Source organism: Allorhizobium paknamense (genome assembly GCF_030815125.1).
GTDB lineage: Bacteria > Pseudomonadota > Alphaproteobacteria > Rhizobiales > Rhizobiaceae > Allorhizobium > Allorhizobium paknamense.
Genome location: NZ_JAUSWH010000002.1, coordinates 114,593 through 170,851, shown reverse-complemented (window position 1 = coordinate 170,851; position 56,259 = coordinate 114,593). Strand labels below are relative to the sequence as shown.

The 56,259-nt window shown below is 60.0% G+C and carries 57 protein-coding genes (1 of these 57 running past the window's edge); 34 read left to right on the top strand and 23 right to left on the bottom strand.

What is annotated here, in order from left to right; all coding sequences use genetic code 11:
* The first annotated feature begins 148 nt into the window (after positions 1-148).
* A complete protein-coding gene (locus QO005_RS04285) occupies positions 149-1,240 on the top strand; it encodes a calcium:cation antiporter (RefSeq protein ID WP_307156748.1) in 1,092 nt (363 codons plus the stop codon).
* Positions 1,241-1,512: 272 nt separating this feature from the next.
* Positions 1,513-2,760, top strand: coding sequence for an OpgC family protein (locus tag QO005_RS04280; RefSeq protein ID WP_307156747.1), 1,248 nt, complete (start codon positions 1,513-1,515; stop codon positions 2,758-2,760).
* Positions 2,761-2,794: 34 nt separating this feature from the next.
* Here the strand turns inward: QO005_RS04280 and QO005_RS04275 are convergent, their stop codons facing one another.
* The 3 genes from QO005_RS04275 to QO005_RS04265 are packed head-to-tail and all read right to left on the bottom strand — an operon-like array spanning position 2,795 to position 5,393.
* Positions 2,795-4,174, bottom strand: a complete 1,380-nt coding sequence (locus QO005_RS04275; protein WP_307156746.1) for a sensor histidine kinase — start codon at positions 4,172-4,174, stop codon at positions 2,795-2,797.
* 5 nt (positions 4,175-4,179) lie between these two features.
* Entirely contained in the window at positions 4,180-4,878 is a 699-nt protein-coding gene (locus QO005_RS04270) for a response regulator (RefSeq protein ID WP_307156745.1), read from the bottom strand.
* A gap of 5 nt (positions 4,879-4,883) precedes the next feature.
* On the bottom strand, positions 4,884-5,393 hold the full coding sequence (locus QO005_RS04265) for a MarR family winged helix-turn-helix transcriptional regulator (protein ID WP_307156744.1): 510 nt from the start codon (positions 5,391-5,393) through the stop codon (positions 4,884-4,886).
* Positions 5,394-5,815: 422 nt separating this feature from the next.
* On the opposite strand from QO005_RS04265, the gene QO005_RS04260 reads away from it, so the two are divergent.
* Together QO005_RS04260 and QO005_RS04255 are read left to right on the top strand one after the other, a co-directional pair.
* Positions 5,816-5,995, top strand: coding sequence for a hypothetical protein (locus tag QO005_RS04260; protein ID WP_307156743.1), 180 nt, complete (start codon positions 5,816-5,818; stop codon positions 5,993-5,995).
* A 142-nt stretch (positions 5,996-6,137) separates the two neighbouring features.
* A complete protein-coding gene (locus tag QO005_RS04255) occupies positions 6,138-6,785 on the top strand; it encodes an MBL fold metallo-hydrolase (protein ID WP_307156742.1) in 648 nt (215 codons plus the stop codon).
* Between the two features lie 73 nt (positions 6,786-6,858).
* Here QO005_RS04255 and QO005_RS04250 read toward each other — a convergent pair whose 3' ends face one another.
* The 3 genes from QO005_RS04250 to QO005_RS04240 form a co-directional block, all read right to left on the bottom strand.
* On the bottom strand, positions 6,859-7,074 hold the full coding sequence (locus tag QO005_RS04250; RefSeq protein ID WP_027488319.1) for a cold-shock protein: 216 nt from the start codon (positions 7,072-7,074) through the stop codon (positions 6,859-6,861).
* Between the two features lie 445 nt (positions 7,075-7,519).
* Entirely contained in the window at positions 7,520-8,410 is an 891-nt protein-coding gene (locus tag QO005_RS04245) for a DMT family transporter (RefSeq protein WP_307156741.1), read from the bottom strand.
* Positions 8,411-8,530: 120 nt separating this feature from the next.
* On the bottom strand, positions 8,531-8,953 hold the full coding sequence (locus tag QO005_RS04240; protein ID WP_307156740.1) for a hypothetical protein: 423 nt from the start codon (positions 8,951-8,953) through the stop codon (positions 8,531-8,533).
* A 541-nt stretch (positions 8,954-9,494) separates the two neighbouring features.
* On the opposite strand from QO005_RS04240, the gene QO005_RS04235 reads away from it, so the two are divergent.
* Positions 9,495-10,697, top strand: a complete 1,203-nt coding sequence (locus tag QO005_RS04235) for a pyridoxal phosphate-dependent aminotransferase (protein WP_307156739.1) — start codon at positions 9,495-9,497, stop codon at positions 10,695-10,697.
* Between the two features lie 86 nt (positions 10,698-10,783).
* Here QO005_RS04235 and QO005_RS04230 read toward each other — a convergent pair whose 3' ends face one another.
* The 4 genes from QO005_RS04230 to QO005_RS04215 form a co-directional block, all read right to left on the bottom strand.
* On the bottom strand, positions 10,784-11,137 hold the full coding sequence (locus QO005_RS04230) for a tRNA-binding protein (RefSeq protein WP_307156738.1): 354 nt from the start codon (positions 11,135-11,137) through the stop codon (positions 10,784-10,786).
* Positions 11,134-11,940 carry a pyrroline-5-carboxylate reductase gene (proC, locus tag QO005_RS04225; protein ID WP_307156737.1) on the bottom strand — a complete coding sequence of 269 codons (807 nt, stop codon included), beginning with the start codon at positions 11,938-11,940 and terminating at the stop codon, positions 11,134-11,136. The genes QO005_RS04230 and proC overlap by 4 nt, the downstream gene beginning before the upstream one ends.
* Positions 11,941-11,943: 3 nt before the next feature.
* Complete coding sequence (locus QO005_RS04220; protein WP_307156736.1) at positions 11,944-12,444, bottom strand: type III secretion system chaperone family protein; 501 nt, start codon at positions 12,442-12,444, stop codon at positions 11,944-11,946.
* A gap of 477 nt (positions 12,445-12,921) precedes the next feature.
* On the bottom strand, positions 12,922-13,194 hold the full coding sequence (locus QO005_RS04215; RefSeq protein ID WP_307156735.1) for an accessory factor UbiK family protein: 273 nt from the start codon (positions 13,192-13,194) through the stop codon (positions 12,922-12,924).
* A gap of 234 nt (positions 13,195-13,428) precedes the next feature.
* Here QO005_RS04215 and lgt point away from each other — a divergent pair, with 234 nt between their 5' ends.
* The 7 genes from lgt to QO005_RS04180 all read left to right on the top strand — a co-directional run bounded on the left by lgt (position 13,429) and on the right by QO005_RS04180 (position 20,822).
* A complete protein-coding gene (lgt, locus tag QO005_RS04210; protein WP_307157070.1) occupies positions 13,429-14,271 on the top strand; it encodes a prolipoprotein diacylglyceryl transferase in 843 nt (280 codons plus the stop codon).
* Between the two features lie 17 nt (positions 14,272-14,288).
* A complete protein-coding gene (locus tag QO005_RS04205) occupies positions 14,289-15,392 on the top strand; it encodes a class I SAM-dependent methyltransferase (protein WP_307156734.1) in 1,104 nt (367 codons plus the stop codon).
* Between the two features lie 49 nt (positions 15,393-15,441).
* Positions 15,442-16,239 carry a peptidoglycan editing factor PgeF gene (pgeF, locus tag QO005_RS04200; RefSeq protein ID WP_307156733.1) on the top strand — a complete coding sequence of 266 codons (798 nt, stop codon included), beginning with the start codon at positions 15,442-15,444 and terminating at the stop codon, positions 16,237-16,239.
* Positions 16,236-17,387 carry a M24 family metallopeptidase gene (locus tag QO005_RS04195; protein ID WP_307156732.1) on the top strand — a complete coding sequence of 384 codons (1,152 nt, stop codon included), beginning with the start codon at positions 16,236-16,238 and terminating at the stop codon, positions 17,385-17,387. Before pgeF ends, QO005_RS04195 begins: the two co-directional genes overlap by 4 nt.
* Before the next feature lie 117 nt (positions 17,388-17,504).
* Positions 17,505-18,440 carry a hypothetical protein gene (locus QO005_RS04190; protein ID WP_307156731.1) on the top strand — a complete coding sequence of 312 codons (936 nt, stop codon included), beginning with the start codon at positions 17,505-17,507 and terminating at the stop codon, positions 18,438-18,440.
* A 230-nt stretch (positions 18,441-18,670) separates the two neighbouring features.
* Positions 18,671-19,603 (top strand): ribose-phosphate pyrophosphokinase, encoded by a 933-nt coding sequence (locus QO005_RS04185; protein ID WP_307156730.1) that lies wholly within the window; start codon positions 18,671-18,673, stop codon positions 19,601-19,603.
* A gap of 379 nt (positions 19,604-19,982) precedes the next feature.
* Entirely contained in the window at positions 19,983-20,822 is an 840-nt protein-coding gene (locus QO005_RS04180; protein WP_307156729.1) for a hypothetical protein, read from the top strand.
* A gap of 383 nt (positions 20,823-21,205) precedes the next feature.
* On the opposite strand, the gene QO005_RS04175 is transcribed toward QO005_RS04180, so the two are convergent.
* The 3 genes from QO005_RS04175 to QO005_RS04165 all read right to left on the bottom strand — a co-directional run bounded on the left by QO005_RS04175 (position 21,206) and on the right by QO005_RS04165 (position 24,513).
* Complete coding sequence (locus QO005_RS04175; protein WP_307157069.1) at positions 21,206-21,580, bottom strand: DUF779 domain-containing protein; 375 nt, start codon at positions 21,578-21,580, stop codon at positions 21,206-21,208.
* Between the two features lie 204 nt (positions 21,581-21,784).
* Complete coding sequence (adh, locus tag QO005_RS04170; protein WP_307156728.1) at positions 21,785-23,299, bottom strand: aldehyde dehydrogenase; 1,515 nt, start codon at positions 23,297-23,299, stop codon at positions 21,785-21,787.
* A 257-nt stretch (positions 23,300-23,556) separates the two neighbouring features.
* Positions 23,557-24,513, bottom strand: coding sequence for a helix-turn-helix domain-containing protein (locus QO005_RS04165; RefSeq protein ID WP_307156727.1), 957 nt, complete (start codon positions 24,511-24,513; stop codon positions 23,557-23,559).
* A 250-nt stretch (positions 24,514-24,763) separates the two neighbouring features.
* On the opposite strand from QO005_RS04165, the gene QO005_RS04160 reads away from it, so the two are divergent.
* From QO005_RS04160 to QO005_RS04140, 5 genes are all read left to right on the top strand, one after another.
* Positions 24,764-25,363 carry a 50S ribosomal protein L25/general stress protein Ctc gene (locus QO005_RS04160; protein WP_307156726.1) on the top strand — a complete coding sequence of 200 codons (600 nt, stop codon included), beginning with the start codon at positions 24,764-24,766 and terminating at the stop codon, positions 25,361-25,363.
* Between the two features lie 498 nt (positions 25,364-25,861).
* Positions 25,862-28,231, top strand: coding sequence for an EAL domain-containing protein (locus tag QO005_RS04155; RefSeq protein ID WP_370878007.1), 2,370 nt, complete (start codon positions 25,862-25,864; stop codon positions 28,229-28,231).
* A 324-nt stretch (positions 28,232-28,555) separates the two neighbouring features.
* A complete protein-coding gene (locus QO005_RS04150; RefSeq protein WP_307156724.1) occupies positions 28,556-29,302 on the top strand; it encodes a substrate-binding periplasmic protein in 747 nt (248 codons plus the stop codon).
* 67 nt (positions 29,303-29,369) lie between these two features.
* Entirely contained in the window at positions 29,370-30,083 is a 714-nt protein-coding gene (gene pth, locus QO005_RS04145; protein WP_307156723.1) for an aminoacyl-tRNA hydrolase, read from the top strand.
* A 3-nt stretch (positions 30,084-30,086) separates the two neighbouring features.
* A complete protein-coding gene (locus QO005_RS04140; protein WP_307156722.1) occupies positions 30,087-30,563 on the top strand; it encodes a GNAT family N-acetyltransferase in 477 nt (158 codons plus the stop codon).
* Positions 30,564-30,573: 10 nt separating this feature from the next.
* Here QO005_RS04140 and QO005_RS04135 read toward each other — a convergent pair whose 3' ends face one another.
* Both QO005_RS04135 and clpS read right to left on the bottom strand, forming a co-directional pair.
* Positions 30,574-32,406: a HAMP domain-containing methyl-accepting chemotaxis protein gene (locus QO005_RS04135; protein ID WP_307156721.1), complete on the bottom strand. Its 1,833-nt coding sequence runs from the start codon at positions 32,404-32,406 to the stop codon at positions 30,574-30,576.
* Between the two features lie 243 nt (positions 32,407-32,649).
* Positions 32,650-32,961 carry an ATP-dependent Clp protease adapter ClpS gene (clpS, locus tag QO005_RS04130; protein ID WP_307156720.1) on the bottom strand — a complete coding sequence of 104 codons (312 nt, stop codon included), beginning with the start codon at positions 32,959-32,961 and terminating at the stop codon, positions 32,650-32,652.
* Between the two features lie 216 nt (positions 32,962-33,177).
* Between clpS and ychF the strand changes: the two genes are divergently transcribed.
* The 4 genes from ychF to QO005_RS04110 all read left to right on the top strand — a co-directional run bounded on the left by ychF (position 33,178) and on the right by QO005_RS04110 (position 35,853).
* Entirely contained in the window at positions 33,178-34,281 is a 1,104-nt protein-coding gene (ychF, locus tag QO005_RS04125) for a redox-regulated ATPase YchF (RefSeq protein WP_307156719.1), read from the top strand.
* 163 nt (positions 34,282-34,444) lie between these two features.
* Positions 34,445-34,921 (top strand): MaoC family dehydratase, encoded by a 477-nt coding sequence (locus QO005_RS04120; protein ID WP_307156718.1) that lies wholly within the window; start codon positions 34,445-34,447, stop codon positions 34,919-34,921.
* A complete protein-coding gene (locus QO005_RS04115) occupies positions 34,908-35,393 on the top strand; it encodes a MaoC/PaaZ C-terminal domain-containing protein (RefSeq protein ID WP_307156717.1) in 486 nt (161 codons plus the stop codon). Before QO005_RS04120 ends, QO005_RS04115 begins: the two co-directional genes overlap by 14 nt.
* A complete protein-coding gene (locus QO005_RS04110; RefSeq protein ID WP_307156716.1) occupies positions 35,377-35,853 on the top strand; it encodes a glutathione peroxidase in 477 nt (158 codons plus the stop codon). Before QO005_RS04115 ends, QO005_RS04110 begins: the two co-directional genes overlap by 17 nt.
* Positions 35,854-36,028: 175 nt before the next feature.
* On the opposite strand, the gene QO005_RS04105 is transcribed toward QO005_RS04110, so the two are convergent.
* Together QO005_RS04105 and QO005_RS04100 are read right to left on the bottom strand one after the other, a co-directional pair.
* Complete coding sequence (locus QO005_RS04105; RefSeq protein ID WP_307156715.1) at positions 36,029-37,336, bottom strand: cell envelope biogenesis protein OmpA; 1,308 nt, start codon at positions 37,334-37,336, stop codon at positions 36,029-36,031.
* A 198-nt stretch (positions 37,337-37,534) separates the two neighbouring features.
* Entirely contained in the window at positions 37,535-37,990 is a 456-nt protein-coding gene (locus QO005_RS04100) for a tRNA (cytidine(34)-2'-O)-methyltransferase (RefSeq protein ID WP_307157068.1), read from the bottom strand.
* A gap of 461 nt (positions 37,991-38,451) precedes the next feature.
* On the opposite strand from QO005_RS04100, the gene QO005_RS04095 reads away from it, so the two are divergent.
* Both QO005_RS04095 and QO005_RS04090 read left to right on the top strand, forming a co-directional pair.
* Entirely contained in the window at positions 38,452-40,311 is a 1,860-nt protein-coding gene (locus QO005_RS04095) for an ABC transporter ATP-binding protein (protein ID WP_307156714.1), read from the top strand.
* Between the two features lie 194 nt (positions 40,312-40,505).
* Positions 40,506-42,371: an ABC transporter ATP-binding protein gene (locus QO005_RS04090; RefSeq protein ID WP_307156713.1), complete on the top strand. Its 1,866-nt coding sequence runs from the start codon at positions 40,506-40,508 to the stop codon at positions 42,369-42,371.
* Between the two features lie 10 nt (positions 42,372-42,381).
* On the opposite strand, the gene QO005_RS04085 is transcribed toward QO005_RS04090, so the two are convergent.
* Positions 42,382-43,326: an endonuclease/exonuclease/phosphatase family protein gene (locus QO005_RS04085; protein ID WP_307156712.1), complete on the bottom strand. Its 945-nt coding sequence runs from the start codon at positions 43,324-43,326 to the stop codon at positions 42,382-42,384.
* Between the two features lie 415 nt (positions 43,327-43,741).
* Here QO005_RS04085 and petA point away from each other — a divergent pair, with 415 nt between their 5' ends.
* The 4 genes from petA to QO005_RS04065 all read left to right on the top strand — a co-directional run bounded on the left by petA (position 43,742) and on the right by QO005_RS04065 (position 47,137).
* Positions 43,742-44,320 (top strand): ubiquinol-cytochrome c reductase iron-sulfur subunit, encoded by a 579-nt coding sequence (gene petA, locus QO005_RS04080; protein ID WP_307156711.1) that lies wholly within the window; start codon positions 43,742-43,744, stop codon positions 44,318-44,320.
* A gap of 11 nt (positions 44,321-44,331) precedes the next feature.
* Positions 44,332-45,600: a cytochrome b gene (locus tag QO005_RS04075; protein ID WP_307156710.1), complete on the top strand. Its 1,269-nt coding sequence runs from the start codon at positions 44,332-44,334 to the stop codon at positions 45,598-45,600.
* A 25-nt stretch (positions 45,601-45,625) separates the two neighbouring features.
* Complete coding sequence (locus tag QO005_RS04070; protein ID WP_307156709.1) at positions 45,626-46,480, top strand: cytochrome c1; 855 nt, start codon at positions 45,626-45,628, stop codon at positions 46,478-46,480.
* A 114-nt stretch (positions 46,481-46,594) separates the two neighbouring features.
* Positions 46,595-47,137, top strand: coding sequence for an adenine phosphoribosyltransferase (locus tag QO005_RS04065; protein WP_307156708.1), 543 nt, complete (start codon positions 46,595-46,597; stop codon positions 47,135-47,137).
* Between the two features lie 53 nt (positions 47,138-47,190).
* On the opposite strand, the gene QO005_RS04060 is transcribed toward QO005_RS04065, so the two are convergent.
* Positions 47,191-48,192, bottom strand: a complete 1,002-nt coding sequence (locus QO005_RS04060; RefSeq protein WP_307156707.1) for a flagellin N-terminal helical domain-containing protein — start codon at positions 48,190-48,192, stop codon at positions 47,191-47,193.
* Positions 48,193-48,468: 276 nt separating this feature from the next.
* On the opposite strand from QO005_RS04060, the gene QO005_RS04055 reads away from it, so the two are divergent.
* On the top strand, positions 48,469-48,771 hold the full coding sequence (locus QO005_RS04055) for an alkylphosphonate utilization protein (protein WP_307156706.1): 303 nt from the start codon (positions 48,469-48,471) through the stop codon (positions 48,769-48,771).
* A gap of 13 nt (positions 48,772-48,784) precedes the next feature.
* On the opposite strand, the gene QO005_RS04050 is transcribed toward QO005_RS04055, so the two are convergent.
* Positions 48,785-49,039, bottom strand: coding sequence for a hypothetical protein (locus QO005_RS04050; protein WP_307157067.1), 255 nt, complete (start codon positions 49,037-49,039; stop codon positions 48,785-48,787).
* 132 nt (positions 49,040-49,171) lie between these two features.
* Between QO005_RS04050 and hemF the strand changes: the two genes are divergently transcribed.
* From hemF to QO005_RS04035, 3 genes are all read left to right on the top strand, one after another.
* Positions 49,172-50,086: an oxygen-dependent coproporphyrinogen oxidase gene (gene hemF, locus QO005_RS04045; RefSeq protein ID WP_307156705.1), complete on the top strand. Its 915-nt coding sequence runs from the start codon at positions 49,172-49,174 to the stop codon at positions 50,084-50,086.
* A 694-nt stretch (positions 50,087-50,780) separates the two neighbouring features.
* Entirely contained in the window at positions 50,781-51,053 is a 273-nt protein-coding gene (locus tag QO005_RS04040) for a hypothetical protein (protein ID WP_307156704.1), read from the top strand.
* A gap of 226 nt (positions 51,054-51,279) precedes the next feature.
* On the top strand, positions 51,280-51,471 hold the full coding sequence (locus QO005_RS04035) for a DUF1059 domain-containing protein (protein WP_307156703.1): 192 nt from the start codon (positions 51,280-51,282) through the stop codon (positions 51,469-51,471).
* A gap of 154 nt (positions 51,472-51,625) precedes the next feature.
* On the opposite strand, the gene QO005_RS04030 is transcribed toward QO005_RS04035, so the two are convergent.
* The 3 genes from QO005_RS04030 to QO005_RS04020 are packed head-to-tail and all read right to left on the bottom strand — an operon-like array spanning position 51,626 to position 54,140.
* Positions 51,626-52,882 carry a CCA tRNA nucleotidyltransferase gene (locus QO005_RS04030; RefSeq protein ID WP_307156702.1) on the bottom strand — a complete coding sequence of 419 codons (1,257 nt, stop codon included), beginning with the start codon at positions 52,880-52,882 and terminating at the stop codon, positions 51,626-51,628.
* The gene (locus tag QO005_RS04025) at positions 52,879-53,520 is read right to left on the bottom strand and encodes a CoA pyrophosphatase (protein ID WP_307156701.1); all 642 of its coding nucleotides are present in this window, start codon (positions 53,518-53,520) and stop codon (positions 52,879-52,881) included. Before QO005_RS04025 ends, QO005_RS04030 begins: the two co-directional genes overlap by 4 nt.
* On the bottom strand, positions 53,517-54,140 hold the full coding sequence (locus QO005_RS04020; RefSeq protein WP_307156700.1) for a DUF1285 domain-containing protein: 624 nt from the start codon (positions 54,138-54,140) through the stop codon (positions 53,517-53,519). The genes QO005_RS04025 and QO005_RS04020 overlap by 4 nt, the downstream gene beginning before the upstream one ends.
* A 164-nt stretch (positions 54,141-54,304) precedes the next feature.
* Between QO005_RS04020 and QO005_RS04015 the strand changes: the two genes are divergently transcribed.
* The 3 genes in view from QO005_RS04015 to QO005_RS04005 are tightly spaced (at most 13 nt apart) and all read left to right on the top strand, a layout consistent with a single transcriptional unit that may run on beyond the window.
* Positions 54,305-55,318 carry an AAA family ATPase gene (locus QO005_RS04015; RefSeq protein WP_307156699.1) on the top strand — a complete coding sequence of 338 codons (1,014 nt, stop codon included), beginning with the start codon at positions 54,305-54,307 and terminating at the stop codon, positions 55,316-55,318.
* Between the two features lie 13 nt (positions 55,319-55,331).
* The gene (locus QO005_RS04010) at positions 55,332-56,249 is read left to right on the top strand and encodes a DUF58 domain-containing protein (RefSeq protein ID WP_307156698.1); all 918 of its coding nucleotides are present in this window, start codon (positions 55,332-55,334) and stop codon (positions 56,247-56,249) included.
* Positions 56,249-56,259, top strand: partial view of a DUF4159 domain-containing protein gene (locus QO005_RS04005; RefSeq protein ID WP_307156697.1) — the start only. 2,791 nt of this gene lie beyond the right edge of the window; the window shows 11 of its 2,802 coding nt (coding positions 1-11); the start codon lies at positions 56,249-56,251; the stop codon falls past the right edge of the window. Before QO005_RS04010 ends, QO005_RS04005 begins: the two co-directional genes overlap by 1 nt.

Sequence of the window (56,259 nt, the reverse complement as noted above, 5' to 3'; positions counted from 1 at the left end):
GCATCATCCTCCCGCAACAAGACTATCTCATCTTCTCGGCGGAACTGCAAATTGTGCTCGGACGTTTGCCGCCAATGCATATTCCAGACCTGAACCCCGAAAAAACCACGCCATTTTCAACAATCCCTCTGAGAAAGGCCCGCCCAAAGTGACCGCATTGACCAAGGAAAAATCCCTCCTCCTCCCCCTTTGTCTTGCGCTTGCAGCCTTTCTTGCTGAACATCAACTGGCCGAACAGAGCCGCCTGGTGCTGATCGCCGTGGCGGCGGTGCTGGTGGGGGGCATTCTGATCGCCTCGCTGCGGGTGGCGCACCACGCCGAATTGCTGGCCCATAAGGTGGGCGATCCCTATGGCACCATGATCCTGACGCTCTCGGCAGTGGCGGTGGAAGTGCTGATTCTCGCCATCATGATGCAGGGGGAAAGTTCTCCCACCCTGGTGCGGGATACGATCTATTCGGCGGTGATGCTGGATATCAACGGCATTCTCGGTCTTGCCGCCCTGCTCGGCGGACTGCGCCATGGCGAGCAGCCTTATAATGACGATTCCGGCAAGACCTATGGGGTGATGATCCTGACCGCCATGGGCATTTCAATGATCGTGCCGGAATTCGTGCCGGGGGAGAAATGGCACTATTATTCCGCCTTTACCATCGCCGCCATGCTGGCGCTTTACGGCCTTTTTCTGCGCATGCAGGTGGGGCCACACAGCTATTTCTTCAGCTACAGCTATCCGCGCCGCAATACGCCCACCGCTGAGAACCCGAGTCACGAGGCGAAACACGAGCCGCTGGCGCTTTCCATCGGCGTCATCCTGTTCGGCGTGGTGCTGATCGGCGTTCTGGCGGAATTCATGTCCGGCTTCCTCACAGAAGGGCTGAAGGGAACCGGCGCGCCGGTCGCCATCATGGCCATTCTCGTGGCTGCGATTTCCGCCGCCCCGGAAATCATGACGGCACTGCGCGCCGCCCTGCATAACCGCATGCAGGCCACCGTCAACATTGCCATGGGGGCATCGCTGTCCACGGTCATTCTCACCGTGCCGGTGATGGAGGCGATTGCGCTTTATACCGGCCAGCCCTTCACCATGGCGATGAGCCCGGTCCAGACGGTGATGGTGACGATTACGCTGATTGCAGCAGCCATCAATCTCAACGATGGCGAGACCAACGCTATCGAAGGCATGACGCATTTCATCCTGTTCGCCACCTTCATCATGCTCTCGGCGCTGGGATTGTAATCAGGCCTGCTCGCGATTTCACACGTCTGCTCACAAGCAGTTGAAATCGGAACCTTTGACGCAAATCCCCGTTGTCCTCTCGCCTGCTCCGTCCTATAGCCGGTTTGCCGTAATGTCACCACGATACGAAGCGACAAGGCAGATCAAGGGCCGCGGGGACAGGTCCGGATGCTGCAGCCAGATGCTCTCGGCCATGGCATCCGACATCAGACAACCAAGGGCAAGGCTGGTCGCGCAATCAGCCCGCCGGATGGAACGCGGGAGCCAAAGCCGTGAAAAGATTAGATGTTCTGGATGGCATGCGGGGATATTTCCTCGTATTCATGATGCTCAACCACCTGATCTTCACAGGCGGCTACCTGCTGGTGGAAATCAACCATCGGCAATTCACCTTCGTGGAAGATGCACAGGGCTTCGTCTTCATGTCCGGCCTGCTGGTGGGCATGGTCTATGGCCGCAAGATGATCAAGAGCGGCTATGACAGCGCCCGCGAGCGCATCTGGGCTCGTGCCTTCGAGCTTTACCGTTACGCCATGGGCATCATCCTGATCGTGCTGGCGGCGCGCTTCGTGCTGCCGGGGGCCACCGCCATCTGGCAGGACTGGCTGGGTGTCACCCATCTCAACGATCCGCTGCGGCTGGGCTCCATCGCGACCTTCCTGTTCCAGCCGACCTTCATGGATATCCTGCCGCAATATATCGTTTACATGATCTTCGCGCCGGGCCTGATCTGGCTGTGCATCAGCGGGCGCTGGGCCACTGTCGCTATCGGCTCGCTGATCGTGTGGATGGCTGGCCAGCTTGGTCTGCACCGGATGATCACCTATCCCATCGACGGGCTGCTGTCGCAGTCGGAAAGCGAAGGCATTCGCGCCAGCTTCAACCTGCTGGGCTGGCAGATCGTGTTTTTCTCCGGCCTGATCGCAGGCAGCCTGACGGCTACCCGCCAGATCGAATGGCAGAAGGTCTTCAGCCCGGAAAATACGCTGCTGGTGAAGGCCGCGGCTGCCGTACTGCTATTCTTCCTGCCGCTGCGTATCCTCACGGCCCATGGCTGGCTGCCGGACTTCGTGCTGCAAAAATTCGGCAGCATGGAAGTGCGCGCCGATTTCGGCCCGGTCTACCTGTTGAATTTTGCCTCGCTCGCCTTCGTGATCGCCTGGCTGCTGATTGCGGGGCCGCGCCATGACAGCGCTCTCATCCGCCGCATTGCCGGGGGCATCAACAGCGTGTTTTCGCTAAGCTTCCTGCAGCTTATCGGCCGCCATTCCCTGCATGTCTATGTCTGGCATGTGCTGATCGTGTTTGCGGTCAAATACATCGATGGCCGCATCGGCCCCTTCTCGGAAGCCTCCAAGACGCTGATCGCCGTCTTTTGCGTCTCGCTGCTGGCGATCCCGGCAATCTATCGCGAGCGGGAAACCTATTTCACCCCGGCTCCCGAGCCGAAAAAGGTGCCTGTGCCTGCCACGGCAAAAGCAACCGCGCCCACGGGGCGCGCGGTTCCCGGCAAGCTCTGATCATCATTCCCGGCTGTGCGCCGGGGATTTTCCTTCACACCGGAATGCGAATGGTGGCCCTGAGGCCGCCCAGCGGGCTGTCGCCGAGCGTGACATTGCCACCATGGCTGCGGGCGATGTCGCGGGCAATGGCAAGGCCAAGGCCCGTGCCGGAGGCATCCTGATTGCGAGCCTCATCCAGCCGGAAGAAGGGTTTGAACACATCTTCCCGCGCTTCCGGCGGAATGCCGGGGCCGTCATCGTCGAAGACCACCACTAGCCATTTCGCCGTATGGCGCGCCTCCACCTGAACATGATTGGCATAGCGGCGGCCATTGGTCGCGATATTGCCGACAAGCCGCCAGAAGGCCTGCGGGCGCACCCGCACCATGTCATCCCCCTCCAGCCGGTAATCGAAGCTCTTGCCGTGCAGCGCGAAGTCGTCCCGGATTTTTTCCAGCATGTCGCGCAGGTTGAAGCTGCCGAAATCCTCCTCGGCCTCTCCCTTGGCAAAGGCAAGATAGCCCTCCAGCATCGACTGCATGGCCTCAACATCCTCATGCAGCGGCTCAAGATCGGGATTGTCACCGGCAATGGCCAGTTGCAGCTTGAACCGGGTGAGAATGGTGCGCAAATCATGGCTCACGCCGCTCAGCATGGCGGTGCGCTGTTCCATCTGCCGCTCGATACGCTCGCGCATCAGAATGAACGCCATGCCGGCGCGGCGGATTTCATCGGCGCCGCGCGGGCTGAACTGCTGCGGCATGGGCTGGCCCTTGCCGAAGCTTTCCGCCGCCTCCGCCAGCGCCAGGATCGGACGGATCTGGCCGCGCAAAAACAGCGTGGAGATGATGATCAGCACCAGCGAGGTGCCGAACATCCACAGCAGGAAGATATGCGTGTTGGACGCATAGGCCTGGTTGCGGCGGGCGAAGATGCGCAGAATGCGGTCATCGAGCTGGATACGGATTTCGATCAGCGGGGAATCGCCCACCGTGTCGATCCAGAAGGGCCGCTTGATCTGATTGCGCAGCTCATCGCTTAGCAACTGGTCGAGAATGGAAAAGAAAGGCCGTGGCCGGGGGGCCGGAAGCTCACCATTTTTCTCCAGCGAGGCAATCAGGCCAAGCCGCTGGCGCGCCATTTGCAAGGTCTTCTCCGTATCCTGCGGATAGGTATCGAGAAGCTCGATAATGGCGGAAATGTCGCGCGTGACCGAGGCGGAAAGGCGCTGCGTCACCATCTGCCAGTGCCGCTCCATGAACACGAAGAGCAGCACCGTCTGCAAGATCAGCATGGGCAGGATGATGATCAGCAGCGAGCGCGCAAACAGGCCGCTCGGCAATTGCCGCCGCAGCCAGCGGCTGAACCAGCGCAGGTCCAGCCAGGACACCCGCCGCGAAAACAGCCGTCCGAGGGCATCCCGCCAGGTCATGCCGGTCAATCCCGGCTGAGGCGGTAGCCGATGCCGCGCACGGTTTGCAGCCAGACCGGATTGGCCGGGTCTTCCTCGATCTTGCGGCGCAGGCGGTTGATCTGCACGTCGATGGTGCGCTCACCCACATCCGCCTCCTCCCCCACCAGTTCATGGCGGGGAATGGTCTCCCCCGCCCGCCCGGCGAAGAGGCTCATGATCTCCTGCTCGCGATCCGTCAGGTGAATGACCTCGCTGCCCTTCTTCAGCTCCTTGCGCGACAGCGAGAAGTTATAAGGCCCGAACATCACCTGCTCGATCTTCGGTGTTTCGTTCTGAACATTGCGCTTCAGGATATTGTTGATGCGCAGCACCAGTTCGCGCGGATCGAAAGGCTTGGCCAGATAATCATCGGCCCCGGCCTCAAGACCGGCGATGCGCGAATCGGCCTCGGAGCGGGCGGTGAGCAAAATGACGGGGGCACGGTTTTGGGCCGAAATATACTTGGTCAGCGACAGGCCGTTTTCGCCCGGCATCATCACATCCAGCACCAGAAGATCGAAGCTTAAGCCTTCCAGCTTGCGGCGCGCCTCCTGTGCATCGGCGGCAACGGTGACGCGAAAGCCCTGATCTGTCAGATAGCGCAGCAGCAGATCGCGAATGCGCGTATCGTCATCCACCACGAGAAGATGGGGGGCATCGTCGGTCAAATGCACCTTTCGCATGCTGCTCATTCCTCCAGGGCGGTCTTGTCCGCGTCATCCCCGCTGCGCATGGCGGCCAGAAACGCTTTTACACCGGCTCGCTCATTCTCGGAAAGGGTCTCATAGGCCCGGCTGACCCGGCGCGATTGCGGATCGCTGAGCGCCAGCGCCAGTTCCCGCCCGGCCAGCGTCGGGTAAAGCCGCCGCTGCCGGCGATCGGCAGGCCCCGTCATCTGGCGGATATAGCCGGCATCGATCAGTTCCTTCAGCACCCGCGCCAGGCTCTGCTTGGTGATCCTGAGGATGGACAGAAGATCGGCCACCGTCATGCCCGGCCTGCGGGAAACGAAATAGACGACCCGGTGATGCGCCCGGCCATAACCGATCTTTTCCAGAATGCCGTCCGGATCGGAGATGAAATCGCGATAGGCGAAGAACAGCAATTCGATGGTCTCGAAATCGATGCTCTTGTCGTCGACCTTCGGCAGGTCCGGCAGCGGTTTCGGGGCGGCGTTCGCAGGTGCCCGTTTTTGCACGTTGTTCTTTCCCTGTCTGGACCGGCTTCGCTCATTCATGAGCCTACAGCGAACCTTTGTGCGCCATATATGGCGCACAAAGGTTCGCTGTAACGCTTTACATCTGCTGCATAATTTTATCCTTAAATCGATTCCGATTTAAGGAATGATGCAGTAGCCCGTTTTCACGGCAAACTTACGGCTGTAACGGGCAAAACTCCATGCGGAAAAAGGCTTTTCCCCGGCAAAGCCGGTTTGGGAGGAAAACAGACCCCGGCAGAAAATGCTGCATAAGCGCAACAGAGCCCGAGATAGCAGTTGGCAACCGCGACAGAACCGGTCATCTGCCTTTGTCCGGACGCAAATCATTGAAAATTGCAGGATCGATGAAACCAAAATCCGATTCAGGCCTTTATGCGGCAGGAAGCGGACAGGAGACGGTAATGAGCGAGCTGAGCCCGGCACAGGAAGACGAATCGGTAGAGGTCAGCCTCAAGCCGGTGATGATCCTGGTGTTTTCCCTGAAGATTGCCGTCACGGCCCTGCTTCTCGGCAACCTCGCCCTGCCCTCGCTTTTGATGAGCGAACCGGAACTGGCCGTTGCGGCCACGACTGCACCCTGACATCTTGCCTTACAGGTCCGGACGGAAAACCGGTTGCCACTTTTCCTGGACCTGGCTTTCTTCACGCAGGTCCGAACGGAAAACCGGTTGCCACTTTTCCTGGACCTGCTTTATGCAAAAGACGTCAAAGCGAGAGGACGTCATGGGTCAGTTTCAAGCCGCCATTATTCCGGTTACGCCGTTTCAGCAGAATTGCACGATTTTCTTCGATCAGGAGACCAGGGAAGGTGTCGTGATCGATCCGGGTGGCGATGTCGAGGAAATCCAGCGCGTCATTGCCGAGCAGAGGCTGACGATCAAGGAAATCTGGATTACCCATGGCCATCTCGATCATGCCGGCGGCGCGCAGGATCTGCGCGAGGCGCTGAACGTGCCGGTGATCGGCCCGCATGAGGATGACCGGATATTGCTGGAAACGCTGGAAGCGCAGGTTTCGCGTTTCAACATTCCGCTGAAGCTTCGCAATCTCGTGCCGGATCGCTTCCTGAAGGACGGCGAGGTGCTAAGCTTTGGTGAGCACCGTTTCGAAGTTTATCACTGCCCCGGCCACGCGCCCGGCCATGTCATCTTCTTCAATCGGACCTTACGCTTTGCCCATCTCGGCGATGTGCTGTTCAACGGCTCCATCGGCCGCACCGACCTGCCCGGCGGCAATCACCAGCAATTGCTCGATTCCATCCGCGACAAGGTTCTGCCGCTCGGTGACGACGTCGGCTTCATCTGCGGCCATGGCCCCGGCAGCCGCATTGGCGACGAGCGCCGCCATAACCCCTTCCTGAAGGGTCTTTGAGCGACATCACGTCGACAAAAAAACCCGGCAAAACTGCCGGGCCGCTGCTTGTCTTGACAAATGAACCAGGCAATCAGCCTGCGATCTGCAGATTGACAGCCTTCGGGCCTTTGCCGCGGCGGTCCGGTTCCGTATCAAAGCTGACTTTCTGGTTTTCGCTCAGACCGGAAAGACCGGATGCTTGAACGGCAGAGATATGCACGAAGATGTCGGCGCCGCCATTGTCCGGCTTGATGAAGCCGAAGCCCTTGTCGGTGTTGAAGAATTTTACAATGCCAGTTTCGGCCATGCGTTAGGTCCTTTTCTCTCTGTCCGGGATCGGCGGACAGCATTGCTCAGTCCCCGAAGGGGTTAGACGGGCAATCCTGTCGTGAGGAAAGGTCCCAGCTACCGCAGCCACCGGATCAGTGCGACCTAAGGTCGTGTCCCCTTGTGGATGCCCGGAACTTCTGCGTCTCCGGTGCTTCGAAATGATAAGGTCTTTCCGCGCGCAAAAATGCCCGAACGGCGTGAGAGTGCTAGGTTTGTGGCGACTTGGCAAGAGAAAGTTTTTTTACCATTCGCTCAATTCCGGCGTGCAAGCAGGAGATGAAATACGCCGTCCATCCGGGTTTTTCCCGGTATTGGGCCAAAAATTTGCCTTGTTTGCGGTGACGGCCTTTGAAATTCCCTGAAATCAAGCGTTTGAGCGGTAAAGTTTTCCAATGGGGGAACTTGGTCGATATCTTAAATTTTTATGAAGATGCCATGCGGAATCTGCTCCATTCCGGCACGATTTCCACGGAAAGCATGGCCAGAAACAGCAGGCCGCAGCCCATATAGCCAATGAAGGGCAGGCTTTCCCCCAGCAGCAAAGCACCGAGCAGCGCCCCGAACAGCGCCTCCGACGAGAGAAAAATCGCCGCCTGCGGGGCCGTGGTATAGCGTTGGCCGACGATCTGCAGCGTAAAGGCCGCACCGCTGGACAGGAGACCGCCATAGAGAATCTGCACCAGCCCGTTTTCGATATCGGCAAGCCGGATCGGCTCCAGCGCCCCGGCGGTGATCAGGCCGCAGACGGCGGTTACGGCAAACTGGATGAAGGCAAGCGTCATGGGGCGCGGTGTCCCCGCCATCAACCGGCCCGTCATGGTGATCTGCACCGCAAAGAACAGCGCGCAGATCATGGTCAGCCCATCGCCGCCGTTCAGCCTGCTCAAGCTGCCGCCGCTCAGCAGCAGAATACCGATGAGGCAGGCGAGCGCCGCAGGCCATATGATCCAGTGCGGCTTCTGGCGCAGCGCCGCCACCGCAATCACCGGCACCATCACCACGTAAAGCCCGGTGAGAAAGCTGGCATTGGTGACGGTGGTATATTTCAGACCGAATTGCTGGAAGGTCTGGGCAATGAACAAGGCGATCCCGGTCACCACAAAACCCAGCCGCTGGCGGCGGGTCAGCGGTGTTGCCGCACGGCGCGTTTCGTAAAGGGCGAAGGGGAGAAGCGCCAGCGAGGCCAGAAGAAAGCGCAGCGCATTATACCAGTTGGGCTCCATATGCCCCATGGCGGTAGACTGGGCCACAAAGCCGCCGCCCCAGATGGCAGCGGCCAGAAGCAGCAATAAATTGGCCTGAATGCGTGACATGCGATGCGCCCTCGTTTCTCCGGCGCACTTATCAGCCCTAACCTATCCCCGCAACCCGGCGCGGCAGATGGCAGCCGCACACAATCATAGGATCATCGGCAGAAGATCATTGGCACAGGATCACCGGCCATCCTTCTTGCTGGGCGGCAGGCGATTGATCCACACCAGTGCCAGCCCAAGCCCGGCCAGCACAACCAGAAGGCGTCGATCCGCCAGCACCGAAAGCGAATCCGGCACATGCAGCGACCCGGCGGCCTGCGCCTGAATGGCGTGGCCAGCAGCGTGTGTGGCGGTGGCGATGCTGCCGGTTTCGACAGTGTCGACGCGGGCTGCATCGTCTTCCACCGAGGCTTCCACCGGGCGCACGCCGACAGCCAGAAGACCGGTGAAAACAGCCGCCAGCAGCCAGGCGACCATCAGCCGCTTGAGTGCTTTGCTTTGACGTGTTTCCGGGCGCTTACCGGCAGTCCTGACCGACACCGGATTCGCACCCGGCAGCGTGCCCGAAACCAACACCGCATTTTCCGCTTTTGCCCGACCCATGACACCGCTTCCTTCCGCTCAACCGCGAGACGATAAAAGCCTGCCGAAATGGCCGGGAAGTGGACCGAAATGCGGCACTGCACCGCAAAAAATAAGGCGATATTGTGGCAGGTTAACTTTTGTAGACAAGGCGTTAAGATCTGGCGTGAAATTGGCACCGAGACCCGTCATACCAAGGCTCGCAGATGCTACTGCATAATTCCTTAAATCGGAGTCGATTTAAGGTGAAAATTATGCAGCAGATTTAAAGCGTTACAGCGTCCTTTGTGCGTTTTATAAAACGCACGGCGCTGTAATGCATCCTCGCCTCGAAGAGATTTCGAATATCTCAAATGCATCAGGAGCTTGAGATATTCGAAAAGGGAATACGAAGCGTCATTTTCAATGACTCTTCGTATCAGACAGGCTTTTGCACTGCGCAAGAAAAGCGAATTCGGGGTGCCTTTCCGCTTGCTATGGGGGGGCGGAATTGTCATAGAGCTAGAACCTGAAGCCGGAGCATTTGCGGCTTCCCCTTTCAACAGCTTCAGGACCCAGACCAATGGCATTCCTCGCCGACGCTCTTTCCCGTGTTAAGCCTTCCGCGACCATCGCAGTTTCCCAGAAAGCCCGGGAACTGAAAGCGAAAGGCCGTGACGTGATCGGGCTTGGCGCTGGCGAGCCGGATTTCGATACGCCGGACAATATCAAGAAGGCGGCCATCGACGCCATCAATCGCGGCGAAACGAAGTACACGCCGGTTTCCGGCATTCCGGAACTGCGCAAGGCCATCGCCGAAAAGTTCAAGCGCGAGAACGGCCTGGACTACAAGCCGGAACAGACCATTGTCGGCACCGGCGGCAAGCAGATCCTGTTCAACGCCTTCATGGCGACGCTGAACGCCGGCGATGAAGTCATCGTGCCCGCGCCCTACTGGGTGTCCTATCCGGAAATGGTCTCCATTTGCGGCGGCACCCCGGTTTTCGTGACGGCAAAGCAGGAAAACAACTTCAAGCTCACGGCGGAAGACCTGGAAAAGGCCATTACGCCGAAGACCAAGTGGTTCATCTTCAACTCGCCGTCCAACCCGTCCGGCGCGGCCTACAGCCATGACGAACTGAAGGCGCTGACCGATGTGCTGGTCAAGCACGAGCATGTCTGGGTGCTGACCGATGACATGTACGAGCACCTGACCTTCGGCGATTTCAAATTCGTCACCCCTGTGGAAGTAGAGCCGAAACTCTATGACCGCACGCTGACCATGAACGGCGTGTCCAAGGCTTACGCCATGACCGGCTGGCGTATCGGCTATGCCGCCGGGCCGCTGGCGCTGATCAAGGCCATGGACATGATCCAGGGCCAGCAGACCTCCGGCGCCTGCTCGATCGCCCAATGGGCTTCCGTCGAGGCGCTGAACGGTCCGCAGGACTTCATCGCCGCCAACAAGAAGGTGTTCGAGGGCCGCCGCGATCTGGTGGTTTCGATGCTGAACCAGGCCAAGGGCATCACCTGCCCCTGCCCGGAAGGCGCTTTCTACGTCTACCCCTCCTGCGCAGGGCTGATCGGCAAGACCGCACCCTCCGGCAAGGTAATCGAAACGGATGAGGACTTCGTGACCGAACTTCTTGAAACGGAAGGCGTGGCCGTGGTGCACGGCTCGGCTTTCGGCCTCGGCCCGAACTTCCGCATTTCCTACGCCACCTCGGAAGAACTGCTGGAAGAAGCCTGCAAGCGCATCCAGCGCTTCTGCGCCGCTTGCCGGTAATTCCTTGATTATGAAAAGCCCGGCGGTGATCTCCATCACCGCCGGGCTTTTATTTTGGTCAGCTTTCGACGTGCCGATCTGCTCGATCACATCATCTTTCGCCCATTCGGCACCGGGCCGGTGACGCTCGCCAGTACAATCGCGCCGTTTTCATCCTCGAAGCCCAGCGTCAACACTTCCGAGCGCACAGGCCCGATCTGGCGCGGCGGGAAATTGACCACGCCCAGAACCTGCCGTCCCACAAGGGTTTCCGGCGTATAATGCACGGTGATCTGCGCGGAAGAGCGCTTGATGCCGATCTCCGGGCCGAAATCGATGCGCAGCTTGTAGGCAGGCTTGCGCGCCTCTGGAAAAACCTCCGCCTCGATAATCGTACCGACACGGATATCGACCTTTTCGAAATCGGCAAAGCTGATGAGCTGTTCGGTCGGCTCGCTCACGATGCCAGTTCCTCGGCGCGCTGTTTGGCGGCGGCGACTGCCTTGTCGAACAAAGGCTGCATACCGTCCTCGGCCATCAGCACGGCCAGGGCTGCTGCGGTTGTGCCGCCCGGAGAGGTAACATTCCGGCGCAGAATGGCAGCGTCGTCGGGGGACTGGTGAAGCAGTTCACCAGCCCCCGCGACAGTTTCCCGTGCGAGGCGCATGGCGAGGTCCGCCGGCAGGCCGGCTTTGCGGCCCGCCTCGCCAAGGCACTCCACGAGATAGAAAACATAGGCCGGGCCGCTGCCGGAGACGGCGGTGACGGCATCGATATCGCGCTCCTCCGCCACCCATTCCACCGGGCCGCTGACCTTGAGCAAATCATGCACTTCGGCGCGCTGGGCTTCCGTCACGCGGGGATTGGCATAGGCGCCGGTAATGCCCCGGCCCACCATGGCAGGCGTATTGGGCATGGCGCGCACCATGCCGGCGGAGCCAAGATGGCTCTCCAGGAAACCGATGGTCTTGCCCGCCGCCACGGAAACGACGACCGTGCCCTCACCCACCAGGCCTTTCAGCGGCGGCAGCACCGCCTCCATCACCTGCGGCTTCACCGCCAGGAACAGGATGCCCGCCGTCACACCTGCGGGTGCCGTGGTCATGTGCCGGGCGCCACTTTCGGCGATCCGCGCGGCCATGGCCTCGCTCGGACCGGGATCGATGACGATCACCCGGTCGCCGCCGAGACCGGCCTTGAGCCATCCGGTGAGCATGGCGCCGCCCATATTGCCGGCGCCGACGAGCACAATGGGACCTGCCATGGATCAGGCCTCGCCGACGGTTTCGAACAGCACCGCCTCAAGTGCTGACTTGGCGTCCATGCCCGACCAGACCACGAACTGGAAGGCCTGATAATAGGCCTCGCAGGCCTCGACCGCGCTGGACAGCAGCACTTCCACCTGCTGGTTGGTAGGCTCGGCACCGCCTGCCAGAAGCAGGGACTGGCGGAAAATCGCGGCGTTTTCCTGGTTCCACAGATCGAAATGGCCCATCAGCACCTGACCGTTGATCAGGGACAGAAGACGCAGGATTTCGATGGCGCGCTTTTCCGGCACCTTCAGATCGAAGGCACAGGCCAAATGCAGCGCCTCATATTCTTCCATCCAGGAGAAAGAGACCTGGTAGGAGGCCCAGCGCCCGACCACGGTCATGGCGATCTCATCCTCGCCCGACCGCTCGAAAGACCAGTCATTGCTGGAGGCGACGAACTCGATCATGTCGACCGGGTTGGACTGGCGTTCAAATTGCAATTCCATCAGGCTCATGCAGCACCTTTTCGATCCGGAATGACGAGTGACGATGAACGCGACGACCATCGACGAAACCAACGCACTAACCGGAAAACACGCTTCGAAATGATGCCCGCACCCCCAGAATACCCATAGGCACCCTGCCCGAAGCTTGCCGGGCTCGTTTCGAATCATCATTTAAAATCAGTGTATAGCGGGGCGGAGTCGACGCCAGCCCCCTGCCGGGCAAATCCCCTCCGGCGCTGTGGACAGGGCTTGGTGCGCTACTTCGTGATTGCGGCTTAACCGACTCTGCCAACTGCCTTTTTTGGCAATCTCCACATGTGGAAAAAAAATCCTTAACAAGGGCCTGGAGCGCCCGGAAACGAGTCCCGTTAAGTGTCTCGAATCAAAACAAAAACGGCCGCAAGCCCTGCGACCGTTTTTCAACGTGATTATTGATTTGCGAAAGAATCTACGGCAGCCGAGCGTGAAACGCGCCCTTTTCCGTAATCAGCCTTCGGTGGGAGTGGCCGGGCTATTCAGGCGGGCCTCAAGGGTCTCGATGCGCGCCTTGAGCGCCTCGTTTTCCTCCAGCGCCTTCACCGCCATCTCGCGCACCACGTCGAACTCCTCGCGGCGCACGACATCGAGCCCGTTCAGCCAGCGTTCGGCCTGGGCGTGAAAAGCCTGCTCCACTTCCTTGCGCATGCCCTGGGCGGCGCCGGCGGCGTCGGTCATCAGCCTGGCGAACTCATCCATGAAACGGTTGGTTCCGGTGCTCATCCTGGTGCTCCATCTGTGCTGGTCGGGCGGATATCCTCCGCCGAAAAACGGTAACCGCCATCGCTTATCCTTGGCGGCGTCTTCATTCCACCTGATTTTGAGGTAGGGAGTGTGGGCAGCCGTTGCAAGGAAAAAAATGCGGATGACGGCCCGCCCGGAGACACTCACCAGAGATTCATCTTGACCGGTGCAACGCGCACCGCCATTTTCCCGCAAACACCTGAAAGCATAGCATTGACAACCATAGCCAATTACGCCGCCCTGCTGGCCTATCCCGAAATCGATCCCGTGGCCATCGCCATCGGGCCGCTTGCCATACGCTGGTATGGGCTGGCCTATGTGGCGGGCATTCTGATCGGCTGGTGGCTGGCGCGGCGGATGATTGCCAAGGCCAGCCTCTGGCCGGGCAACAGCATCGCCATCACCGACCGCCATCTCGATGACTTTCTCGTCTGGGCCGCTGTCGGCATCGTGCTGGGCGGGCGCATCGGCTATGTGCTGTTCTACGATCTCGATCCCGTGCTGGCCAATCCGCTGCTGGCCCTGCAGGTCTGGAATGGCGGCATGTCCTTCCATGGCGGGCTGACCGGAGCGACGCTGGCGATGATCCTCTTTGCCCGCCGCCATGCCCTGCCCACCTGGTCGCTGTTCGACCTTGTCGCCAGCGTGGCGCCGATCGGGCTGTTCTTCGGCCGCATCGCCAATTTCATCAATGGCGAATTGTGGGGGCGCGCCTCGGATGTGCCGTGGGCCATGGTGTTTCCCACAGGCGGCCCCTTCTCCCGCCATCCGAGCCAGCTTTACGAAGCGGCGCTGGAGGGCATCCTTCTCCTGATCGTCGTGCAGCTTGCGGGCCGCAAGGGTGGCCTGTTGAAGGCGCCGGGCACGGTGAGCGGCATTTTCATCTGCGGTTATGCGCTGGCGCGGATTTTCGTGGAATTCTTCCGCGAACCGGATGCGCAATTGGGCTATCTGGCAGGAAACTGGTTGACCATGGGCATGGTTCTGTCCACACCGATGCTGGCGCTCGGCCTCTGGGCCATCGTCCGGGCACAGCGGGCGGTGAAACAGGGATGAACAAGGAGCCGCCGGTCATGTCCACCCCGCTCGCAGACAAGATCAAGACGCTGATCCGCATGAACGGACCGCTGAGCGTTACCGATTATTTCGCGCTGTGCCTGGCCGATCCCGAGCACGGCTATTATCGCACCCGCGAGCCCTTCGGCACCGGCGGCGATTTCATCACCGCGCCGGAGATCAGCCAGTTGTTCGGCGAGATGATCGGCGTGTTCATCGTGCATGCCTGGCAGCGCCACGGCCTGCCCGCACCGGTGCGGCTGGCCGAGGTCGGCCCCGGGCGCGGCACGATGATGAGCGACATGCTGCGGGTGATTGCAAGGCTTGCGCCCGATCTCTACCGCGATTCCACCGTGCATCTGGTGGAAACCAGCGCCCGGCTGCGCGAGGTGCAGCATGCGACGCTGGAGCAGCATATCGAAAAGATTTCCTGGCATGACAGTTTCGATGAAGTGCCGGATGGTTTCGTGCTGGTGGTGGCCAATGAACTGTTCGACGCCATTCCGATCCGGCAATTCGTGAAAACGCCGGGCGGCTTCCGTGAGCGCATGGTCAGCCTCGGGCTCGACAACGAATTGTCCTTCACCACTGGCGTGGCGACGCTGGACCCGGCCCTTCTGCCCGCGGGCACGAGCATGCCGCCGGATGGCACAATCTTCGAGATCGCGCCTGCCCGGCAGGCGGTGATGCAGGCCATGTGCGAGCGGCTGAAAAGCGAAGGCGGCACGGCGCTGATCATTGATTATGGCCACATGTCCACCGGCTTCGGCGATACCTTGCAGGCGGTGAAGAACCACAGCTACGATCCGCCGCTGGCAAGCCCCGGCCGGGCAGACCTCACCAGCCATGTGGATTTCGAGGATCTGGCGCGCACGGCGATGGCCAGCAATGTGCATGTCAATGGCTGCCTCCGCCAGGGCGATTTCCTGCTGGGCCTCGGTCTTGCCGACCGGGCGGGCGCGCTTGGGCGCGGCAAGGATGAAGCCGTGCAGAAGGAACTGACCGAGGCCGTGCAGCGGCTGGCGGGTGCCGGAGAAGGCTGCATGGGGGAACTGTTCAAGGTGCTGGCCGTTTCAAGCCCGGCGCTGGCGCTTTCCCCGTTCCGGCCTGTTACGGAGTAATCTCCGCATACACTGAAAAACCCCTCTTACCTCAAGCGGAGGATTGCCGATGGAAACCGTGTCTTCGCCCCGGCCGATCATGGGCCCGGCGCTTGCCAAGGCCGAGGCGCATGGCGTCCGCCATGGCTTCTTCACCCGCCAGGGCGGGGTTTCGGAGGGGATCTATGCCGGTCTGAACGTCGGCATCGGCTCGCAGGATCTGCGCGCGCATGTGCAGGAAAACCGTCGCCGGGTCGCAGGCTTTTTCGGGCTTGGCGAGGACAATCTCGCCACTGTCCACCAGATCCATTCCGCCGACGTCGTCACCGTCGAAGCACCGTTCGGCAGCGAGCGCCCGCAGGCGGACGCCATGGTGAGCCGCACGCCCGGCGTCATTCTCGGGGTGCTGTCTGCCGATTGCGGGCCAATCCTGTTTGCAGACGCTGAAGCGCGGGTGATCGGCGCGGCCCATGCCGGCTGGAAGGGCGCGCTGACCGGCGTTTTGGAAAACACCATCGCGGCCATGGTGGCGCTGGGGGCGCGGCGGGAGGCAATCATCGCCACGCTTGGCCCCTCCATCAGCGGCGCGGCCTACGAAGTGGGGCCGGAATTCGTGGAGCGCTTTCTGGCGCATGATGCGGACTATGCCCGTTTCTTCCGGCCGTCGGAAAAGCCGGGCCACGCCTATTTCGACTTGCCGGGGCTGACCGTGCAAAGGCTGACAAAGGCCGGGGTGCAGGCAGACAGTCTGGGGCTCTGCACCTATGCCGATCCGGACACCTTCTTTTCCTATCGCCGCACCACCCATGCCAAAGAGCCGGATTACGGACGTCAGGTTTCGGCCATTGCCCTTATGGAGCAAAGATGATGCTGCATTTCGCCAGGGAAGAATATGACACCCGACTGGGCAGGCTGACGGCCCGCATGCGCGAGGACAAGCTGGATGCCATGCTGCTCTTTGCCCAGGAAAGCATGTACTGGCTGACGGGCTATGACAGCTTTGGCTATTGTTTTTTCCAGACGCTGGTGGTGAAAGCCAATGGCGAGATGGCGCTGCTCACCCGCTCACCGGATCTCAGACAGGCGCGGCTGACCTCGATCATCGAAAACATCGTCATCTGGGTCGACCGCACCAATGCCGATCCCAGCATGGACCTGAAAAACCTGCTGAGCGACATGGACCTGCTGGGTTGCCGGATCGGCGTGGAATATGACACCCACGGCATGACCGGCCGCACCGCAAGGCTGGTGGACAATCAATTGCTGAGCTTCGGCGAGTTGATCGATGCCTCCAGCCTTGTCAGCGATCTCCGGCTGATCAAGAGCCCTGCCGAGATGGCGCATATCCAGCGCGCCGCCGAACTGGCGGATGATGCGCTGGATGCCGCCCTGCCGCTGATCCGCGCCGATGCCGACGAAGCCGCCATTCTCTCCGCCATGCAGGCAGCCGTGCTTAAAGGCGGCGGCGACTATCCCGCCCATGGCTTCATCCTTGGCTCCGGCGAGGAAGCGCTCCTCTGCCGCTATACTTCCAGCCGCCGCCGGCTGGGCGCGCGCGATCAATTGACACTGGAATGGGCGGGTGTGCATGCCCATTATCATGCCGCAATGCGCCGCACCGTGCTGATCGGCGAACCGACCAGCCGCCATCTGGAGCTTTATGAGGCAGCACTCGCCACGCTTCAGGCCATGGAGGGCAAGCTTCGCCCCGGCCAGACCTTCGCGGAGATTTTCGAGATCCAGGCACGGATGCTGGATGACAGCGGGCTGACCCGCCACAGGCTGAATGCCTGCGGCTATTCTCTCGGCGCCCGCTTTGCCCCCACCTGGATGGAACCGCAGATGTTCATGGCGGGCAACAGCCAGCCGATCGCCCCGAACATGGCGCTTTTCCTGCATGTGATCCTGCTGGATAGCGACCGCAATGCCGCAATGACGCTTGGCCAGACCTATCTGACCACGGAAGAGGCCCCGAAGGCACTTTCGCGCCACTCCCTCGACCTGCTGCTGCGATAATCGGGGCAGTTGCTCCCCTGTGTTTAAAAATTTAACTGTTTTCTGCGAGGCTGGCACAATAGTCGCCGGCATCGGGGTGCGTGACGGCGATATCCTGTCCTATCGAGGAGCCAGCCGATGCGCATCGATCGCTCTGCCATGGCCGTAACGCTTGCAGCGCTTGTCGGTTGCAGCACCTATGACACGTTGACCCCGCAGGTGGATGTCGGCACCAGCGGATCGATCTCCAGTTCACCTCTCACCGAGGCCGATATGCAGACGGCCATGCGGCAGAATGAGCATGGACCGATCCCACCTGAAGATGTGCCGGGTGGCCAGATGCCGCGTCGCCAGACCTATGCCCAAGCCCCCTACGCACAGGCTTATGTGAGCCCACCGCAGCCTGCGCCGGACCTTGCCGAAAGCACCACGCGTGGCCCCCAGAATACGCTGGAAGCCCAGGCCGAAGCGCTGCAACAGGGCTATAACCCCGCCGCTTCACAGCCGCTGGATACGCCCGTGTCCGATGCGCCGGCACGCCAGCACAGGCAATCGTCACATCAGCATCAACCGCGCTCGCAGCCGATGGCCGAGCCTGAACCGCAGCCGGAACAGACAGCAACCGACCCGGCCCCAACGACCACTGCCCCAACAACCACTGCCCAAGCCGCCCCGCCCACCCGCGAGGCCGCCCTGCCCGCGGCTGACCGCAATGCCATCCGCTTCCTGCCGATCATCGGCGCGCCGGAACCGGTGCTGACACCGCTGGCGCGGCAACTGGCGGCGGAGGCAAGAGCCAAAGGGCTGACCATTCTGCTTTCGGCGGACCAGCCCAGCCAGTATGTGCTGAAGGGCTATCTGTCCGCCTATGGCGAGGGCAGCACGGTCAACATTGTCTATGTCTGGGATGTGCTGGATGCGAGCGGCAACCGCCTGCACCGCATCCAGGGCCAGCAGGCCATTCCCGGCAAGGCCGCCGACCCCTGGGCCGCTGTTCCGGCTTCGATCATGCAATTGATCGCAACCCGCACCATCGAGGACTATCTGGATTGGCGAAACCACAGCCGAAGCTGACAGTGGCTGTGCGGTTTTGGAGCGCCATCCGGGGTTTTTTGCCACTCCTGCGAATTTCAAGGGATGGAACCTGTCAAACCACTTGCATTCGAGGGCAAGGGCGCTAAAAAGCGCCCATTGCAGCGCGGCACCTCCTTCATCGGCACCGGAGCGCTGCGTTCTTTTGGTATTTGCGACAGACGGGCGGGCCGCCGCCGGATCTTGCCGCAGCACGGGACAGGCGGGAAGAAATGAAGGTCTTCGCAGGTAATTCAAACCGGCAACTTGCTGAAGCAGTCTGTAATTATCTCAATCTTCCCCTTGGAAAAGCCAGTGTAAGGCGCTTCGCCGATCAGGAAATTTTCGTTGAAATCCAGGAAAACGTGCGTGGTGAGGATGTCTTTGTCATCCAGTCCACCTCTTTCCCGACCAATGACCACCTGATGGAACTGCTGATCATGATCGACGCCTTCCGCCGGTCTTCGGCGCGGCGCATCACGGCAGTCATTCCCTATTTCGGCTACGCCCGCCAGGACCGCCGTGCCTCTGGCCGCACGCCAATCTCGGCCAAGCTGGTCGCCAACCTGATCACCGAAGCCGGTGCCGACCGCGTGCTGACGCTGGACCTGCATGCCGGCCAGATCCAGGGCTTTTTCGACATCCCGACCGACAACCTCTTTGCCGCTCCGCTGCTCGCCCGCGATGTGAAAGACCATTACGAGCTTGAGAACGTCATGGTCGTCTCCCCGGATGTCGGCGGCGTCGTGCGGGCGCGCGCGCTTGCCAAGCGGCTGGACTGTCTTCTCGCCATCGTCGACAAGCGCCGCGAGCGCCCGGGCGAATCCGAGGTGATGAACATCATCGGCGATGTCTCGGGCAAGGACTGCATCCTGATCGACGATATCGTCGACAGCGGCGGCACGCTCTGCAATGCGGCGGAAGCCCTGCTCAGCCGTGGCGCCACCAGTGTCACCGCCTATATCACCCATGGCGTGCTGTCCGGAGGCGCGGTGACCCGCGTAACCTCCTCGAAACTGCGGGAACTGGTGATCACTGATTCGATCCAGCCGACCACCGCAGTCCAGTCGGCGCACAATATAAGGGTGCTCAGCACCGCCACATTGCTCGGCGAAGCCATCAATCGTACCAGCGCGGAAGCGTCTGTCTCCAGTCTTTTTGACTGAAGCAAATGCTACTTTCGGCTGTGCGCCGGATTGATTATATACTATAATGAAGGGCGTATTCCTCGGGATACGCCCTTTATTTTTATGCCAAAAGAAACATTCTAATATCTGTCAGGTTTGAGGGAGTGAGAGATAAAGCCGAATGGCCGATTTTCCCGAGCGGCGAGTTATCCACTATAGATTGTGTAATATCGCGACAAGCGGTTAACCAAATCCACGCTCACGGTTAGCATATTCATTTTTCTGATAGCACTTCTGCACAAAACTGGGATAATCCTGAAGAAAACCACGGCCCTGAAATCTCATGATCGTTTCATCTGCTCTTCCGCCCATGCTGCAATCATTGACCCGAGAGCCTATGCCGTTAACGCAAAAGGACATGTTGAGCAGTCCCAACGTCCATGATCTGATCCGGCGTCAGGCTCATGGATTTCTGGAAAGGTTTCAGGACCGTCCGCAGCTTGGGCGCATTTTTGCCAGTCATCAGAAATGGTTGCTGGCACACCTGGCACTGCTGCTTTACTTTGAAAATGGGCGCGTTCTTTCCGCCCGCTTTTTCGAGCAGGTCGAAAGCCAGAATGTTGCGAGCCGCAATACTGCGGATGCCTTCCTGAAGGAACTGGAAGCCTATCATATCCTGGAACAGATCGGCTCCGACGATCGCCGCAGCCGTCCGACCGTGCCGTCACAACTGACGCTGGCAACCGTGGGCGGCTGGTTCATCAATCATCTTCAGACCCTGGATGATTTCGATGGCGGCAACCGGCTGGAGCAATTCAATGCCGACGCCCATGACATCATGGCGCGCATCCATCCGCATATCGCCAGATCATTTCTGGTGACACCGGAAATGCGCGAACAGCCGGAGATTTTCAAACCCTTCGTCTGGCTCAACAATGGCAGCATCATCATCGACTGGATGATCGCCAATACGGTGCCGACGGAGGCCGGGATAGCGGAAGTGCCGACGGCCATTGTTTCCATCCAGGCCATGGCGGAAACCTTCCACCTGTCCCGCACCCACCTGACGCGCAAACTGCTGGAAGCCGAACAGATGAAGACTATCGGCTGGAAAGGTGTCAGAGGCCGTTCGACGCTTTGGGTGTCCAACGATTTCCGGATGGAATATGCCAGAGCCCAGACCGTCAAGCTTGAGATCATCGACGCCGCCTGGGCGCAGGCGGGACTGCCGATCCGCACGCCCGATCCGGCGTCTTGACGGCCCCTTCTCTTCTTAGAGCGTTTCCTTGTTTCACGGAAACACAGTCCACGACGCAAAAGTTTAGGCGGGTAGCATACCCCCCTCTGTCCTGCCGGACATCTCCCCCTCAAGGGGGGAGATCGCTTTGTAGCCAGCTTCTCAAACTCCAGAAATCTCTCCGATACAGGCAATTGCCGTGAGTTGAGAAAGTTCAGGATGGGTTTATCTTGCCGATCTCCCCCCTTGAGGGGGAGATGCCTGGCAAGGCAGAGGGGGGTGAGCGGCAGGCTCAAACCTTAGTGTCGTGTACTGTGGCACGGAAACATTGAAACGCTCTAACTCTTTGTTTCTACGCATCTCCGGACGGAAAACCGTAACTACACTTTTCTCGGGACAATGCTTTAGAGACCCGGCAACGGGCAGGCTTCGCCGTTAAACAGCCGGGAGCGTGTCAGGAACCGCCGCTCGCGGCCATTGTCGAGGGAAAACATGCCGCCTCGCCCCGGTACGACATCGATGATCAGTTGCGTGTGTTTCCACACCTCGTACTGGCTCTGATGGATGTAAAAAGGCACGCCATCGATCTCACCGAGTTTCACATCGGTGTCACCAACAATGTAATCATCCGCCGGATAGCACATGGGCGAAGACCCATCGCAGCAGCCACCCGACTGGTGGAACAGGATCTGCGGATACTCCTGCCGGATCTCCCGGATCAGCGTGACCGCCGCTTCCGTGGCAACCACCCTTGGCTCACCGTCCTGAAATTCGCCCATCATCGCCTCACCTCGAAGATCGCCACTAAAGCATGTCGCGCAAAAGTGTGCAGCGGTTTTGCGATAACGACATGCTTTTAAACAAGACCTTAAAGCACGTTGCATGAGGCTGATAAGCCGCAACGTGCTTTAAAAACAGAAGGCACCGCGAAACAACCTGCTCCGCGATGCCGAAAGCAAAAGCGCCGTCTGGACGCCCGGATTTTAGAAGAACCCAAGCGCCTTCGGGCTGTAGCTCACCAGCATGTTCTTGGTCTGCTGATAATGGTCCAGCATCATCTTATGGGTTTCGCGGCCGATACCGGACTGCTTGTAGCCGCCGAAGGCCGCATGGGCCGGATAGGCGTGGTAGCAATTGGTCCAGACGCGTCCGGCTTGGATATTGCGGCCAAAGCGGTAGCAGGTATTGGCGTCACGGCTCCAGACACCGGCGCCGAGGCCGTAAAGCGTGTCATTGGCGATGGCCAGCGCGTCCGCCTCATCCTTGAAGGTGGTGACAGAGACCACCGGCCCGAAGATTTCCTCCTGGAAGATGCGCATTTTGTTATGACCGCGGAACACCGTGGGCTTGACGTAATAGCCGCCCGCCAGGTCACCGCCGAGGTCATTGCGGTAGCCGCCGGTCAGCACTTCCGCCCCTTCCTGCTTGCCGATATCGATATAGGAGAGAATTTTTTCGAGTTGCTCGCTGGAGGCCTGCGCCCCGATCATGGTGGACATCTCCAGCGGATGACCCTGCACCACGGCTTCCACACGCTTGACGGCCTTTTCCATGAAGCGATCGTAGATCTTTTCATGCACCAGCGCACGGCTGGGGCAGGTGCAGACCTCACCCTGGTTGAGGGCGAACATGGCGAAACCTTCGAGCGCCTTGTCGAGGAAGTCGTCATCCTCGTTCATCACATCGGCGAAGAAGATGTTGGGAGACTTGCCGCCCAGTTCCAGCGTCACGGGGATCAGGTTCTGGCTGGCATATTGCATGATCAGGCGGCCCGTCGAGGTCTCGCCGGTAAAGGCGATCTTGGCGATGCGCGGGCTGGAGGCAAGCGGCTTGCCAGCCTCGAGGCCGAAGCCGTTGACGATATTGAGAACGCCCGGCGGCAAAAGGTCGCCCACCAGTTCAGCCCAGACGAGAATGGAGGACGGGGTCTGTTCGGCAGGCTTAAGCACCACGCAGTTGCCGGCGGCCAGTGCGGGCGCGAGCTTCCAGGCGGCCATGAGAATGGGGAAGTTCCAGGGAATGATTTGGCCGACGACGCCGAGCGGCTCATGGAAATGATAGGCGACGGTATCGTGGTCGATCTCACCGATCGAGCCTTCCTGCGAACGCACGCAGGCGGCAAAATAGCGGAAATGATCGATGGCGAGAGGAATGTCGGCTGCCATGGTTTCGCGCAGCGGCTTGCCGTTATCCCAGGTTTCGGCGCGCGCCAGAAGTTCCAGATTGCTTTCCATCCGGTCGGCGATCTTGTTGAGAATATTGGCGCGCTCCGTCACCGAGGTGCGGCCCCATTTATCCTTTGCGGCATGGGCGGCATCGAGCGCCAGATTGATATCCCGCTCATCCGAGCGCGCCACGTCGCAGAGCTTGCCACCGGTCACCGGCGTCGTGTTCTCGAAATAGCGCCCGCCCACCGGCTCCCGCCAATCGCCGCCGATGAAATTGCCGTATTTCAGCTTGAACGGACTGCTGGCGATGTTCTGAACCTGAATGTTCATTGTGTTTCCTCCCGAATGAACAGTTCCTTGCGGAACCTTGGGCGGGATGATCCAACCGAAAGCCGGCCGTGAACAGTCCAGGCCGGGAATACCGCAACGCACACTGTCTCAACGCTGCGACAGTGGTCTGCTGCTTAGAACCACCGAAACACCCTAAAGCCCGTTGCGGCTTATCAGCCTCATGCAACGTGCTTTACTTTCTTGGTTTAACGCATGTCGTTATCGCAAAACCGCTGCACACTTTTGCGCGACATACTCTAATGCAGTTCCAGCCGCTTGATCTTGCGATGAAGCGTCGCCCGGCTGATGCCGAGAAGCTGGGCGGCTTGGGATACGTTGCCGCCGGTGCGCGACAACACGCGCCTGAGAGCTGCCCGCTCCGCCTCCAGAAGATCGGAGCCCTCCTCCCCGCGCCGTTCGTGCAGCGCATCCGAGGCAGGAAGGCCGCGGGCAATGGCCTGATCATCGATCTGCAAGGCCTGCCGGGCGGAGCGTGTGGCGCCGAGAATGAGATCGTCGCCATCCACCGCCAAAAGCGCTGAGGGCGATCCTGCATTGGGCAGCATGACGATGCGGGCCTTTGGAAAAGCCAGGCGGAACAGGTTGGTTTCCACCCGCAATGCCGCATCGCGCACAGCCTGTGACAGCATGGCGAGCGTCAGATCCGTGACATCGTTGCGGCAGGTGGAAATATCGAGCGCTGCCGTCACCTGCCCCAGATGATCGCGAATGGGCGCGGTGGCGCAGCTCAAGGCGATATTGGCGGACAGAAAATGCTGCTCGCGATGAATGGTCACCGCCCGCTCGTCGGCCAGCGCCGTACCGATACCGTTAGTGCCGGCGCTCGCCTCGCTCCACACCGCCTGCTGCCAGAGGCCGAGACGGTGGAAATCCTTGTCATCGCCGGCAACGCCCCGCCGCTCCAGCACCACGCCATGACGATCCGCCAGGACGAGGCAGCAGCCTGATCGTCCGACCATGGTGAAAAGCCGGTCGATCTCATCGGAACTGGCGCTGACGAGATGGGCCATGCGCTCACGCATGCGGCGAAATTCAGCCTCCTCCAGCGTTTGCGGGCTTCGGCGTTCGTCAGGGGTCAGGTGGTGAAGATCGAGGCAGCGCCGCCACGAGGCGGCAATGGGCGAACTGGCGGCCCTTGAGCCTTCCAGCGCCACGGAATAAACCTTGTCGGAATGCTTGTGCGCGACGTTCATTTGCTCCTCCCAAAGCAGACGACATCTTGATGCCATCATGACCGGTTGCAGCCGCTATGGCAATCACCTGTTTCTGGGAGCAGATGTTTCCAGGGGCAGCGCTTGCGTTTCCGGGTGATCTCCTGTAAGGAGCGCCCGTCCGCGTAGACACCCTTGGAGGCAACGCGGATGAAGCCGTGACATTTCATTGCTTCAAGTCCGGATCAGGCGCGAGCCCCGGGCTCTCCAGTAACATTGAAAAGGAAAAGCCATGAGCCACGCATCTTACGAGCTCAAGGCCGTCGCACGCGAACGGGTTGGTAAGGGGTCCTCCCGTGAACTTCGCCGCAACGGTTCCATTCCCGCTGTCATCTATGGTGACAAGCAGGCCCCCGTTTCCATCGCGCTCAACACCAACGAGGTGACGAAGCGCATTCACGCCGGCGGTTTCATGACCACGGTTGCGATCATCGACCTCAACGGCGAAAAGATCCGCGTGCTGCCGAAGGATTATCAGCTGGATCCGGTGCGCGATTTCACCATGCACATCGATTTCCTGCGCGTGTCCGCCAACAGCGAAGTCACGGTTGCCGTTCCGGTTCACTTCGTGAACGAAGAGAAGTCCGCCATCAAGACCGGCGCCGTTCTCAACATCGTTCGTCACGAAGTCGAACTGCATGTTCCGGCCTCCAACATCCCGGAATTCATCACCGTTGACCTCGAAGGCCTGAAGGTTGGCGACAGCGTGCATATTTCCGCTGTCAAGCTGCCCGCCGGCACCTCCCCGGTCATCGCCGACCGCGACTTCACCATCGCCACCATCGTTGCCCCGGCAGCTGGCGTTGAAGAAGAAGCTCCGGCTGAAGAATAAGAAACGACAGCCACGCCTGCCAATCCTTGATTGTCAGGCGTGATCGCTGCATCCGTTTGAAAACCCGCCCTTCCAGGCGGGTTTTTTTATTAAATTTCAGCTAAAAGGCCGCTGTTAAATTTGGGCGGAATTCAACCTGCATTAAGATATGGATGGCATGCTCGCCCCAAAACGCAGAAAGGCGTGGGGGCAGGCAGGATACGTTCTGGCCTTGCTTCAAGCGTCGCGGGGATGCAGGCGGCAGGGCCACGAAGCTTTGAACAGCATGATCCCGAACACGGACGGGCACGCTTGCCAGCATGTCGCCGTTCGCGTCAGACAAAAACGAAAAGCCAGGCTGCGATCCAAGCAAAGCCATGGCTTCGTGGGGTTCGAGGGGTAAGGCGGAATGCAGAGGCAATTGATCCGCGCAGGATCGTTCTTTTCAGCGGCTATGTGCTTGCCTGCCATGTTATATGGTAGCGCTCTCCTGCATGACGCCGGGAGACCACAGCCATGATGCCGCGCTCCGTGGAAAAACGCTTTCTCGCCATTGTCGGCGGCACGGTTTTCGTTTGCATCGTTCCCCTGTTCATTCTGCTTCTGGCCGTTTCCTCCGAGCGGGCGTCCGCGCAGCTGGAAAACACCGTTTCGCTGCTTCTCACAGCCAATGCGCAGGCGCTGGCCAAGCCGCTTTGGGATTTCGACGCCGAAAGCGTCAAGCAGATCACCGCCACCATCATTTCCAACCGGGATATCGTGCGGGTGGAAGTGCGCGACATGACCGGCGATATCGATGTGGCCTTTCCAAGCATCGCGCCCGCCCATGAAGACCTGACCACACTGTCGCGGCCGATCGTCTACCGTCATATCGAAGGCCCGAAGGAAGTCGGCGTCATTCGGGTGCAGTTCCGCAAGCAAGGGCTGTTTACCGAATTGCGGCGGACCGATGCGATCTTCATGCTGATCTTCATGCTGGCGGTCGGCATCATCTTTGCCGCCGCCCTCCTCGGCAACCGGCTGATGATCATGAAGCCGCTGCTGAAATTGACCGCCGCCATCGAGGCAACCCGGCGGCTGGGCTCGCGCCACTCTGTGGACTGGGATTCGCAGGACGAGATGGGCCGTCTGGCCCAGAGCTTCAATGCCATGCAGATGCAGCTTCAGGAAGAAGAGTCCGAATTGAAGCATGCCCACAAGCTGGCGACCGATATCTACAATTTCACCCCGGCCATGCTGTTTTCCGTCGATCACGATGATCGCATCACCGGCGTCAGCGATTACTGGCTGCTGGCCACCGGCTACCGGCGGGAAAACGTCATCGGCCTGGCCTTTGCCGATCTGATCAACGCCGAGGCGCGCGAGGCCTATCGCGAGCGCAAAACCCGGATGGACCATCACATTCTGGGCTGGGAATGCACGACCAAATTCGTCTGCGCCGATGGTCGGGTGATGGACGTGCTGATCGTCGAATCCTCCCGCGCCCCGCAGCATGGTGGCGGCACCCTGTCGCTCAGCGTCATGACGGATGTGACCGCGCTCAAGCAGTCGGAAGCGCGCAATCGCCGTCAGGCGATTACCGACCACCTGACCGGGCTGATGAACCGGCAGGGTTTCGAGCAGACATTGCAGGCGCAAATCGAGGCAACAGACCGTGACGGCGGCTCGCTCGCCTGCCTTTTCGTCGATCTCGACCGCTTCAAGTGGATCAACGACAATCTCGGCCATCATGCGGGCGATATGGCGCTGCGCAAGCTGGTGGATCTCATCCTGCCGATCTTGCCGCAAGGGGCCGTGGCCGCACGCATCGGCGGCGATGAATTTGCAATCCTGCTGCGCTCCCCCAAGGCGGAGCAGACAGCCCGCACCGCCGCGGAAAACATCTGCGCCCTGTTCGATGAGCCCTTTGTCGTCAAGGGCATGGCCACGCGGCTCAGCGCCAGCATCGGCATCGCGCTCTATCCCGAGCACGCGGAAACGGCGGAGGAATTGCTGCAGAAGGCCGATATGGCCATGTATAACCGCAAGCGCGACGGCAAGAACGGCCTGCGCCTCTTCGATGACAGCATCGGCAGCACCGCCAGACAGCGGGCGGATATCGAGCTGATAACCGATCAGGCCCTGGAGAATGACTGGTTCGACGCCTTCCTGCAGCCCATCGTCGACATCGGAACGGGCCGGGTCGCCGGTTATGAAGCGCTGATGCGGCTTCGCCACCCGACGAAGGGCGTTCTCTCTCCCTTCGACATCATCAATGTCGCCGAGGAAACCGGCGCGATCCACGAGGTTGGCAAGCAGGTTTTCGGCAAGGCTCTGGAGCATTTCACCGAATTGTCGCTGATCAGCGGCGATCACAGTTCCTATCTGGCGCTGAACCTCTCTCCCCTGCAGATCGATGCCAGCCTGCCAGTGTGGCTCGCCAGTGCGGTGCATCTGTTCAACCTCGATCCGGCGCGCATCATCATTGAAATCACCGAGGCGACGCTGCTGCACGACAATCCGCAGATCCAGATGATCCTCAGCAAGATCGGCCAGTTCGGATGCCGCATCGCGCTTGACGATTTCGGCACCGGCTATTCCTCGCTCAGCTATCTCAGCCGTTTCCCGGTCAATATCATCAAGATCGACCAGTCCTTCACCCGCGCCATCACCGCCGAGACCGAGGAACTGCGCCAGCGCAGCCGCATGCTGATCGAAGGCATCGCCGCCATTTCCCACAAGATGAAATGCCATGTGGTGGCCGAAGGCGTGGAAACGGAGGTGCAAAGGCAGGAATTGAACGCCATCGGCGTGGATTACGGGCAAGGCTATCTGTTCGACCGCCCGCTGTCCTTCGAGGAACTGCGGGACCGTTTTCTCACAGAGCAAAGTGCAAAGCTCCGCGCCTGACAGTGAACCGGTTCAAAAGAGTGGCATGCCCCGATGGCTGCTTATACCAAGGCTCGAAGATGCTAACGCATCCTCGCCTTGAAAGAATTTCGAATATCTCAACTGCACCAATGGCTTGAGATATTCGAAAGGGGAATACGAAGAGTCATTTTCAATGACTCTTCGTATTACAGCGCCGTGCGTTTTATCAAACGCACAAAGGACGCTGTAACACCTTAAATATACTGCATAATTCCTTAAATCGATTCCGTTTTAAGGACTTATGCAGTAGCGCCATCAAGCACAGGATAGAGTCGAGTTTTTCCAGAAAAGGGCCAGGATGCCATGACGGCAATCGCAAGACTATCGATACGCAGATTGGTTTGCCTCCTCGCCGGGCTCGCCTGCCCCGCGCTTGCCAGCGCAGAGGATGCGCTGAAATTCACCACCGAGGATTACCCTCCTTATAATTTTACAGAAAACGGCACCTACAAAGGCGTGGGCTATGAGCAGGTGGTGATGATGATGCAGGGCATTTCCACCTCCTACACGGTGGAAATGATGCCTTGGGCGCGTGCCTATGCCCTGGCGGAAACCGATCCCATGACCTGCGTCTTCACCACGGCCCATATTCCCGAACGCGAGGGCCTGTTCAAATGGGTGGAGCCGCTTGCCGTTGACCGCAACATCGTCGTCAGCCGCGCCGATGCAGCGCTAAGGGTTAAAAACATCGAGGAGGCGCGCAGCTACTCGGTGGGAACCCAGCGCGACGATTACACCCAGGCCCTGCTGGAGCGGAATGGCTTCACCAAGATCGATCTTGCCGCCAATCTGGATCTGACAATCAAGAAGCTGGAAAGCGGTCGTATCGACCTCATGCCGATTTCGGAGAAATTCCTCACCAAATTGCAGCGCGACGGCCACCCGCTGAAAGGCCAGTTCGTGTTAACGGAGCAGAAATTCGCCGTGGCCTGCAACAAACATGTACCCGACAGCCTGATCAACCAGATGCAGGCCAATCTCAACGCGATCATCGCCGATGGCCGCCAGCGGGAGATCTTCGTGCGGTACGGCATGGAAGTGCTGAACTAAACAGCTTGACATCCCGATGTTTTCAAGGTCGTGAACAAAGACCACTGGTTCACTGCGGATGCGCCCCATGCTCGTTATCGCCGGCCTCGGCAATCCCGGCTCGCAATATGCCGGAAACCGTCACAATATCGGCTTCATGGCCGTGGAGGCCATCCACGATGCCCATGGCTTCTCGCCATGGTCGAAGAAGTTCAAGGGCGAGATTTCCGACGGCACGATCGCCGGTGAAAAAGTGCTGCTGATCAAGCCTCAAACCTATATGAACCTCTCCGGCGAGGCCGTGGGCGAGGCGCTGCGTTTCTACAAGCTCGGTCCCGAACAATTGATCGTGCTCTATGACGAACTGGACCTTGCCCCCGGCAAGGCCCGCATCAAGACCGGTGGCGGCCATGGCGGCCATAATGGCATCAAATCTCTGGACGCCCATTGCGGCCTGAACTATCGGCGGCTACGGCTTGGAATCGGCCATCCAGGCGATAAATCCCGGGTTCAGGGCCATGTGCTGGGCGATTTTTCCAAGGCTGACAAGGACTGGCTGGACCCGCTTCTGGACGCGCTGGCCCGCAATGCCGACATGCTGGTGCGGGGAGAGGACAGCCAGTTGATGAACAAGCTGGCACTGGCCACCGGCGGCAAGGCGGAGGACGAAAAGCCGAAACCGGCCAAACCTCAAAGATCGCATATCCATCAGGCGCGCAACGCTGCCCAGCCGAGGAAATTGCCGGAAACCGGCCCGATGGCAGAGATGTTGAAGAAGATGTTCGGTGATAAAAAGGAGTGATCAATGCCAGATGATCACGGCAAAAGCCTTGGCCTGATGCATCCCATCCGCCCGGCCACGGCCGATGATCTTCCAGACATGCTGGCGCTTTACCGCGAACTCAACCGCGATGATGACAGCCTGTCACTGGAAACCGCCGGACCTGTCTTCGCGAGTGTGCTCGCCCATCCGGGCCTCACTGTCTTTGTAGCGTCAAGCGGGCAAGGTGCCGTGGCAACCGCCACGCTGAATGTCATTCCCAATCTCACCCGAAATGGGCGCCCCTACGCACTCATCGAAAATGTCGTCTGTCTTACGAGCCATCGCAGTCAGGGCTTTGGCAAGGCCGTGGTTATTCATGCCATCGAGGCTGCCTGGCAGGCGGGATGCTACAAAGCGATGCTGCTGACTGGCCGCACGGATGCGTCCATTCATCGTTTTTATGAAAGCTGTGGCTTTGTGCAGAACAAAACCGGCTATCAGGTGCGGCGGCAGGCCTGACCCGGATGGGTCAGGCAGCCTTGGCGACGGCATAGCGGACGCCAGAGCGACGACCGTTCTGAGAGGTTAGCGAAAACTGCCCGACCAGATCGCGAAGCTGGGCGGCGGTGGCGGCCAGCGTGCTGGCAGCGGCGGAGCTTTCTTCCACCATGGCCGCATTCTGCTGCGTGGTATGATCCATCTGGTTGACCGCAACATTCACCTGCGTCAGGCCCACTGACTGCTCGCGGGCAGCCGTGGCGATCGATTCCATGTGCTCGTTTATCTGGGCAATGAAGCTGCCGATCGTGGTCAACGCCTCGCTTGCTCCCTGCACGAGGCTCACGCCTTCGTTGACTTCCTGCGCGGAATTATGGATGAGCGCCTTGATCTCCTTGGCGGCGGTGGCCGAGCGCTGGGCAAGTTCCCGCACCTCCTGCGCCACCACGGCAAAGCCCTTGCCAGCCTCACCGGCGCGCGCCGCCTCTACGCCCGCATTCAGCGCCAGAAGATTGGTCTGGAAGGCAATCTCATCGATCACACCGATGATATTGGAAATCTGCTGCGAAGATCCTTCGATCTTGCGCATGGCGCTTTCGGCCCGGCCCACCACGGCAAGGGATTCGCTGGCGGCGGCATTGGCATGGCCCGCCACGGAGCGCGCCTCTTCAGTGCGCTTGCTGGAGTTCTGCACATTGGCAGTGATCTGTTCCAGCGCTGCGGCGGTTTCTTCAAGGGCTGCCGCCTGCTGCTCCGTCCGCTTCGACAAATCGGTGGCGCCGCTGGAAATTTCCCGCGTGCCCTCGTCCACCGTGGCAATCGCCACCACGATCTCGCCCAGCGTCGCGGCCAGTTGCTGGACCGAGCGATTGAAATCCTGCCGCAGCACATCGTAAGCCTCGGCGAAGGGCTGGGCGATCTGGTAGGTCAGGTCGCCGCTCGCCAGATGGTCCAGCCCCTCCGCCAGATTTTTCGTGGCAAACGCCAGTTGCCGGGCCTCTTCCTCCTTGCGCTGACGGCTTTCGGCCTCCAGCGCCTCGCGCTCAGCCTGGGCGGTGGCGGCTTCGGATTCCAGCCGGATAGTGTTGAGAGCGGCCTGACGGAACACCTCGACCGCAGCGGCCATGGCGCCGATCTCATCCTTGCGCCCGGCAAAGGGAACCGCCGTGCCGGTATCGCCTGCGGCCAATTGCGCCATGGATTCGGTAATCCTGCCGATGGGAGCGGTGATCGATCGCAGAACAAAAACCGTTGAGAGCAGCAACGTGACCAGCACCCCAGCCAGCGAAGAATAGGTCAGCAACTCCGTATTGCGGTAGCTTTTGGAGCTTTCGGCAAAAGAATCCTGCCCACCTTCATTGTTCAATGCCAACAACCGGTCTGGAACATCCGACATTCTGTCGAACACCGTCAGCATATCGCCTTTGAAGAGCGCGGTGGCGGCCTCCATGTGGTTATCGCGGATAAGCGCGATGAATGCCTCATGCAGTTTGAAATACTCCGCCCAGGACGCAAGGAACTCCTGATAGGAGTTTCGCTCCGCATCGGAGGAAATCAAAGGTTCATAGATCTTCTGATTCTTCCTGAAATCGGCGAGAACGTCCGTGATATCGGTCTCCGCGCGTTGGATACTTTCGGGAGTGGTCGCCAGCAGGCGGGAGCTTTCCGCAACCCTGAGATCCGAGATATTGGTATTGATCGTCCCGACCACCGCAATGCTGGGCATCCAGTTCATCGCCAGATCCTCCGTTGCCTTGTGGGTCTTGGCAAGGCCGGTGATCGCCATGAAACCCATCAGCAGGGTCAGCAGCAGGATGAGGCCGAAAATGCCCGGCATGGCAGTCTTGATCTGGAGATTTTTCACTGAAAACTTCCCATGAAGAAATAAAAAACGGTTGGCCGAGTTATGTTTCTGCTAATGAAGAAAAGCTTAAAATCACTCAACCAATATGTTATGAAAAAGAAAAAATACAATTTTTTACATTATTTGCAGTCTATTATATTATACATTTATCATGTCTATGTATAAGAAGGAAAATAAATTCCTGGTTGCTTTAATGATAGCGCAATCACCTTTTGGTTTATATTCGGACTTCTCCCAGAGCGTTCATTCCTCCGGCTCGGTGGTAAACAGCAGCGGAAAACCGGCCTGCTTGGCCAGATCATTGGCTTCCTTGGACTTGGTTTCGGCAATATCCTTCTGACAGACGACCACCACGGCAGAGCCGAACTTGTGTGCGGTCATCATCACGCGGTGGCCGGTTTCCTCGCTCATGCGGAAAACAGCCTTCAGCACCACCGTCACGAATTCGCGCGGCGTATAATCGTCATTGTGCAGAATGACCTTGTAAAGCTTTGGCTTTTCCAGCTTGGGCGTGGTTTCAAGCTTCGGCTTCAGGACAACATTCTTGTCCGGCATGGCGGGCCTCATTATTGCGGGAGAAAGCATGAATATAGTGCGATGCAGTGCGAAGGAAAACCGTCCAGAGCATTTGCAGGAAAAGCGTAGAAACTAAAGACCACAGCACGACCGCGGACGTGCTTCACGGCCAATATACGGATCATGCCTTGACCCGCGCCGCCCCTTCCCCCATAGGCAAGGCAAAGATTATCTCGCACGCGACGGAATGAAACCATGGGCTTCAAATGCGGTATCGTGGGCCTGCCGAATGTCGGCAAATCCACCCTGTTCAACGCGCTGACCAAGACGGCAGCCGCCCAGGCGGCAAACTATCCCTTCTGCACCATCGAGCCGAACACCGGCGAAGTGGCCGTGCCGGATCCGCGCATGAAGAAGCTGGCGGATATCGCCAAGTCCAAGGAAATCATCCCCACCCGCATTTCCTTCGTGGATATTGCCGGTCTGGTGCGCGGCGCCTCCAAGGGTGAAGGACTGGGCAACCAGTTCCTCGCCAATATCCGCGAAGTGGATGCCGTGGTGCATGTGCTGCGCTGCTTTGAAGACACCGACATCACCCATGTCGAAGGCCGGATCGATCCCGTGGCCGATGCCGAAACCATCGAGACCGAGCTGATGCTGGCTGATCTGGAAAGCCTGGAGCGCCGCACCGAACAGACCCGCAAGCGCGCCACCGGCAAGGACAAGGAGTCCATGGCGCAACTGCCGATCATGGAAGCCTCGCTGAAGCTGCTCAACGAAGGCAAGCCGGTGCGCACCCTGCTGAAAACGCTGGATGCGGAAGAAATCCGCATTCTGCAGGGACTGAACCTGCTGACGGCCCATCCGGTTCTCTATGTCTGCAACGTCGCGGAAGGCGATGCCGCCACCGGCAACAGCCACACGGCGGCAGTCGCAAAAATGGCCAAGGCGCAAGGCGCTGAAACCGTGGTGATTTCCGCCGCCATCGAAGCGGAAGTGGCGCAATTGCCGGATGAAGAATCCGCTGAATTCCTTGCGGAACTGGGGCTGGATGAAGCAGGCCTCGACCGCCTGATCCGCGCCGGCTACAAGCTGCTCGACCTCATCACCTATTTCACCGTTGGCCCAAAGGAATGCCGCGCCTGGACGATCAAGCGCGGCACCAAGGCCCCGCAGGCCGCAGGCGTCATCCACTCGGATTTCGAGCGCGGCTTCATCCGCGCCAACACCATCGCCTACGAGGATTTCATCCAGTACAATGGCGAGGTGGGCGCGAAGGAAGCAGGCAAGGCCCGCGACGAAGGCAAGGAATATGTCGTGCAGGATGGCGACGTCATCCACTTCCGCTTCAACACCTGATGATCTGAGCGCCGATTTACAAAAGCCGTCCTTGCCAAAGGGCGGCTTTTGCTTTTCTGATTTCAGGCCTGTCCGTCTTGACCCATTTTGGACAAGGATCAATTTTCCGTTGAACCGGCCGGTTCGACGCTGTAATCCGATAGCACAGCATGCGGAGGAAAAAGTGCCAGAGGATCGCCTTTATTTCGAGGACTTTACGCCAGGAGTAAGCCTCGCCCTGGGACCCAAACACGTCACGGCGGAAGAGATCATCTCCTTCGCCCGGGAATTCGATCCGCAGCCGATGCATCTTTCCGAAGAAGATGGCAAGGCAAGCCTCCTCGGCGGGCTTGCCGCCTCCGGCTGGCACACCGCCTCCATGCTGATGCGGATGATGTGCGACAGCTATATCCTGCGCTCCAGTTGCCAGGGCGCGCCCGGCATCGAATTCGTGGAATGGAAGAAGCCGGTGCTGGCGGGCGACACGCTGCAAGGCCGTTCCATTGTCGAGGAAGCGCGCATCAGCCGTTCCCGTCCGCAACTCGGCATCGTCACCTTCCGCCATGAGCTGGAAAATCAGGCCGGGGAACTGGTCTGCGCCTGCCGCAATGCGGTGATGATGCGGACCAAGGCAGGAGGAGACGCCAATGCGCATGCTTGATGTTTTTCCCGCCGGAGAACGCATTCTGCTCGGCACCCGCCAGTTCAGCAGCGACGACATCCTGCGCTTTGCCCGCACCTATGATCCGCAGCCCTTCCATACCGATCCGGAAGCGGCGCGCAATTTCGTGTTCGGGGCGCTTTGCGCCTCAGGCTGGCACACGTCTTCCTCCTGGATGCGGGTGTTCTATGGGTACTGGACGCGCAAATGCGCGGAAATTTCCGCATCAGGCGGTACGCCGCCGGTGCTTGGCCCCTCCCCGGGCTTCAAGGATATGGTCTGGGGCAAGCCGGTGTTTGCAGGCGATGAGGTCACCTATTTCCTGACGGCCAGCGAAACCCGCAGGCTGAACTCCCGCCCCGGCTGGCGGCTGAACACCAGCATTGCCGAAGGCGAAAACCAGAAGGGCGAAAGCGTGCTGCGCTTTACCAGCATGGTTCTGGAACAGGAGAGCGATGATGAACGTGCATGATTTTTCCGCTCGCGACATCAAGGGTGAAGAGCGCAAGCTCTCCGACTTCGCCGGCAAGCTGCTGCTGATCGTCAACACCGCCAGCAAATGCGGGCTGACGCCGCAATATGAGGGACTGGAAAAACTGCAGCAACGCTTCGGCAACGATCTGGTGGTGCTGGGCTTTCCCTGCAATCAGTTCGGCGGTCAGGAGCCGGGAACGGAAGCCGAGATCGCAACCTTTTGCGACCTGAACTATCAGGTCAGCTTTCCGATGTTTTCGAAGGTCGACGTCAATGGCGCGGACGCGCACCCGCTTTACAAATATCTGACGCATGAAGTGCCCGGCATTCTCGGCACCGAAGCGATCAAGTGGAATTTCACGAAATTCCTGGTGGGCCGCGACGGCGCGCCCCTTGCCCGCTATGCGCCGATGACCAAGCCGGAAGAGATTGAGAAGGATATCGAAAAGGCCCTTTGATCGAGGGCCTTTACCAACTCTTATTGACCGGCATGCCTTGAGGGACAAAGGCGCCTAGAGCATTTCCAGGAAAAGTGGAATCCGGTTTTCCGCCTGGAAATGCGTAAAAACAAAGAGTTAGAGCGTTTGAATGTTTCCGTGAAACATTCAAACGCTCTAAGCCTTGCCCTTTTCATCAACGCCTGCGACGCGGCGAGCGAGGCTTCCCGCGCCCCTTGGCCGGTGGCGGCACTGCAACAGGCTTGGCTGCAGCAACAGGCGGAACAACCGGATCGACGGCAGCGGGCACGGGCTCTACCTCAGCTACGGCGGCGATGGCCTCCAACACGGGTTCGGGTTCAGGCTCCGCTGCCTGGCTGATCACCGGCGCGGCTTCAGCCTCGACAACCGCTTCGGGCGTCTCCGCTGGCTTTGCATCCTCCTGAGCGGCGTCCTGTTGCACAGGCTCGGGCTCGACCACTTCGGCAACGGGTTCAGCCGCAACGACAGGCAAGTCGATCACGGCGGCAGAAACGGTTTCCTCCACCTCTTCCGTGCTGCTGCGTGAGGCCAGAATCTCCCGCATCAACGCCGTCACCCGCAAGGCGCCCGGAACATCGGTGTTGGTGGAGTGGCCAGACAGCGCAACCCGCGTCAGGCTCGCCGCGCCGGTGCTGGAATTGATCTCGCCATACCAGTCCAGCTCTCCCATCACCGCCAGCGCCGGGGGCACTGCCGCCGGAAGGGCGGCGCGGGCGCCGAAGGTGACGATCAGGCTATGGCCAAGCCGGTCGGCCAGCCGGGCCGGATCGGCCTTTTCCAAAGCGGAAAGCGCCTCGGACACCGTGCGGCTACCCTTGGAATGAGTGGCGATCACGTCAAAACGCAGGCTTTCATGGCCAAGCAAGGCCTCTACCGTATCGGCGTCGAGGCTGGCGCGCCGGGGCTCACCCATCGCGGCCATGCGGCGGTGATAGGCACCGAATTGCGGGCGACCGACCATGTCGTCGATGGCTTCGAAACTGTTGCGCAGAAAGCCGAGCGGGCCGAAGAAGAACAGCCCGCCCATGGCCTCCGTCACCACGTCGCCCAGCCCATAGCCGGAAACCACAGCCGCCACCGGCGCATCCAGCGCATTGGCGATATTGCGGGCAAAAGCCGCGGCCCCAATGGCGGAACCGCCAATACCGGCCACCGCCAGCGCCCGGACCTGACGGCCACCGCGCAACAGATATTCATCCAGGCTGTCGCATAGCGTCAGCATGCCCTGGCCGCTCGGCGGCACGATCATGATCAGCCCTTCCGCCGCCAGGCTGTCGCTGATGTAGAAGGTTTCTTCCGCCGTCAGCGCCTTGATATCGTAAAACAGCGCATCGAGGCCCGTATTGCGCCAGCGCCAGGGCTCCAGCGCCGCGTTACGAAAGGGGCGATTCTGCAGCCGCTCCGGAAAGGACAGGCTTCGGGCAAATTGGGTCAGGCCGAAGGTGAAGGCTGTATCGAACATGCTTTTCTCCCCGTATTTTGCTGCGCTGCAACATAAAATCGGATCAGCAAATATGCAACCTATAAAACAGGATTCACGCAAACAACACAACCGACCCGCAGAAGGACCGCGACGTCTGCCGCGGCGGATCGCGATAATCAGGATGAGATTACATCAGATTGCGCTACACTTCTTTGACGAAATGCAGATGAGGCGAAATCACCGCGTCTGACGCAGCGCCTCGCCCGCGATCATCGCCGCCGACATGGCGACATTGATGGACCGCTGCCCCTCCACCATGGGAATGAGGATGCGGGCATCCGCCTTGTCATGCACATCATCCGGCACGCCTGCGCTTTCCCGTCCGAACAGCAGCACGTCATCGGGCCGGAAAGCAAAATCCCAATAGGGACTGGCCGCCTTGGTCGAGGCCAGCACCAGCCTTCGGCCCTCACCAACCCGCCAGTCATCGAAACGGTTCCAGTTGACATGCCGCGTCATGGTGACGCTGGCCAGATAGTCCATGCCCGCCCGCCGCAGGTTCTTGTCGGACAGCACAAAGCCCGCAGGCTCGATAATATCCACCTGAAGGCCAAGACAGGCCGCCAATCTCAGGATCGTGCCGGTATTGCCGGGAATATCGGGCTGGTAAAGGGCGATGCGCAGGTTTGACATGGCGCGGTGGTAGCCGATTTCCGGTTTCCGCACCAGAGCCTATGCCGTTTGCTGTTGTCAATAAGCAACAGTCTGCCGGCATCCGCACAACGGGCAGATTGCGGCTTTTATTTTGCCGATAACGCCTTTATTCAAAACCGTACTGTCAACCGCAAACGAGGGAGGCCCGGATGAATGTAATTCTTTGGACACGCTTCCCGCGCGCGATGTGGTTTCCCGATCGAGTGCGCCACGCCTGAAGGCGTTTTGGAAGCCGGTCCTTTTCTCCTGTAACGTCCGGGGATCATTTCCCCGCCTATCCCTTCACGGATTTGCCCCTGTCGCGTGCCGACGTGGCCAAGGTGAAGTCCGCGTTGCCGTTCATGGCGCATTTCGGCCTTGGCGGCGTTAAACAAGGTGCCGCCTGTTCGATGCTCTCTGGAGCTTGGCGGACGGGTGCCTTTTCAAGTTCGGAGCCTGTCATGTTTTCCTGGTTTGAACGTCGCGTGAACGCCTATCCTGCGGAAGAGCCGCAGACGCCGCCCGCCGGGTTGGTGCGTTTCATGTGGCATTACACCCGTCCCGTGGCCTTCTGGCTGGTGCTGATGGCCAGCATGAGCGCCCTGATCGCACTGGGCGAGGTCATGCTGTTCCGCTTTCTGGGCGATATCGTTGATTGGCTCTCCCATGCCGACCGCGCCACCTTCCTGCAAACGGATGGCTGGAAGCTGTTCGGCATGGGCTTCGTGGTGCTGATTGCCCTGCCGCTGGTCGCCACCTTCAATTCCATGGTGATGCATCAGACGCTGATGGGCAATTTCCCGATGATTGCCCGCTGGCAGATGCATCGCTATCTGCTGCGCCACTCCATGACCTTTTTTGCCAATGAGTTTGCGGGCCGGGTCTCCACCAAGGTCATGCAGACCTCGCTGGCCGTGCGGGAAGTGGCCATGAAGGTGCTGGACGTCTTTGTCTATGTCACCACCTATTTCGTCACCATGATCGTCATCATTGCCGCGGCGGACCTGCGTCTGGTGGTGCCGATCGTCGTCTGGCTGCTGATCTATATCGGCATCGTCACCTATTTCGTGCCGCGCCTGCAGAAGATCTCCGCCGAACAGGCCGATGCCCGCTCCTCCATGACCGGGCGCGTGGTCGACAGCTATACCAATATCGGCACGGTCAAGCTCTTCTCGCATACCGGCCGCGAGGAGGCCTATGCCAAGGGCGCGATGGACGAATTTCTGGGCGCCGTGCATGGCCAGATGCGGATGATCACCCTGTTTCAGGTGCTGATCTACGCCAATAACTGCCTTGTGCTGTTTGCGGTGGGTGCGCTTTCCATCTGGTTCTGGCTGCATGCCTCGATCGAGGTCGGCTCGATTGCTGTCGCCATCGGCCTTGCCATGCGCGTCAACGGCATGTCGCAATGGATCATGTGGGAAGTCTCGGCCCTCTTCGAAAACATCGGCACCGTCTATGACGGCATGGAGATGATGACCAAGCCGCATGACATTACCGACCGTCCCGCCGCCAAGGCGCTCACCGCCCCGCGCGGCGAAATCCGCTATGAGCAGGTGCGCTTCCATTACGGCAAGGCAAAGGGCGTGATCGAGGACTTTTCGCTCACCATAGAGGCGGGTGAAAAGATCGGTCTCGTCGGCCGCTCCGGTGCTGGCAAGACGACGCTGATGAACCTGCTTCTCAGGTTCTACGATGTCGAGAAGGGCCGCATCACCATCGACGGGCAGGATATTTCCACGGTCACCCAGGAAAGCCTGCGGTCTCTGGTGGGCGTGGTGACGCAGGATACCTCGCTGCTCCATCGCTCGATCCGCGACAACATTGCCTATGGCCGTCCAGACGCAAGCGATGCGGAAGTGATCGAGGCGGCCCGGCGCGCCAATGCCTGGGACTTCATCGAAACCCTCGTGGACATGCAGGGCCGCAAGGGTCTGGACGCCCAGGTGGGGGAACGCGGCGTGAAACTCTCCGGCGGCCAGCGCCAGCGCATTGCCATTGCCCGGGTGTTCCTGAAGAACGCGCCGATCCTCATCCTCGACGAAGCCACCTCGGCGCTCGATTCGGAAGTGGAAGCCGCCATCCAGGAAAGCCTGTTCTCGCTGATGGAAGGCAAGACGGTGATCGCCATCGCCCACCGCCTCTCGACGCTGACCCAGATGGACCGGCTGATCGTGCTGGACAAGGGCCGCATCGTCGAAACCGGCAATCACGGGCAACTGGTTTCCCACGGCGGCATCTATGCCGATCTGTGGAACCGCCAGTCCGGCGGCTTCCTGGCCGACCAGACGGAAACAGAAACGGAAGCGGCGGCGGAGTAATCCGCTGCCTCTTTTTTTCGATCTTTCCATACTCAGGACCGTAAATACACTTTTGCTGGAAATGCTTTCTCCGTGGCGCATTTCCGGACGCAAAACCGTGAGTACACTTTTGCTGGAAATGCTTTTTCCCTTCCCGCATTTCCGCACGCAAAACCGTGAGTACACTTTTGCTGGAAATGCTTTAAATCACCCTCATGTTCACACGTCACATCGCCCGCCTGTTTGAAAACTGGATCGATCCTTTCGCTGAGAAGGAGGACCTTCGGCCTCCTGCGGGTGTCTGGGGCTTCGTGTGGTTTTATGTGCGTCAGGCCAAGGGCGCCTTTCTGATGATGGCGCTGTTTGGCGGCGCGGTGGCGGTGGTGGAGGCCGGGCTGTTCTGGTTTGCCGGGCGGCTGGTCGATCTTCTCGGCACCGTGCCGCGCGAGGCTGGCTGGCAAGGTCTGTTTGCCGCGCATGGGCTGGAACTGATCGGCATGCTGGCCTTCGTGCTGATCGTCCGCCTGCTGGTGATTGCCGGCGGCGCGCTGGTGGAAGAACAGGTCGTCGTCGTCAATTTCTACAATCTCGCCCGCTGGCAGGCGCATGTGCATACCAGCCGTCAGGCCTTAAGCTTTTTCCAGAATGATTTTGCCGGGCGCATCGTCACCAAGGTCTGGTCGGGCGGTCAGGCGGTGGGCGATCTGCTGACCTCGCTGCTGCAGGTGGCCTGGTTCATGATCATCTACACAATCTCCACCATGGCGCTGGTGGCGCAGCTCGATTGGCGGCTGGCGGCGATCATTGGCGGATGGATCGGCATATTCTGCCTGCTCGCCCGGCTCTTCGTGCCGCGCATCCGCCGCCATGCGCGGGAAACGGCAGAGGCCGCCTCCGCCCTCAACGGCAGGATGGTGGATAGCTATGCCAATATCCAGACATTGAAGCTCTTTGGCCGGGAACGGCAGAACGATCATTATATCCGCGAAGGCTTCGAGCGGTTTCAGGCGGCCCTCACCCCCTTTGCCCGGCTGATCACCGGTGTCCGGTCATCGCTGGCGCTGCTCTCCGGGCTGATGATCGTCTTCATTGCCGCCATCTGCATGGATTTATGGTTTCGCGGTGCGATGACACCCGGCGCCGTGGCCTTCACGCTGGGGCTGGTGCTGCGGCTGACCATGCTGCTCAACCGCATGATGACCCAGTTGAACGGCATCATGCGCAATATCGGCACCATCCAGAATTCCGCCGAGCTGATTTCCCAGCCCATCGCGCTGACCGACCGGAAGGATGCCCGCAGGCTCAATGTCACCGGCCCGGACATCCGCTTCGAGAACGTCTCCTTTCATTATGGCCGGGGCAAGGGCGCCATCGACGGGCTGACGCTGACCATCAAGCCCGGCGAAAGGGTCGGCATTGTCGGCCGCTCGGGGGCCGGAAAGACAACGCTCGTCAACCTGCTGCTGCGCTTTTACGATGTCGAGGCGGGCCGCATCACCATTGACGGCCAGGATCTGCGCGATGTCACCCAGGAAAGCCTCAGGGCTGCCATCGGCATGGTCACGCAGGACACCGCCCTGCTGCACCGCTCCATCCGGGACAATATTCTCTTCGGTCGCGAGGATGCCGATGAGGCCCAACTGCGCGCCGCCGCCGACCGGGCGGAAGCCCTCTCCTTCATCGAAAAAGTGATGGACCAGCGGGGCCGCAAAGGCTTCGACGCCCATGTCGGCGAACGCGGCGTCAAGCTCTCGGGCGGCCAGCGCCAACGCATCGCCATTGCCCGCGTCATGCTGAAAAATGCACCGATCCTGGTGCTGGACGAAGCCACCTCAGCCCTGGATTCAGAGGTGGAGGCCGCCATTCAATCCAATCTCGACCAGTTGATGGCGGGCAAGACCGTGCTTGCCATCGCCCACCGGCTATCCACCATCGCCGCCCTGGACCGGCTGGTGGTGATCGACAAGGGCCGCATCATCGAAGAAGGCAGCCATGCGGATCTTCTGGCGAAAGGCGGCCTCTATGCCGAGCTTTGGGCGCGCCAGTCCGGCGGCATAATCGCCATGGAGGAAGACGCCTGATCGGTTCCGGTTACGGTGACGATTTCGGCAGCAGCAGATCCGCCATCAGCCCGTAATGATTGGAGCCGAAATTGGAGGGTATGCGCGTGAGGCTGCGGGCGGAAAGCGGAGCGCGGATAAATATGTGATCGATGGGCACGCCAAACCGCCCTGCCCTGATGGGCCAGGTGGCGGGCTCCAGCCCCGTGGTGGTCAAGCCGGTCCGCTCCAGCAGGCGCTGCATGTCGGGCGCAAGGATCGAGGCGTTGAAATCCCCGGCCAGCAGCAGCGGGCCATCGAAGTCTTCCAGCACATCGGCCAGTTCCTCCGTCTCCTCCAGGTGATAATCGTCGAAATAAGGCTTGCTCAGATGGGCCGCGACCAATCGCAGCGGCGCACCGCGGACATTGATGTTCGCCATGGCGAAGCGGTCACGCCTGAGATCGCTGAGGGAGCCGACAAAGATATCGGTCAGCGGATATTTCGACAGAAGCAGCAGATCGCAGGTATCTGTATGAGCGCCGCAGCCGATGCGATAGGGATAGGTCTTGCTCAGGCGATCCAGATGCAGGCCCACGGGTTCGGCCTCCATGACATAGGCGACATCCGCGCCGGAGGCTTGGATGAAATCGGCAATCGCCGCCCCGTTTTCGAGATTATCCCCCAAAACGTTGAAGGAAAGCACCTTCAGCGGCTCGGCCTCAGCGGTCACGGCCGGGGCGGACGGCAGGCTCCGGACAATCAGCCACACCGCCTGGGCCGTGACGATCAGTGCCGCCAGAAAGGCAAGACGGGCAAGCCACCCGCGCCGGAGCAGCGCCATCAGCCCCGCGCCGGCCAGCATGGCAAGGCCAACATGAAGTTGCAAACTATGAATGAAACCCGGAGGCCAGAAACCGGTTAGGCCGCGCAGGCAGACAATGCCAAAGGCGACAAGAAGGAGAACACCCACCCCATGCCGGAACCCGTCTCTCATGCATCATCCTTCCCGCCGGCCGGCAGATCGGCCTCCCGTGCGGCGCCACCATGGTCCAGTTCGGATCGCAGTGCAACACCGGAGTGTGCAGTGCAAGGTCCTTGACACTTGACAGATTTCCTTTGCGCAGATTCCGAGAAAATTCGGGGTCTGCTGTTGAGTTTTGGGACAGACCGGCTTTTTGATCAAGCGCAAGGCCCTGCAAATGCGGGCAAAAGCGCCTATCGCGAATATCTAAACTTTTCCGCGACATGTTGCCTCTGATTGCTGCTTGAGACTGGACAGATTTCCCAACGGCACGTAGAAATTGGCTTGGAGGCGGTGAATCTGTGGCGGCATTGCGGCGCACGAAAATTTGACCGCCCGGGAGGCTACAACGCTTGGTCGCATTCCATGCGAAGAGGATCATTGGACCGTGAGCGAACAACATACACATAGCGATAGCACGGGCGAGCCCACTCGCCGCGATTTCCTTTATCTGGCCACCGGCATGGCGGGCGTGGTCGGCGCGGCCGCCGTGGCCTGGCCTTTCATCGACCAGATGCGCCCGGATGCATCGACGCTGGCGCTCGCCTCGATCGAAGTGGACGTCTCGGCCCTGCAGCCCGGCATGTCGCTGACGGTCAAGTGGCGCGGCAAGCCGGTCTTCATCCGCAACCGCACCGAAAAGGAAGTGGAAGAGGCCAAGGCCGTTCCGATCGCCGAACTGAAGGACCCGGTGGCGCGCAACGCCAACGCCCAGGACGGCGCCCAGGCGACCGACCTTGCGCGTTCCGCAGGTCAGGGCAAGGAAAACTGGATCGTCATGATCGGCTCCTGCACGCATCTCGGCTGCGTGCCGCTCGGTCAGGCCGGTGAATATGGTGGCTGGTTCTGTCCCTGCCATGGTTCGGTCTATGACACCGCGGGCCGTATCCGCAAAGGTCCGGCGCCGGAAAACCTGCATATTCCGAATTACGCATTCACGTCCGATACTGTCATCAAGATCGGCTGAGGGGGGATTTCATGAGTGGGCATTCGACTTACCAGCCATCCAATGGCGTGACGCGATGGATCGATTCGCGGCTGCCATTGCCGCGTCTCGTCTATGACAGCTTCGTCGCCTATCCGGTTCCCCGCAATCTGAACTACGCCTATACCTTCGGCGCCATGCTCTCGGTCATGCTGGTCGTGCAGATCCTGACCGGGGTGGTGCTGGCCATGCATTACGCCGCCGAAACCAGCGTCGCCTTCAATTCGGTCGAGAAGATCATGCGCGACGTCAATCATGGCTGGCTGCTGCGCTACCTGCATGCCAATGGCGCGTCCTTCTTCTTCATCGCGGTCTACCTGCATATTGCCCGTGGCCTTTACTACGGCTCCTACAAGGCGCCGCGCGAAGTGCTGTGGATGCTGGGCGTGGTGATCTTCCTGCTGATGATGGCCACCGCCTTCATGGGCTATGTCCTGCCCTGGGGCCAGATGTCCTTCTGGGGCGCCACCGTCATCACCGGCTTCTTCTCGGCCTTCCCCTGGGTGGGCGAGTGGATCCAGACCTTCCTGCTCGGCGGCTTTGCCGTTGACCAGCCGACGCTGAACCGCTTCTTCTCGCTGCATTACCTGCTGCCCTTCATGATCGCCGGCGTGGTGATCCTGCACGTCTGGGCGCTGCATGTGACCGGCCAGACCAACCCGACCGGCGTCGAGGTAAAGTCCAAGACCGATACGGTGCCCTTCACCCCCTATGCCACGCTGAAGGATGCCTTCGGTGTCGCCATCTTCCTGATCGGCTATGCCTGGTTCGTCTTCTACATGCCGAATTTCCTCGGCCATCCCGACAACTACATCATGGCGGACCCGCTGAAGACCCCGGCCCATATCGTGCCGGAATGGTACTTCCTGCCCTTCTACGCCATGCTGCGCGCCATTACCTTCAACATCGGCCCGATCGATTCCAAGCTCGGCGGCGTGTTGACCATGTTCGGCGCCATCATCGTGCTCTTCTTCCTGCCCTGGCTCGATACCTCCAAGGTGCGCTCCGCCGTCTACCGCCCGTGGTACAAGCTGTTCTTCTGGGTCTTCGTGGCCGATTGCATCCTGCTCGGCTGGCTGGGTTCGCGGCAGCCGACCGATCTTTACACCACCATGGCGCAGTTCGGCACGCTCTACTATTTCGGCTTCTTCATCGTGATCATGCCGCTGCTCGGCCTGTTCGAAACGCCCCGGCGCATTCCGAACTCGATTACCGAGGCCGTTCTGGAAAAAGCAGGCCGCCCTGCGGCTCATGAAGTGTGAAACGGCCAAGGCTGAGGATAAAAACATGAAAAAGCTTGCAACAAGCATCCTTTCCCTGGCCTTCGCCACCGGGCTTGGACTGTCGGCTGCCATCGCCCAGGAACATGCCGAGGGTGAAACCCCGCATTACCCCATCCACAAGCCAAAGAATGTGGACTGGAGCTTTGCCGGCCCCTTCGGCAAGTATGACAAGGCGCAGCTGCAGCGCGGTCTGAAGGTCTACAAGGAAGTCTGCTCGGCCTGTCACTCGATGAAGCTCGTGTCCTTCCGCACGCTGGAAGGGCTCGGCTATTCGGAAGAGCAGGTCAAGGCCTTCGCCTCCGAATATGAAGTGCAGGACGGGCCGAACGGCTCGGGCGAAATGTTCACCCGCAAGGCCGTGCCTTCGGATCATTTCCCCTCGCCCTTCCCCAACCAGGAAGCCGCTGCCGCCGCCAACAATGGCGCGGCACCGCCGGACATGTCGCTGCTGGCCAAGGCACGCGGCATCGAGCGCGGTTTTCCGACCTTCATCTTCGATATCTTTACGCAGTACCAGGAGGGCGGGCCGGATTATATCTACTCGCTCATCACCGGCTATCAGCAGCCGCCGGCGGGCGTAACGGTGCCGGAAGGCACGCATTACAACCCCTATTTCGCCAATGCGGCCTCACTCGCCATGGCCCAGCCGATCACCGACGGCCAGGTGACCTATGACGATGGCAGCCCGCAGACGCTCGACCAATACGCCAAGGACGTGTCAGCCTTCCTGATGTGGGCGGCGGAACCGCATCTGGAAGAGCGTAAGCGCACCGGCTTCATGGTCATGGTGTTCCTGCTGATTTTCTCGGCCCTGCTCTATCTCACCAAGAAATCGGTCTATGCCAACAAGGGGCATTGAGCTTCCTGTTCAAAGATCCGAGTGAAAGCGGCCTCAGGGCCGCTTTTTTCTTTGGTGCGGCGGTGCTTCTTGATAAGGTCCGGCGTAAAAAACAGGAATTTGAGAGTTTCGTTCATGTCCACTATCGCCCACGAACTGGCCGCCGCCATTCGCTCCATCAACGATTATCCCAAGCCCGGCATTATCTTTCGGGATATCACCACGCTGCTTGGCAACCCGCGCGCCTTTCGCCGGGCTGTCGATGAACTGGTGCAGCCCTATGCGGGTCTGAAGATCGACAAGATCGCCGGCATGGAAGCCCGCGGCTTTATTCTGGGCGGCGCCGTGGCCCATCAGCTTTCCGCCGGTTTCGTGCCAATCCGCAAAAAGGGCAAGCTGCCGCATGATACGGTGCGCATTGCCTACAGCCTGGAATACGGCGTGGATGAAATGGAAATGCATATCGATGCCGTACAGCCGGGGGAAAAGGTGATCCTGGTCGACGACCTGATCGCCACCGGCGGCACGGCCGTCGGCGCGGTGCAACTGCTGCGCCAGATCGGCGCCGATGTCATCTCCTGCTGCTTCGTCATAGACCTGCCGGATCTCGGCGGCCGCAAGAAGCTTGAGGCGCTTGGCGTGGAAGTGCGCACGCTGGTGGAATTTTCCGGTCACTGAAGAATCATCCGGGTCAAGGCTTTTGCGGCCTTCTCCCGGACCTGCAAACATCCTTACAGGAACAGTTGGGTCAGGCTCTTCTGCTGGCTGTTGGCGATATTGAGGCCAATGGTCTGCAACTGGCCTCGCACCTTTTCCGACGCAAGGTTCACCGATTCCTCCTCCATATCGGCATCGACCATGCGGCCAATGCTGATCTGGTTGATATCCTGCAGATCATTGAGAAAATCACTGTTGGCCGAGATGGTGTTGCGGGTGGCGCCCACGGCGGCAGTCGCGGTGGTGACGCTGGAGCGCATGGCGCTCACCGCCGAAATCATGCCGTCGATCTGGTCATTGCTGGTGCTGTCGGACACCGAAATTTCCGAAGCCGTGGGCGAGGCCGGCGTGTTCGAGCCGGTATCCAGCAGGTAGTATTCATAGGGGCTACCGCTTTTCGTGACGCCGAAATAAGAGCGTGTCAAAATGCCATCGGAGGCGTCGTTCTGGCTGGTCAGCACGCTTTGCGCCGTATCGAAATCCGTGACGTTGACCTGAAGATTGCCACTGGCGTCACTGCCAACCGAGGAAACCATGGATTTGATTTTCGGCTGACCGTTCGAGCCCAGCGCCAGCCAGTTCTCCCCGCTGAAACTGGAGGATTGGCTCACGCTCACCAACTGGTCCTTGAGCTGGGTGATCTCGTCGTTGATCGCATCCCTGTTCGCGCCCACGGATTTCGCGAGGATCAACCGCGACTGGATCTGCGAGAGAAGATCGCCCGCCTGCTCCAGGCCGAGCCCCGCCGTATCCGCCACGGCAGCCGACATGGCGGTAGCGTCTTCCGCACTGGACAGCGAGAGATTGGAGGATTTCATGGTGGTCGCGATGGACCAATAGGCCGCATTGTCGCTGGCCTCATCCACCTTCCTGCCCGTGGAGATGCGCTTCAGGCTCGCATCCTGTGCAGCCGAAACGCTGCGCGCGGAAGAGAGTGCCGATGACAAGGTGGATTGACTGGAAACAAACGCCATGCGCGACAGATAGCCCCGAAGTGACACCTCTTCCCGGCTCACCCGAACGGGGTATCCGGCAAGATGCGGTAAAAGAATAGAGGAGGCAGTGCGATTAGGACCGGGCCATGCGGCCTGCCGAGTGCGGCGATACATGCCTTTCAGGAGGCATCACCGCAATCCATACCCTACCCCGCCATCCACCATGCCAATGACAGGTTTCATTTTTACTTACGGCAATTCTAAAATTTTAAGTGAATGATAATTTCGCGCGTCCTCAAATTGCATCGCCCCGCCATTCACAGTACATCGCCCTGACAGAGAAACGGGGGTGACGCGATGAGCGACACGAATGACGACTATATCTATGACGAGGCCAGCGGCGAATGGCGTCCGGCTTCGGAACTGGCGGCGGAAAAAGCCAAGGCAGCCATGGTGCATGATGCCTCCGGCAATGTGCTTGCCGATGGCGACTCCGTGGTTCTGATCAAGGATCTGAAGGTGAAGGGGGCCGGCCAGACCTTGAAACAGGGCACCGTGATCCGCTCGATCCGCCTCACCGAAAATCCGGAGGAAATCGACTGCCGCCACGACACCATCAAGGGCCTGGTGCTGCGCACGGAATTCGTGCGCAAGCGATAGTCGTCACAGCAAATTAATCCGCGCTGGACAGACGCCGCATGGTAAATTCGATGCGGTCGCCCTCAAGCTGGCGCCAGCTTTCCACTTCGGTCCAGTAAGCAGCCTTGGGATAGGCATCGAACCATTCCCGCGCCTTGGCGCGGGCTTCCTCCCGCGTCAGGCAAAAGGTCTGGCGCACGAAGCCGGAAGGCGTGGCCTCGCCTCCTCGGGCGCGATCCAGCTGCCGTTTCAAACCCTGCAATGGTGGCGGCGGAAACCGTTTTGCCATGGCATTCTCCGTCTTGATCTGAAGATAGGCCGGTTTCACGGTTTTTTCCAGAGAATGCTGAAGTAGCATCCGGCTGATGGATAATCGTGGCGGAGAATGCTATGGGAGGGCCGGATTTTTCAAGAGATGATCATGCAACGTCCCGTTCTGCCGAAAGGCCTGCCTGCCGATATCGAAACCAAGAAGGCCACCGCGCGCGCCTGGTTTGAAAGCCTCCGGGACCAGATCTGCAAGAGTTTCGAGGCGCTGGAAGATGAACTTTCCGGGCCGCTGAGCGATCGGCAGCCGGGCCGTTTCGAAGCCAAGGACTGGCTGCGCGAGGATGGCAAGGGCGGCGGCGGGCGCATGTCGATGATGCATGGCCGGGTGTTCGAAAAGGTCGGCGTGCATACCTCCACCGTGCATGGCGAGTTTTCGCCGGAATTTCGCAAGCAGATGCCCGGCGCGGAGGAAGATCCAAGCTTCTGGGCCTCCGGCATTTCGCTGATCGCCCATCCCTGCAATCCGCATGTGCCAGCCGTGCATATGAATACGCGCATGGTGGTCACCACCAGCCAGTGGTTTGGCGGCGGCGCAGACCTGACCCCGGTGCTGGATCGCCGCCGCACCCAGACAGATGCCGATACGCAAAGCTTCCATGCGGCCATGGAGAAAGCCTGCAAGGCGCATCCCGGCATTGCCGATTACGATCGCTACAAGGCCTGGTGCGACGAGTATTTCTTCCTGCCCCACCGCAACGAACCGCGTGGCATTGGCGGCATCTTCTTCGATTGGCTGCATGCGGGCGAGGCCTTTGACCGCTGGCCGCAAAACTTCGCCTTCGTGCAGGATGTAGGCCGCTGTTTTGCGGAGGTCTATCCGGAACTCGTGCGCCGGAACTTCAATACGCCCTGGACCGACGCCGACCGCGAGGAGCAATTGGTCCGCCGCGGCCGCTATGTCGAGTTCAACCTGCTCTACGACCGCGGCACGATCTTCGGCCTGAAGACGGGCGGCAATGTCGAGTCGATCCTCTCTTCCCTGCCGCCCATGGTGCGCTGGCCCTGACAGTCCGTCCAAGAATCGCCGCTGGCCGTCTGCAAATGGCAATTTCTACGCTTCCGGTCCTCACGTACGTTAGAGCATAATCCGACCGGAGTGAAACGAGGATCGGCAAGATTATGCTTCAAAAATAGAAGCTTAGGGTCAAAACTCAATCAGGATGGGTGTTCTGCAAGGCGTATTTTGTGTCTGAGTAGGAGGAAAGGTGAAGGAAATGCCGATCATTTTCAAACCTTTCCGACGCCCGCAGACGCAAAATACGCCTTGCCCGAAGGGTTGAACGGGATGGGCCGACTGATTGCGAACAATGCTCGACAAGGCCTCAGGGCCTTGCCTTGCGCTTGTTCGCGGCCATTCAATCCCATCCCGTTCAACAGAACACCCATCCTGATTGAGTTTTGACCCTAGAGCGCCGATCTGATTTAATCAGATCGAAAAGCGCTCTAAGTACGCTCCGTTCCGGTTCTCGAAATCCCCATTTTCACCAGGCCAGCAGCAATTCTTGAACAGACTGTGAGTAAAAGCTCAAAGACTGAGCCAATCTACGAATAAGCGCCGGATAATCTCTGTTCGGCACAATCTTCCAGGATTCAGTCTCACTTTGGTTAGAAAAACGCAGGTTTGTGAGCCAAAGTGAAAAAATTAATATTGGATTAATGCCGAGCAGTGGTATCCTTCATACATACGGATGGAGGAAAGCATGGCCCAGCATAGCATGTCCACCCCCGCAGACCGCAGCCCCGTGGAACGCCACCTCGATACGGCTGAATTGATCGACCGCCTTGCCCATGAATTGAAAGCCACGAGTGATGCGGATCTTCCGCATTGCTATTTCGTGGAACAGGCAAGGCTTCGGCTTGCGGGCCAACACCGCCCGGAGCGCAGCGCGGCCAATGATGCCGCCAGGCAGATGCCGAAAACCGCTGTCTACGCCAGCAGTTCGGTATTTTACGCCTGGGCGATGCCGGAATAGGCACAACAAATCTTAGAGCGCCGATCTGATTGAATCAGATCGGCGCTCTAAGTGTTTGTTTTTACGCATTTCCGGACGGAAACCGGTTTCCACTTTTCCTGGAAATGCTCTCATCGAAACACACCCCCGCCGGAACAACCGGCGGGATCATTCTGTTTTATTAGTAAGATCGGCGATATCTGAAAAAAGCACTTAAATCCCGCCGGTCAAAAAGCAGGAGGAAACTATGAAACATTTCCATTGCGGCACCCTGGTGCCCGGTTGCGAATGGCATACCCGCGCCAATGAGGAGGCGGAGGTGGTGCGCAGGGCTGTCGAGCACATGCGCACTGTCCACGGCGAAACCATCATTCGCGAAAACATGGTGGATAATATCAAGGCACGGATCACCGAAAGCCGGGATGAAAAGGCGGCCTGAGGTCGTTTTTATTCATCTGCCAGAGTGCATGACGTGATGCCTCTACAGCGCCGTGCGCCATATATGGCGCACAAAGGTTCGCTGTAACGCTTTAAATTTGCTGCATAATTTTATCCTTAAATCGATTCCTATTTAAGGAATTATGCAGTAGGCTTCACCCCAGCGACAATTCCTTCAGCCGGGCCAAAAGCTGCTCCCGGCTGAGAGTAAAATGGCTTTGCGCCCATTCTTTTTCCAATTGCCCCAGCAGCCGTCCCACCTCGGGGCCGGGTGCAATTCCCGTGCCGGTGACATCGCTGCCTGAAAGCGGAAAGCTCGGTTTCTGATAGGCCTTGGCCTGCGCCAGATGCTTTGAAAACGCTCCGGCCTCGCCCATCGCCTTTATATCCCCTTCAGCCTTGCTGCGCGCCAGCGAAAGGGCAAGCTTGAGCCGTGTGACAATGCCGGAGGTGCCGTGATCATAGAGCAGCCGGTCCAGCGCACGTTCGCCTGTTTCCGCTGCAATCTTCGGCGCGAGGGCAAACTGCCGAAGCACGTCGGCTTCCGCCTTTGAGAGCCGCAGCCGCTCGCCCATTGCCTTCAGCCTCTCGGCATCATCCGGCACGATGGCCGCAAGACGCAACAGCGGATCCGGCTGCCAGCCCAGCGCCCGCTCGGTGGCAATCAGGCCGGGCATGGCATCGATCCCCCATTTTTCGGTTTCCGGCAACACAGCCGTCAGCACGCTCACCTGCCGCATCCACAAAAGCGCGCGGCCGGGATCGGGCGCGGACAAGAGCTTCTTCATCTCCGACCAGACACGTTCCGCCGACAATCTGGCAAGATCGCCCTTGGCAGCGGCACAGGCACGCAGCCCTTCGGCATCCGGCCTGCCGCGCCCATACCAGGCAAAGAAACGGAAGAACCGCAGAATGCGCAGATGATCCTCGGCAATGCGCTGACGCGCCTCACCAATGAACCGCAGCGTGGCACTCTCGATATCGGCAAGGCCGCCGACAAGATCGATCACTTGCCCTTGCTGATCGGCATAGAGCGCGTTGATGGTGAAGTCCCGCCGCTCGGCATCGGCCTGCCAGTCGGTGCCGAAAGCGACGTCTGCATGGCGGCCATTGGTCGCGACATCACGGCGCAGCGTCGTGACCTCGAAGGGCCTGCCTTCCACCACCAGCGTCACCGTGCCATGATCGATGCCCGTTGGCACCGGCTTGATGCCCGCGGCCAGCGCCCGTGCCGTCACCACATCGGGCGTCAGCGTCGTGGCGATATCGACATCGCTCACCGGCTCCCCCAGCAGGCTGTTGCGCACCGCGCCGCCCACCACGCGCCCCTCGCCGCCGTCGCTGTTCAGCAGCGCCAGCACCTTCTGCAAGGCGGCATCGGTAAACCAGGGCTGGTCGGCAACAGAGGTCATGCATAAAGCCTTTCATACAATGTGCGCAGAATGCCCGCCGTCACGCCCCAGATGGTGCGCTCCTGATAGGGCATGACGTAGAAATGGCGGACAACGCCATTCCAGACCTTGGATTCCTGCCGATGATTTTCGGGGTCCATCAGGAAGGAAAGCGGCACCTCGAACACATCCGCCACCTCGTCCGGGTTGGGCGTCAGCGTAAAGCCCGGCTGCACCACGGAGAGAATGGGCGTGATGCGAAACCCTGTTCCGGCAAGATATTGCGGCAAGCGCCCCACCGGTTCGACAAACCGGCGTTCAAGGCCGATTTCCTCTTCCGCCTCGCGCAGCGCGGCATCCTCGGCGCTCTTGTCCTCGTCATCGATACCGCCGCCGGGAAAGGCGATCTGCCCGGAATGCTTGCGCAGCGTCATGGTGCGCTGGGTGAGAATGACCCGCGCCTCGGCACCGTCATCCACCACCGGCACCAGCACGGCGGCATCGCGCAGGCGCATGTTTTCCAGCTGCAACAACATGTCCGTGTTCAACACATGATCGCCATGGTCGCGCCAGGACTCATCCAGCGGGCCACCCTTCTGGTGGGCGGCGCGGCGGCGAAATTCGTCTGCGGTAAACTGCGGCAGGGTCAGGCTGGTCATTGGCTGAGACGCTCCAGTTCTTGCACGGCCATCACCGGGAAAACCGCGCCTGCCGAGCGGATCACGAACATCTCAACGCCGTCCACCACCATGCTCTCTCCCTGCTCCATCAACTCATAGGTCACCGCCCGCGACACCAGCGCTGTGAGGCGCCCGCGCACTCTGAGATAGGGCTTCACCGCCTGATCGTCATCGCTTATCGCAAAATGCAATCCATGCTCCGGCCCCGCCTCCACCACATCGCCGACATTGGTGCGAAAGGTCAGCACGGGCTCGCCTTCCCGCTCGCTCACCGTCATCTCGACAGCCAGGAAATGCGCGTCCTCCACCCTTATGCGCAGTTTTTCCACAGGCGTGACCAGATAGGTCTCACCATCCTCATCCCGGCGCAGAACGGTGGAAAACAGCCGCACCAGCGGCGCGCGGCCAATCGGCGAACCATTGTAGATCCAGCTTCCGTCGCGTTTGATTTCCATGTCGATATCGCCGCAAAAGGGCGGATTCCAGCGGTCCACGGGCGGCAGACCGTCCTTGCCGCCTGCCCTCTGCTCGGCGGCGCGGGCAATCAGCGCGGCCAGATCGCCGGTCTCGCCCGCCTGTTTGTCCTCTTCGCCTGCCATGATTGTGACCTGCTTCGTCTTTAACCTTACCGTCACGAGATAGTCATTTGAAACGCGCTTGTCAGCCATAAGCAGCGCAATAAGTTATGATGAAGGATAAAGTCGTCTCCGGACGTCACGATTCGATGAGCTGAAGACAGCGCAGTTTGACCGAGGAGACCATCATGGGCATGATCAACACCCCGGACACCGGACTGGATGGAAAGGCCATGATCGCCGCCGCCGAACAGGCGCTGGCCGATATCGCCACCGTCCGCAGTGAAGTGTCCAAGGTCATTTTCGGCCAGGAAAAGGTGGTGGAGAACACGCTTCTCGCCATTCTCTCCGGCGGTCATGCGCTGCTCGTCGGCGTGCCGGGTCTGGCCAAGACCAAGCTGGTCACGACGCTCGGCTCCGCACTCGGCCTCGATGCCAACCGCATCCAGTTCACCCCGGACCTGATGCCCTCGGATATTCTCGGCACCGAAGTCATGGATCAGGACGAGCATGGCCGCCGCTCCTTCCGTTTCGTCAAGGGCCCGGTCTTCGCGCAACTTTTGATGGCTGACGAGATCAACCGCGCCAGCCCCCGCACCCAATCGGCGCTTTTGCAATCCATGCAGGAATACCACATCACCGTGGCGGGCCAGCGCTATGACCTGCCGCAGCCCTTTCATGTACTGGCCACGCAAAACCCGCTGGAGCAGGAGGGCACCTATCCACTGCCGGAAGCCCAGCTGGACCGCTTCCTGCTGCAGGTGGACGTGGATTATCCGGAACTGGCTGCCGAACGGCAGATCCTTCTGGAAACCACCGGCCTTTCCGATGCCAAGGCCAGCGCCGTCCTGGATGCGGGTCGGCTGATCGAGATCCAGCGGCTCATTCGCCAGATGCCGGTTTCCGAAAAGGTGGTGGATGCCATTCTGACGCTGGTGCGCTCGGCGCGTCCCGGCCAGGGTCATGCCGAGACCGACAAGCATGTGGCCTGGGGTCCCGGTCCCCGCGCAGGCCAGGCGCTGATGCTGACGGTGCGGGCGCGTGCCCTTTACGAAGGCCGCCTTGCGCCCTCCATCGATGACGTGCACGCGCTGGCCGAACCCGTGCTGGAACACCGCATGGCGCTGACCTTTGCCGCCCGCGCCGAGGGCATGACGGTGCGCGACGTGATTGCCGCGCTGGTGCGGCAGGCAAAGGCGTGAGGAAAGGCTTCAGGTGGCGGCACTAGGACAGATCGTTGAGCGAACACCGACGGGCGATGTGCTGGCCCGCGCACGTCAACGTGCAGCGCTCATTCCCGATTGCATGGTCGAGGCGCGCCGCATTGCCAATACGGTAATTGCCGGCTGGCATGGCCGCCGAAAGCGCGGCATTGGCGAAAATTTCTGGCAGTTCCGCCCCTATGCCGAAGGCGAAAGCTTCTCCCGCATCGACTGGCGCCGCTCCGCCCGGGACGATCATCTCTATATCCGTGACCGGGAATGGGAAGCGGCCCACACCGTCTGGCTCTGGGCTGATCTTTCTCCTTCGATGATGTTCAAGTCGAAACTCGGCAGCGTTTCCAAGGAAAGCCGCGCACTGGTGCTGATGCTGGCGCTGGCGGAAATCCTGGCGCGGTCCGGCGAGCGCATCGGCTGCCCCGGCATCATGGAACCCGTTTCCGCCCGCAATGCCGCCGAACGGCTGGCGACCGCGCTGATCCATGCGGCCGAAACGAGCGGCCTGCCGGATACGCGGATGATCCGCAACGCCAGCGATATCGTGCTGATCGGCGATTTTCTCGATGATGCCGATGCGATCATGGAGCGGCTTTCGCCGCTGGCCCGCCGGGGCCTGCGCGGCCATGTCATCGAAATCGCCGATCCGGCGGAGGAGGATTTCCCCTATTCCGGTCGCACCGAATTTACCGATCCCGAAACCGGCGAAAAACTGACGTCAGGCCGCGCCGAAACGGTGCGGGAAGATTATCGCAACGCCTATTTTGCAAGGCGCGATGCCTTGAGCGACGCGCTGAGACGGCTTGGCTGGAGCTTCACCCATCACCTCACCGACAGGCTGGCGTCGGAAGCGCTGGTCAAGGTGCATATGCATCTTTCGGGCGCCCCGCAGCGCGCCAATCGCGGAGGGGCGTAATGGGAGCCTT

Excerpts from the sequence above, each read along its gene's own strand:
- ychF (WP_307156719.1), top strand. The coding sequence starts at position 33,178 with ATGGGCTTCAAATGCGGTATCGTGGGCCTGCCGAATGTCGGCAAATCC.
- QO005_RS04150 (WP_307156724.1), top strand. The coding sequence starts at position 28,556 with ATGACGGCAATCGCAAGACTATCGATACGCAGATTGGTTTGCCTCCTC.
- proC (WP_307156737.1), bottom strand. The coding sequence starts at position 11,940 with ATGGCAGGTCCCATTGTGCTCGTCGGCGCCGGCAATATGGGCGGCGCC.
- QO005_RS04255 (WP_307156742.1), top strand. The coding sequence starts at position 6,138 with ATGGGTCAGTTTCAAGCCGCCATTATTCCGGTTACGCCGTTTCAGCAG.
- QO005_RS04115 (WP_307156717.1), top strand. The coding sequence starts at position 34,908 with ATGCGCATGCTTGATGTTTTTCCCGCCGGAGAACGCATTCTGCTCGGC.
- QO005_RS04100 (WP_307157068.1), bottom strand. The coding sequence starts at position 37,990 with ATGTCAAACCTGCGCATCGCCCTTTACCAGCCCGATATTCCCGGCAAT.
- clpS (WP_307156720.1), bottom strand. The coding sequence starts at position 32,961 with ATGCCGGACAAGAATGTTGTCCTGAAGCCGAAGCTTGAAACCACGCCC.
- QO005_RS04175 (WP_307157069.1), bottom strand. The coding sequence starts at position 21,580 with ATGGGCGAATTTCAGGACGGTGAGCCAAGGGTGGTTGCCACGGAAGCG.
- QO005_RS04195 (WP_307156732.1), top strand. The coding sequence starts at position 16,236 with ATGATGCTGCATTTCGCCAGGGAAGAATATGACACCCGACTGGGCAGG.
- QO005_RS04180 (WP_307156729.1), top strand. The coding sequence starts at position 19,983 with ATGTTGAGCAGTCCCAACGTCCATGATCTGATCCGGCGTCAGGCTCAT.
- QO005_RS04190 (WP_307156731.1), top strand. The coding sequence starts at position 17,505 with ATGCGCATCGATCGCTCTGCCATGGCCGTAACGCTTGCAGCGCTTGTC.
- pgeF (WP_307156733.1), top strand. The coding sequence starts at position 15,442 with ATGGAAACCGTGTCTTCGCCCCGGCCGATCATGGGCCCGGCGCTTGCC.
- QO005_RS04160 (WP_307156726.1), top strand. The coding sequence starts at position 24,764 with ATGAGCCACGCATCTTACGAGCTCAAGGCCGTCGCACGCGAACGGGTT.
- QO005_RS04155 (WP_370878007.1), top strand. The coding sequence starts at position 25,862 with ATGCCGCGCTCCGTGGAAAAACGCTTTCTCGCCATTGTCGGCGGCACG.
- QO005_RS04090 (WP_307156713.1), top strand. The coding sequence starts at position 40,506 with ATGTTCACACGTCACATCGCCCGCCTGTTTGAAAACTGGATCGATCCT.
- QO005_RS04220 (WP_307156736.1), bottom strand. The coding sequence starts at position 12,444 with ATGAGCCTGATGGAATTGCAATTTGAACGCCAGTCCAACCCGGTCGAC.
- QO005_RS04095 (WP_307156714.1), top strand. The coding sequence starts at position 38,452 with ATGTTTTCCTGGTTTGAACGTCGCGTGAACGCCTATCCTGCGGAAGAG.
- QO005_RS04075 (WP_307156710.1), top strand. The coding sequence starts at position 44,332 with ATGAGTGGGCATTCGACTTACCAGCCATCCAATGGCGTGACGCGATGG.
- QO005_RS04050 (WP_307157067.1), bottom strand. The coding sequence starts at position 49,039 with ATGGCAAAACGGTTTCCGCCGCCACCATTGCAGGGTTTGAAACGGCAG.
- QO005_RS04055 (WP_307156706.1), top strand. The coding sequence starts at position 48,469 with ATGAGCGACACGAATGACGACTATATCTATGACGAGGCCAGCGGCGAA.
- QO005_RS04215 (WP_307156735.1), bottom strand. The coding sequence starts at position 13,194 with ATGAGCACCGGAACCAACCGTTTCATGGATGAGTTCGCCAGGCTGATG.
- QO005_RS04035 (WP_307156703.1), top strand. The coding sequence starts at position 51,280 with ATGAAACATTTCCATTGCGGCACCCTGGTGCCCGGTTGCGAATGGCAT.
- QO005_RS04250 (WP_027488319.1), bottom strand. The coding sequence starts at position 7,074 with ATGGCCGAAACTGGCATTGTAAAATTCTTCAACACCGACAAGGGCTTC.
- QO005_RS04015 (WP_307156699.1), top strand. The coding sequence starts at position 54,305 with ATGGGCATGATCAACACCCCGGACACCGGACTGGATGGAAAGGCCATG.
- QO005_RS04085 (WP_307156712.1), bottom strand. The coding sequence starts at position 43,326 with ATGAGAGACGGGTTCCGGCATGGGGTGGGTGTTCTCCTTCTTGTCGCC.
- QO005_RS04205 (WP_307156734.1), top strand. The coding sequence starts at position 14,289 with ATGTCCACCCCGCTCGCAGACAAGATCAAGACGCTGATCCGCATGAAC.
- QO005_RS04105 (WP_307156715.1), bottom strand. The coding sequence starts at position 37,336 with ATGTTCGATACAGCCTTCACCTTCGGCCTGACCCAATTTGCCCGAAGC.
- QO005_RS04270 (WP_307156745.1), bottom strand. The coding sequence starts at position 4,878 with ATGCGAAAGGTGCATTTGACCGACGATGCCCCCCATCTTCTCGTGGTG.
- QO005_RS04040 (WP_307156704.1), top strand. The coding sequence starts at position 50,781 with ATGGCCCAGCATAGCATGTCCACCCCCGCAGACCGCAGCCCCGTGGAA.
- QO005_RS04065 (WP_307156708.1), top strand. The coding sequence starts at position 46,595 with ATGTCCACTATCGCCCACGAACTGGCCGCCGCCATTCGCTCCATCAAC.
- QO005_RS04185 (WP_307156730.1), top strand. The coding sequence starts at position 18,671 with ATGAAGGTCTTCGCAGGTAATTCAAACCGGCAACTTGCTGAAGCAGTC.
- QO005_RS04275 (WP_307156746.1), bottom strand. The coding sequence starts at position 4,174 with ATGACCTGGCGGGATGCCCTCGGACGGCTGTTTTCGCGGCGGGTGTCC.
- pth (WP_307156723.1), top strand. The coding sequence starts at position 29,370 with ATGCTCGTTATCGCCGGCCTCGGCAATCCCGGCTCGCAATATGCCGGA.
- QO005_RS04110 (WP_307156716.1), top strand. The coding sequence starts at position 35,377 with ATGATGAACGTGCATGATTTTTCCGCTCGCGACATCAAGGGTGAAGAG.
- QO005_RS04260 (WP_307156743.1), top strand. The coding sequence starts at position 5,816 with ATGAGCGAGCTGAGCCCGGCACAGGAAGACGAATCGGTAGAGGTCAGC.
- hemF (WP_307156705.1), top strand. The coding sequence starts at position 49,172 with ATGCAACGTCCCGTTCTGCCGAAAGGCCTGCCTGCCGATATCGAAACC.
- QO005_RS04240 (WP_307156740.1), bottom strand. The coding sequence starts at position 8,953 with ATGGGTCGGGCAAAAGCGGAAAATGCGGTGTTGGTTTCGGGCACGCTG.
- QO005_RS04140 (WP_307156722.1), top strand. The coding sequence starts at position 30,087 with ATGCCAGATGATCACGGCAAAAGCCTTGGCCTGATGCATCCCATCCGC.
- QO005_RS04020 (WP_307156700.1), bottom strand. The coding sequence starts at position 54,140 with ATGGCAGGCGAAGAGGACAAACAGGCGGGCGAGACCGGCGATCTGGCC.
- QO005_RS04245 (WP_307156741.1), bottom strand. The coding sequence starts at position 8,410 with ATGTCACGCATTCAGGCCAATTTATTGCTGCTTCTGGCCGCTGCCATC.
- QO005_RS04165 (WP_307156727.1), bottom strand. The coding sequence starts at position 24,513 with ATGAACGTCGCGCACAAGCATTCCGACAAGGTTTATTCCGTGGCGCTG.
- QO005_RS04235 (WP_307156739.1), top strand. The coding sequence starts at position 9,495 with ATGGCATTCCTCGCCGACGCTCTTTCCCGTGTTAAGCCTTCCGCGACC.
- adh (WP_307156728.1), bottom strand. The coding sequence starts at position 23,299 with ATGAACATTCAGGTTCAGAACATCGCCAGCAGTCCGTTCAAGCTGAAA.
- QO005_RS04070 (WP_307156709.1), top strand. The coding sequence starts at position 45,626 with ATGAAAAAGCTTGCAACAAGCATCCTTTCCCTGGCCTTCGCCACCGGG.
- QO005_RS04025 (WP_307156701.1), bottom strand. The coding sequence starts at position 53,520 with ATGACCAGCCTGACCCTGCCGCAGTTTACCGCAGACGAATTTCGCCGC.
- QO005_RS04030 (WP_307156702.1), bottom strand. The coding sequence starts at position 52,882 with ATGACCTCTGTTGCCGACCAGCCCTGGTTTACCGATGCCGCCTTGCAG.